Here is a 57,671-nt window from a genome sequence, read left to right on the forward strand (position 1 = left end):
AGTCCAGCATCGGTTGCAGGTCATAATGCCCGCGACAGTGGCCGAGCGTGAGGTAGAGCACGGCGCCCGCGCCGTGGTGCTTGATATAGAACACCGGATGGCGGCCCGGCGCAGCGTCTGCCTCGACAAAGCCGGTGCCCGGCTCGGTGCAGCAGGTGTCGAGCAGGACGTGCAAGTCTCCATGGGTTTCCAGATGGTAGAGTTCGTCCGTCGTTTCGAACGGCTCCACTCCGGCCACCAGCGGGTGATCGGGATCGGCCACGTCCACGCGATAGGGCGCGATGGGCGGGTGGCTGATGAACTGGCTGCCCAAGAGGTCCATGAACAGCGGGGCCCAGCGCGGCGCGTCCCACAGGCCGGCATTGGGCCCATCGGCCAGCAGGCGCAGCACCGAATTGGTGCCGTGCAGGGCATACCAGCGCCCACCGCGCGCCAGCCAGGCGCGCAGGGCTTCCTGCGCGGCGAGCGAGGGCGTGATGTCGCAGGTGTAGGTGATCAGGATATCGGCCGCCTCGATCGCGGCCAGGTTCTCGTAATCCTCGAACACGCGGGTGCGCACGGCGGGATCGTCTGCCAGCAGCTTCAAGAGTTCCAGCCGGGCAAAATCGATATCGTGCCACACCCCGCCGCACACCAGCACGCAATTGATGCGGCGCGGGTGGCTTTCGCCGCTCTCGCTCATCCTTGCACCCCATCGCTGCCATCGGCAATGCCCAGATAGCGGTCGAGTGTCTGCTGGAACTGGCGGATGCGGATTTCCTGGTAATTGCCCAGCTGCACCTGGCCGGTCTTGGACGCATGCAGGCCTTCCTGCACATAGGGCAGGTTGTCCATATCCTGTTCGAACACGTCGCCCAGGATGCCGAGTTCGGGCGCTTCGGTCCATTTCTGGTCGAGCGTGAGGAACTTCATCGGCACGCCGCGCGGGTGCTTTTCGCCCTTTTTCACGCGCATCAGGATGCGCACTTCCATGATGCAGGTATCGGGCGTCTTTCCGGGGCGCCAGCGATAGACGATGTTGGGCATGAACCCGCCCCACGGCGCAAAGTTGGGGAAGACGTTGTAGACCAGCGCGTCGAGCAGTTCGGCGTCGGTGGCGTCTTCGTGGTCATAGCCGGTCTGCGCGGTATAGGCGGCGCGCATGCGCGCGCCCAGTGCCTCGCGCGCGGTCATCCCTTCGGGCACCGAAACCGCATAGGGATCGGCGGCGGGATCATAGTTGTCGCCGCTGCGGCCGTTGTATTTCACGAACTGGTCGACGATCCACTGTTCGCTCTTGCCATTGGGATCGAGGTGCGGAGACATCGTGCCGAACGGCACCAGGTTGACGTTCACATGATCGCCCCAGGTCCAGTAGGCGCTGTTGCAATCGCCGGTGAAGGGCAGCAACTGTGGGTGGGTGACCACGGTGTGCCAGGCTTCCATGAAGGCTTCGGCCGTCACTTTCCAGTTGGCCGGCACTTCCTTGCCCACCCACATGACGGTCACGCAATCCTCGTGCCGCCAGCGCTTGAAATGGTCGGGCAGGGGGGCGAGGAATTCTTCGAGGCTAGGCCCGCCCGGCTCCTCGCGCAGGAAGATATAGCCGCCCCACCGGCCCACTTCGACAGGCGGCAGCGACAGCTTGTTCTCATCCAGGTGGGTAAAGTCCCACTTGCAGGGCATGTGGTTGAAACTGCCGTCCTTGTTCCAGGCAAAGCCGTGGAACGGGCAGACGAAGCGATCGGCACTGCCATCCTCCGTGCGCAGCTTGCGCCCGCGATGCAGGCACACGTTGTGCATCGCGCGCACGCTGCCATCGTCCTGGCGCGAGATCAGGAAGCTGCGCCCGGCGTTTTCATAGACGACATAGTCGCCCGGCTCGGGCAGGTCTTCCTCGCGCGCGGCGAATTGCCATACGCGTGGCCACATCCGCTCCCGCTCCAGCTGCGCGAAATGCTCCGACGTATAGCGCGCGGCGGCAATCGGCGTGCTGCCGCGATTCTGGTAGCTGGGCGTGACCAGGACATCGGGCGCCGGGCGCGAGTCGCGGGCCATGAGTTCGAGCCAGCTGATCCCCTCGCTCACCGGCAAGCCGCAGCTTTCGGGCGTTGGCCGCGCGGGATTGGCGATGGTTTCGGGGGATGCGGTATCGGATGCTGCCATGGTCGGTGCCGTCCTGTCCTCTCGCGCCGGGCCATTTTAGCGGATCGCGCCCGCCCGGCATTCTTACCAGCATGGTCTAGGACGGGGGGCGGCGGCAAGTCACCTTGCTGAAAGCATAGGTTTCGCTCTGGCCCTGATCACGGCATGATCGCAGGCCAGAGCAGAAACGCGGGAGAGCATGGCCGTGGCCACAAGGCTGGAAGGAAAGGTGGCGCTGGTAACCGGCGGCACCAGCGGGATCGGCGCAGGCGCGGTGCGACGCCTGGCGGCGGAAGGCGCGCATGTGGTGTTCACCGGATCGCGCGCCGAACTGGGCGAGGCGCTGGCGCGCGAAGTGGGCGGCCGCTTTGCCATCCATCGCGTCGAGGACGCCGAGGCCTGGCCGGCGCTGATCGAGGGGATCCTGGCCGATCACGGCCGGCTCGACATCGCCTTTGCCAATGCTGGCACCGAGCAGGGCGATGCCAGCATCGAGGACGTGACCATCGAGGGCTGGCACAAGGTCGTGGCGGTCAACCAGACTGGTGTGATGTTGACGGTGCAGCATGCCATCCGCGCCATGGCCCGCAACGAAGGGGCGACCGGATCGATCATCGTCAATTCCTCGATGAACGCGGCGCGCCCCTTGGGCAATTACGTGACCTATTCCACCACCAAGGCCGCCGTGGTGGCCCTGGCCAAATCGGCGGCGGTCTATTGCGGGCAGAAACGCTATCGCATCCGCGTCAACGCGATCCTGCCCGGCGTGGTGGAAACCGACCTTATCCGCCACATCATGGAAAGCCAGCCAGATCCGGCTGCCGTGCGCGCGATCTATGAAGGCATGGCGCCGATGAATCGCATGGCCCAGGTGGAGGAAGTGGCCGGCCTGGTGGCCTATCTTGCCAGCGACGAGGCGGCGTTCATTTCCGGCGCGGAGATCACGATCGACGGCGCCACCACCGCCGGCATGATGGGAGTTTAGGCCATGGAACGTCTTGCCGGAAGAATTGCCCTGGTGACGGGCGGCCTGCGGGGGATCGGCCTTGCCATCGCCACGCGCTTTGCCCGTGAAGGGGCAAGCGTGACAGTGACCGATCTCGATGCCGCCGACAGTCCGGCCGTGGCAGATGCCCTGGCCGCGATCGGTGGCGGCGCGGATTATCTGCGCGCCAATGTGACGAGTGAGGACGACTGGGCCGCCATTGCCGCGCATATGGATGCCAAGGGCGCCTGCCATGTGCTGGTCAACAACGCCGGTACCGATCTGACCGGCGCGGTCGAAAGCCTGACGCTTGAGGCCTGGCGCAAGATCATGGCCGTCAATGTCGACGGCGTGTTCCTGGGTACGCGCGCGCTCGTTCCGCTCCTGGCGAAATCGGGCGCTGGCGTGGCCGGCGGGGCGAGCATCATCAACGTCAGCTCGATCATGGGCTTGGTCGGCTATTCCGAGGTTTCGGCCTACAACGCCAGCAAGGGCGCGGTGCGGCTGTTCACCAAGGGCATCGCGGTGGAATTCGCGCACAAGCGCATGCCGATCCGCGCCAATTCGCTGCATCCCGGCTTTGTGCGCACGCCGCTGCTCAACGCCGGGTTCCAGCGCTGGGTGGACAAGGGCTTTGCGCAGAAACCCGAAGACCTGGTCGCTGCGATGGAAGGGGCCACGCCCAACGGCCGCCTGGCCGAGCCGGAGGAACTGGCCGGCCCGGCGGCGTTCCTGGCGAGCGCGGACGCCAGCTATATGACCGGGGCCGAACTGGTGATCGATGGCGGCTGGACCGCACAATAGGGAAAAACGCCATGGCTTTTGAACTCGATAATGTGGTGGCCGTGGTCACCGGCGCGCGCGGCGGCATCGGCCGCGAAGTGGTGCGCGCGATGAAGGCGGCCGGCGCCACGGTGGTGGCAACCGACGTGGGCGAACCCGAGGAAGGGCTGGCCGACCATGCCTTGGCGCATGACGTGACCAGCGAGGCCGATTGGCAAGCCGTGGCCGATCTGGTCGGTCGCGAATATGGCCGGCTCGATGCGCTGGTCAATGTCGCCGGCATCAGCGTGGTGGCCAGCATCGAGGAAACGCCCCTGGCCGAGTGGCGCCGCATCAATGCGGTGAACGTGGAAAGCGTGGTGATCGGTGTGCAGACGCTGCTGCCATTGTTGAAGGAGGGCGGCAAGGCGCGCGCAAGCGGGGCCTCGATCGTCAACTTTTCCAGCGTGGGCGGGATCAAGGGGGCGCCGTTCAACGGCGCCTATTGCACCAGCAAGGCGGCCGTAAAGATGCTGTCGAAATGCATGGGTGCCGAATTTGCCGCGCTGGGCTACAACATTCGCGCCAACAGCGTGCATCCCGGCGGGATCGATACGCCAATGCTGCAATCGATCATGCAGCGCTATGTCGATCTGGGCGCGGTGCCTTCGCTCGAAGTCTCGATGCAGGGCGTGGTGGCCGCGCATCCGATCGGCCGCCTGGGCCGGCCGGCGGAAATGGCCGGCGGCGTGGTCTACCTCTGCTCTGACGCGGCCAGCTTCGTCACGTGCAGCGAATTCATGATGGATGGTGGCTATTGCATGAGCTGAAGCGGATGCGTGCTGCCGGCATCCCGGCAGCACGCATAGGCATCAGAAATGGTGGCCCGGACCGCGATAGCCGCCCGGCCGACCATAAGGACCGGGACGACCATAATAACCCGGCCGACCGTAATAGCCGCGGTCGCCCCAGCCATTGGGGTGATAGGGGCGATAGGCGCGGTAATAGTAATCGTGGTACGGATAAGGGCGATAGGTCCAGCGATCGCCGACGTAGACCCACGGGCGATACCAGCCCGGCGCGGCATAATAATAGTTGGAAAAATAGACCGTGTCATAGCTGTAGGGCGCTGCGCCCGAGCGCACGACGAAGCCCGGCGGGCAGCCGGGGCTGGTCTGGTTGGCCGTGCTGCCGCCGATCGCGGCGCCGCCGACGGCGCCCACCGCCGCGCCGGCCAGGGTGCCGAAGCCGCCATCATGCCGGCTCGACAGGCCATTGCCCACCAGCGCACCGAAAATCCCGCCGATCACCGCGCCGGCCGTGGCATTGCTGCGCGCCTTGACGCAGTTGTCGCGCGCCCAGGCTTCCGCATCGGCAGCATAGCGGGCGTCCCGTTCGGCCTGGGCCTGATCGATCGCGGCGGGGCGATAGCCGGGCGGCGGGGGCGGAGGCCGCGTGCCGTCGTAGCCCGGCGGCGGGCCCTGGTCATAGCTCTGGACCTCGACCGTCCGGGTCGTGGTGGTAGTGGTCGTGGTCTGCGCGCCCTGCTGATAGGGCTGGGCATAGCCCTGGGGCGGCGCCTGGTTATAGCCGGGCGGCGGACCTTGATCATAACCCTGCGGCGGCTGGTCGCGGTAATCGGGCGGGGGCGCCTGATCATAGCCCTGGTTCTGGTCATACCCGTCGTTCTGGTCATAGCCAGATGGCGGATAGGCCTGTTGCGCGGTGGCGCTGCTGGCCATGATCGGCAGCGCCGCCACGGCAGCGGCGCTGGCAACAAGCACGATGCGGGAAATGGGTTGGGGCATCGAAAGGATCCACTCACTGTGATGGACATGGGCTATGCCTGTCCGCGTGAACGGATGCTGACGGTTTGCGTCGCTTTGCGGCGAGTTGAGGGGAGGCTGGCGCGGTGTGCAGGGCGGCTGCTATACGCCTGTGGAAATATGGGTAGACCGCCGATGAGCCCGAACCGCCGATTCCATGTTGCAAAGCTGTGCTGGCTGGCTTTTGTTTTGCCAATCCCTCTGGTCGTTACTGGGATGGGGCAGCAATGGGCAGTGGCCTTTCTGTTTGCCGCAATCATCGCTGGCGTCGGGGGTGAAATATATTGCCGCTGGATGCTCAAGTGCCCCACTTGCGATAGCCCGACTGCGCATCGTGGGCGGCTCTATCCCGGCAATGGGCCGGAACGGTTTTGCGCGGTATGTGGGCACGATATGATGACCAAGCGCTGAGGTTGCAGTGCCCCTCCGTGAGGCCTGCGGCCTGCCACCTCCCCATTGCATGGGGAGGATCTGCGGTCCGTGCGGGGTGGAGGGGCCTTATCCTGCCGTGGTGATAGGCGGCAACAGCATGGCCATGCCCAGGCGGGCGATACGCCAGGTGCCGTCTTGCAGCACCACGTCGAACGCATAGCGCGCTTTGACTTCCAGCAGCGTGCCGTCGGTGCCCAGGCTGAAGGCGTGGCCATAGGCAGTGAGGCTGGCGGTGGCGCCATCGTAGGCCACCAGCGCCACATTGCCGAGGAAATGGGCGTTGCTGGCCATCGTGGCAAAGGCCTGCTCGAAGAAGGCCTGGATGGCGGCGCGGCCGGTGATCTGGCCCAGCCCCAAGCTGGTCAGGTCATAGCAGCCATCGGGCGTGAACAGCGCGGCGACGCCGGCGGCATGGCCGATATCGTCCACCGCCATGGCATAGGCGGTGACCAGATCGGCCAATGCCAGGCGCACGTCTGCCGGGCAGGGCGGTGCGGGATAGGTCATCCGGCCTGCACCGGTCCCTTGCCGGCCACATAATCGTTGAGCAGTTCGTGGAAGCGCTGGATGCGCTTTTCCTGGCCCGGCAGGATGCAGCCCTTGAACCCGCGCGAATTGAGGCCTTGCTGCTGCGTGGTGCCGATGGACAGGTCCTGGTCCGCCACAAAGCCCAGCGACACGCCATCGCCATAGCGGCTGTGCCGCGCCACGGCATCGTGGCGGAAAGGCACGGTGCCCACCGGCGTGACCACCTCTTTCATGCCCTTGACCGGGGGATAGAGGCACCAGTGCTGGAACACGCACTTTTCCGGATCGGTCGGGTGCGGTTCGGTGCGCAAGACCTGCATCTGTTCGGGCGACATGGTGAGCGTGAGGTTGGGGAACAGCGTGCAGTGGAAATAGTCCACCAGCTGCTGGTCGGTCATGTGCTCGTACATGGTATAGCCGCGCTCGGGCCCCAGCTTGCGCTTGGCGGCGATCACGGCGGCGCGAATGTCGCCGGTGTGGCCATGGTAATCGGCCGGATCGATGCCCCAGGCGCGGGCGATGTCATCGAGCGGGGCAGGCACTTCGGCGCTGTGGTAATCGACGCGCGTGGTGGCCTGATGGCCGATCATCCACATCGCGTTGTGGCCACTGGGATACATCTCGAACAAAGTCGTGGGCAGGCCATCGTTGATGAAGGTCGCCAGTTCGGGATGGATCGTGGGGAGGTGATAGCTTTCGTTGAAATTGTCGCGGATGATCTTCCAGTTGAAATCGGCGTCGCACGAAACCTTGAGCACGCGCACCCAGTTTTCCAGGCCATAGTTGGCCAGGCGTTCCTGCAAAGGCGCCATCCATTGCGCCAGCGGCGGCACATCATCGTCCATGCACCAGAACACGAACGGGCCCCAGGTTTCGCAGCGCAGTTCCGAGAGGTGGACTTTGCCGCAGGGGTTGCCGCCAGCAAAATCATCGGGGTCCTGCACTTTGGCCAGCACGCCATCGGGGGTGAACTGCCAGCCATGATAGCCGCAGGTGATGCGCGGCATATGGCCGGCATCGCCCAGCACCAGGCGGTTTCCGCGATGCGGGCAGCTGTTGTAGAACGCGCGCACCCCGCCATCGGCCTGGGCGATCATCAGGATCGAATCCTTGCCGAAATCGTGGCGGATGAAATCGCCTTCCTCTTCCAGTTCGGCCAGCATCCCGCCCAGGTGCCAAACCTTGGGCCACAGGTTCTGCGCTTCCTTGTCCATCCATTCGCGCGAGATATAGCGATCGGCGGTGATCGTGTCGCCGCGCACGGGCATGTCGAATTCGGGCGAATAGCGGGACTTGAGTTCCTGAACCGTCATCGCGGGCGCGCTCCTTACATCACCGGCTTGGGCAGGGTGGGATCGTCCTGCAGGTACCAGTTGAGCCATTCGTGGAAGTATTGGTTGCCGCGCTCGTTGCGGCCGAACACCAGGTTGTCGTGCGCACCGCTTTCCAGGCCCTTCTGGATTTCCAGGCCGATGACATAGTCTTCCTGGTAGGTCACATCGCGGAAGAAGTTGATCATCTGCTCCACGGCGGCGCGGTCGGCCTCGTCGCGGATCGGCTCGCGGCGCAAGTAGTGCAGCACGGTGCGGTTGCGATCGGGCGTTGGCCCGGGAAACAACTGGGCCACTTGCGTGATCTCGGGCGCAAGGAAGGCCGAGACGTTGGGAAAGAGGATGCGCACGAAATCGAAGCCGTTGTTTTCCTGGTCGCCCCAATCCTCGCGCGGGACGTCCTTGAGCGCTTCGGCAATGCGGTGTTGCGGAAAGCCGATGCGCATCGAAGGGCCGAACCCTTCATAGAACATGCGATTGGATGGCGTGCGCGGCTCGATCGTTTCGGGGTGCAGCGAGGCGAAGTGATAACCTTCGAGATAGCCGTCGAACGCGATCTTCCAGTTGGCGCCCTCGATCGTGCGGCTGCCGAGATAGGTCCAGTCGGCAAAGCCTGCGCTGTCGAAATCGTCGAGGAAGCCTTGGAAATAGTCATCCAGATCGAGCGGAGCATTGGGCGTGAGCGACACGAAGATCATCCCTGCGCGCTCTTCGCAAGGGAGGGCGCGCAGGGCGAGACCGGCCTTGTCCACGTCGCCGAAATTGGCGCTTTCGGAAATGCCCAGCAGCTTGCCGTCCTGGCCATAGGTCCAGCCATGATACTTGCAGGTGAAGCGGGCGCACTTGCCATGTCCTTCCGATGCGACCGGCGCACCGCGATGCGAACAGACATTGAGGAACGCGCGCACAACACCGCTCTTGTCGCGCACGATCAGGACCGGCAGGCCCATCGCGTCCATCGCCTTGTAGTTGCCCGGTTCGGGCAGTTCGGCGGTGAAGGCCAGCATCAGCGGCAGGCGGCGGAACACCAGTTCCATCTCGGCCTTCCACTGATCGGGATCGGTGTAGCTGGCCGTGCGCACGCGCGCCACCTGCTGGGCCTGGTACGTGCTGTTGTGCTCGACGTAATCCAGCATGATCTCGGCGATGTCGCCGATCCGCTGGCGCCGCTCGGCCCGTTCGTTGCTCATCTGCGGCCTCTCCTGCCTGCATTGTTCTTTCGCGGGCCCAAGGCTGCCGCAGGCCGAGCGCCTTGCCAAGCTGGGACAGGTGACAGGTTCCTCTTATTTTGGCCAAGTGGACAGGGGCACTTGAAGCGGCGCACAAGCGATGGATGGGCGACGCAGAGAGGATCATGGGTAACAGCCGCGAATCGACGCCACGGCAGGGCCAAGTGCAGGGCCAAGTGCAGGGATTGCCCTGGCCGCCCGTTCCCGCCGCGCACCAGATGGCATTTGCCCAGGGCGGGTTGTGGCCCAGCACCACGATTGCCGATCGCGCGGCAGACCTCGCCGCCCAGCGGGCCGATGATCCGTGCATGATCGACGAGGCCGGCGCGCTGACGTTTGCCGCGCTGTGGGCCGATGGGCAAAGCCTGGCGGCGAGCCTGCGCGCGCGGGGTTTGCGGCCGGGCGACGTGGTGGCGTTCCAGCTGCCCAATTGGCGCGAGGCGGCGGTGATCAACCTGGCCTGTGCGCTGGCGGGCCTGGTGATCAACCCGATCGTGCCGATCTATCGCGACGCGGAACTGCGCGTGATGCTGGGCGATTGCGTGGCGCGGGCACTGTTCGTGCCGACCACGTTCCGCAAGGTGGACTATGTCGCCATGGCCGCGCGGGTGAAGCCCGACCTGCCCGCGCTGGCCCACGTGTTTACCGTGCGGGGGCAGGGACCAGACGACTATGCTGCCCTGGTGGAGGCTGGGCGCACACTGCCGAGCGCCGCAATGCCGGTCGATCCGCAAGGCGTGAAGATGGTGCTCTATACCTCGGGCACGACGGGACGGCCCAAGGGCGTGCTGCACAGCCATGCCACGCTGGGCCGGGTGATCGGCCAGAGCGCGGCATTCTGGGGGCTCAAGGCCGGGGATGCCATGCTGATGCCATCGCCGGTCACGCATGTTTCGGGCTATGCCAACGGGCTGGAAATGCCGCTGGTGGTGGGCACGCGCACGGTGCTGATGGAAAGCTGGCATGCGCAGGATGCGCTGGCGTTGATCATGCGGCATGGCGTGGTGGGCACGGTGGCGGCCACGCCCTTTCTGGTGGAACTGGCCCAGGCGGCCCGCGATGCGGGCGAGACGCTGCCCGGCTTCCGCTTCTTTGCCTGTGGCGGCGCGGCCGTGGCGCCCGACGTGATTTCCCGCGCGCGCGCTGCCTTTGCCGCGTGCGCGCCATTCCGCGTGTTCGGCAGCTCTGAAGTGCCGCTGGTCAGCTTTGGCTGGCCGGACAATCCCGAACGCGCCAGCCAGACCGACGGACGCATCGTCGATTACACCGTGCGCATCGTGGACGATGCCGGCAAAGATCTGGGCGATGGCCAGGAGGGGGAAATCCTGGCGCGCGGGCCGGCGATGATGATCGGCTATGCCGATCCGGCGCAAACCGCCGCCGCCATCGATGCGCAAGGTTTTTTCCGCACCGGTGACCTGGGGGTGCGCGATGCCGATGGCGCCATCACGGTGACCGGCCGCAAGAAGGACCTGATCATTCGCGGCGGGGAGAACATTTCGGCCACCGAGATCGAGCAGGTGCTGGCAACCCATGCTGCCGTGGCCGACTGCGCGGTGGTGGCGATGCCGCACGACCGGCTGGGGGAAGGGGTCTGCGCGTTCGTGGTCACGCGGGCAGACGTCACGGCGGCAGACCTGGCCGCGCACGTGGCGCAAAGCGGGCTGGCGCGGCAGAAGATTCCCGAGCGCTTCGAATGGGTGGCGCAGTTGCCGCGCACTGCGGCGGGCAAGATCCGCAAGGACCAGCTGCGCGCGCAGATCGCGGCGGTTATTCGGGAAGAGGTTGCTCTGCCGCCGGGTTGAGCGGCCCTTGGTGGGCGCCGACCCATTCGCGCCACAACAGCATCAGCACGGCGATCAGCGCCGGGCCGATCACCAGGCCGATCAGGCCCCAGCTCTCGATCCCGCCCAGGATGGCAAGCAGCACCCACAGGAACGGCAGCCGCGTGGCGCCGCCGATGAACACCGGCCGCACGAAATGGTCGGCCACGAACACCACGATGCCGCCAAACGCCAGCACCGCCACGGCCGCTGCCGCCTGGCCCGCCGCGCTGAGCAGCGCGGCGGCCAGCACCACCGCCGCCACCGCGCCCAGGGGAATGGCCGAGAGCAGCGCGGTCAGCAAACCGAGCAGCGCGGCATGGACCACGCCTGCCAGGCCATAGGCCACGCCCATCAGCACGCCTTCGCCAAAGCCGACGATGATCAACCCGTTGACCGTGCCGCGCACGGCCATCGCCGCCTGATCGACCACGCGCACGCCCGCCTCGCCAAACGCCCGGCGCGTGCCGATGCGCAAGCCATGCGCCACGCGCGCACCATCGCGCAGCAGGAAAAACAACGTCAGCAGCATGAAGCTGATCAACAGCACGCGATGTGCCACCAGGCCGAGAATCTTTTCGCCGGTGGTGAAATGAAGGCCGCGCGCCTGGTGCGAAAGGCGGTCGATGGCCTCGGGCGTGGCCAGGGTCTGTTGCCACAAGACGACGAGATGATCGCCATAGGGCAGGCGTGCCAGGAAAGCGGGCACGGGCACGCCCTGGGCATGGGCCTGCGCCAGCCATTGGGTGACGGCCATGCTGTCATGGATCACCGCGCTGGCCACCATGGCCAGGGGGATGACGAAGATCAGCAGCACGAGCAGCGTGAAGATGGCCGGCAGCACCAGCGATTGCCCGCGCGGCCAGCGCTGCGCGGCGGCCGCATGCAGCGGCCAGAGCGAGAGCGCCAGGATCACGCCCCAGCCCAGCGCGGGCAGAAACGCGCGCAAGGTCCACAACCCGGCCAGTGCCAGCAGCGTGATGGCCACCAGCCCGGTCAGTCGCTGTGCGCGGGTGGCCTGCTGGCCGTCTTGGGAAGTCCAGGTTCCGGGGGCATCGTCTTGGGGGGGCGCTTGCATCCCCCATGCCTAGCGCAGCCAAACGCGCGGCGCCAGTTCGGGTGGGTGGGTTTGGGCATCCACCACCCCCCGACCCTCTCCTCTAAAGAGGAGGGGGAGTATCAAGGAAAAGACCCTTCCTCTTCAGAAGAGGGTGTTGGGGGTGCTGCGAAACCTTAAACTGCCCCGGCCATCGCGGCGGCCATTTCCTCGCGCGTGGGGTTGCGGCGCAGCGTGAGGCCGCCGTTCACCTGCAGGTTTTCCCCGGTCATGAAGCATTCGTCGCTGGCCAGGAACACGGCGGCGGCGGCGATGTCGTCGCTGGTGCCGATGCGGCCCAGGGGATAACCGGTGAGGAAACTTTCGAACAGGCCGGGCACGCCCTTGGCGTCAGCCGTCATCGGCGTTTCGGTCAGGCCCGGCGAGATCGAATTGGCGCGAATGCCTTCCTCGCCGAATTCATGCGCCACGCAGCGCACCACGTGATCGGTTCCGGCCTTGGTGCCCATGTAGGCGGCGTGGTCGTTGAGCATGATCGTCGCCGTGGCGCTGCTGATCTGGATCAGGCTGCCGCCCGCGCCGCCGCGGCTGCGCGCCATCTTGCGGATCATCGCCTGGCAGAACTGGAACGGGCCCACGTATTGCAGGGCGGTAATCGCGTCCAGTTCCGCGCGCGTCGTATCCAGGAACGGCTTGAGCAGGCCCCAGCCCGTGGCATTCACGGCAATGTCGATCCCGCCCATCGCGGCCACGGCGGCATCGGCCATGGCTGCAAGGCTTTCCTCGCTGGTGATGTCGCACGCGGCCCAGTGGCAGGCGTGGTCCGTGGCGAATTGCGCCAGGACGCTTTCCTTGCGTCCGGCCACGAGCACGCTGGCCCCTTCGTCGAGAAACCGGCGGGCGATATGCTGGCCCATGTTGCCTGCGCTGCTCGCGCCCAGAACCACGGCGCGCTTGCCGTTCAACCTGCCCATCGTGCTCTCCCGCCTGGCGTTTGTTGCCGCTTGCTATCACAGGCCGTCGCGCGCCATTCCTCTCCAAAAGGGCAGTGGAGCGCGCGCCGCGCGATGGGCCAGTCTGCAGCCAAGCATCATGGCGCGGTTCGCGCGTGGAAGGAACGAGAACATGGATCTGGGACTCAAGGGGAAAAAGGTGATCCTCACCGGCGGCAGCCGTGGGATCGGCCGCGCCACGGTGGAACTGTTCGCCGCCGAAGGCGCCGATGTCGCCTTCTGCTCGCGCAATGCCGACCAGGTGGCCGAAACCGCCGCCGCACTTGCCCGACATGGCGGCAAAGTGGTGGGCACCCCGTTCGACATGGAAAGCGGGCACGATGCCTATCGCGCCTGGCTGGCCGACGCGCGCGACGCGCTGGGGGGCTGCGATATCTTCGTGCCGATGATTTCCACCAGTGGTGCCGGCGCCACCGGCGATTGGCAGAAAAGCCTGGATTACGATATCATGGGCCTGGTGATCGGGGTGGAAGTGCTGGAAGAGGCGCTGGCCGCATCGGGCGAGGGCAGCGTGGTCGTGACAGCCAGCACGGCGGGCGTGGAAACCTTCATCGTGCCCCAGGGATACAATGCGCTCAAAGGCGCGCTGCTGGTGCACGCCGGGCAATTGAGCCAGTCGCTGGGCCCCAAGGGCATCCGCGTCAACTGCGTGTCGCCCGGCCCGATCCGCTTTCCCGGCGGCAATTGGGAAGCGATCGAGGGGCTCATGCCCGAGCTTTATGCCAGCACGCAGGCGCAGTTCGCGCTGGGCCGCTGGGGTGGGCCCGAGGAAGTGGCGCGCAGCGTGGTGTTCCTGGCCAGCCCAGCGTCTTCGTTCACCACCGGGACCAACGTGGTGATCGACGGCGGATACACCAAGCGCGTGCAATTCTGAGGGCGCTGGCAGCGGGGTGTTGCTTGGGCCCTTCGAAGGGCCCAAGCAGCTGACTTTAATCCACCGCCAGCACCAGCTTGCCGGTGTTGGCGCCGGAAAACAGGCGCATGAACGCGTCATAGGCGTTGTCCAGGCCGTGCTGGATATCCTCGTCCACGCGCAGGCGGCCTTCGCCGATCCATTGCGCCACCACGGCGCCACCTTCGGCAAAGCGCGGCACGTAGCCGGCGATGAGGAAGCCCTTGATCGTCGCCTGCTTGACGATCACCTGCCACAAGTTGCGGATGCCGATCTTTTCAGGCGCGTTGTATTCGCTGATCAGCCCGCACAGCACCACCCGTGCGTGTAGCGCCAGGTTCAGCAGAACCGCGTCCATGACGTCGCCGCCGACATTCTCGAACAGGATATCCACGCCCTGGGGGGCCGCCGCGGCGATTTCGGCCGACAATGCGTCCACGCTCTTGGCGCCGGACGCGCTTTTGTAGTCGATCGCCACATCGAACCCATAGTCTTCCACCAGGCGGCGGCATTTTTCGGCGCCGCCGGCAATGCCGATCACGCGCAGGCCCAGGATCTTGCCGATCTGCCCGACCATCGAACCGACCGCACCGGCCGCGCCGGTGACCAGCAGGGTTTCTCCGCTGCGCGGCGCGGCGGCGTCGGTCAGGCCGAAATAGGCCGTCAGCCCCACGGCACCCACGGCGGAAAGATAGCGCGACGGACTATCGACGATCGACACGTCGATCTTGCTGGTAAAGCCGCCCGGGGTGACGACCGAGTAGTCTTCGATGGCATTGAGACCCAGAACCCAGTCGCCCGCAGCGAAATCGGGATTGCGCGACTCGTGCACCACGCCAACGGTCGTGGCGCGCACGGCATCGCCCAGGGGGATGGGCGGCATGTAGCTGGGCGCATCGTCCATCCATCCGCGCTGCGCGGGATCGAGCGAGACGAAGCGATTGCGCACCACCATACCCCCTTCCGGAGCGCTGGGGACGGGCGTTTTTTCCAGGCGGAAATCGTCGCGCGCGGGGGTGCCATGGGGGCGGCGTGCCAAGATAAAGCGGCGGTTTTCCAAAGCGTTCATCCGTCTCTCCCAAGTCCTTGCGGGGCCCTGGCCAGCATTGCGCGCCGGCCGGGCGAACAGGCCGGAATGCTTGGCCCAATCGTGCCACCACGCACCTATGATTTGTTGCAGTAGGTTGGCGTGGCCACACCCGACTAGGTTCACACCATCAAAGGGCAAGAACCCTTCGCCAAAAAAGATCCTAGGGGGAGTGAGAGGATGAAAGGCTGCTTTGGCAACCGTGTTGCGTGCGTGCTTCTGGCCGGAATCAGCTTGCCGCTGATGCCGGGGCTGGCCTTGGCCGAAGAGGCACCAAATCCACAAACCGCCCCGCAGCCTGAGCCGCCGCAGGCCTGCACGGAGGTGTCGCAGGATACCAACGCGATCATCGTCACCGCCCGCCGCCGCGCGGAATCGCTGCAGACCACGCCGGTGGCGATCACCGCGGTGAATGCCGCGATGCTGGAAAACAAGGCTGCGGTGAACATCGGCGATTTGCAGGGCGCGGCGCCAGGCCTGCTCATCACCCAGCAGAATTCGGGCGCCCAGGCGGCCAACCTTTCGATCCGCGGCCTGACTTATGCCGATATCGAAAAGAGCCAGACGCCCACCGTGGGGGTGGTGGTGGATGGCGTGACCATCGGCACCAACACCGGCCAGTTGCAGGACGCGTTCGACATCGCCCAGATCGAAGTGCTGCGCGGCCCGCAAGGCACGCTGTTCGGCGCCAACACGATCGGCGGGGTGGTCAACATCACGCGCAGCAAGCCGACGATGACCGCCGGCGTGAAGGCCGAATTTACCTATGGCCGGTGGAATACCTGGTCGGGCAAGGCGATTGCCAACTTCGGCAATGGCGAGACCATGGGCCTGAAGCTGTGGTATTTCCACAATCAGACCGATGGCTTTTACCACAATGCCACGTTCAACCGCCCCGATGGCGGATCGAAGGGTGACAGCTTTGGCGGCACCGTGCTGTTCAAGCCGGCTGGGTCTGATTTCACGGCGCAATTCACCCTGGAAAACGTGATCCAGTCTTTCGCCCCGGCGGTGAGCAACCTGGCCAAGACCGGCGAAGTGTTCTGCGCGTTCGAACCGGCGCAGGAATGCAACCGCAACACCACCACCGACCTCTACACCACCTTCGGCCAGAGCGCGACGAGCACCTATCACGCGCCCGATGCCACGCTGGAAATGAACTACAACGCCGGCGGCGTGAAGCTCACCTCGATCACCGGCTGGCGCCACAGCGCCGAGCGGCAGACCCAGGATTTCGACGGATCGTCCACCGATCTCTATTATGTGGAACGCATCCAGAATTACACGCAATGGAGCCAGGAACTGCGCGCCGCCGGCAATCTGTTCCAGGGCTTCGACTACGTGGTCGGCGGGTTCTATTTCAACAGCAAGTACGATTTCAAGCAGTGCTCGCGCGTGTTCGGCTTCTCGCCCAACACCCCGCCCTGCACGTTCGATGCCGCGCCGCAGATCGAAAACGCCAAGTCGGAAAGCTATGCCGCCTTTGCCGATTTCAACTGGGCCGTGGTCGACAAGGTGCGCATCTCGTTCGGCGGGCGCTGGTCGCACGATTACAAGTATCTCGCCAATGGCTTCCTGGGCGCGCCGTTCCCGCCCGGCGCGGCCAACTTCTCGAAATTCACGCCCAAGGCCGGGATCGACTTCCGCCCGAATGCCGAGACGATGCTCTATGCCAGCTGGTCGCGCGGCTATCGCTCGGGCGGGTTCAGCCCGCGCGCGGGCGATGCCAACTATGCCACCAAGCCGTTCCAGCCCGAAACGCTCGATTCCTATGAAGTGGGCGCCAAGCTCGACCTGTTCGATCACCGGCTGAACATCAATCTGGCCGGCTACATTTCCGATTACAAGAACATGCAGCAGAACACGACGATCCCGTGCACCTGCTCCACCGGCAACCAGACGATCACCAGCAACGTGCCTGGCGGCGCGCTGATCAAGGGTATCGAGTTCGACGGGTCGCTGCGCGTCAGCTCCAACTTCAAGATCACGGCTTCGGCGGCGCTGATGCAGTCGCATTTCCGCCGTTTCGTGGTGGGTGGCCTGGTCGGCACCACGATCACGCCGTTCGACTATACCGCCAACCGCCTGATCTATGCGCCCACGTTCTCCGGCTCGCTGAGCGGGGATTACACCTTGCCCACCGATTTCGGCAGCGTGGTGACCTCGCTCTCGTGGCGGCACATCAGTCCCTATGACGAGCAGATCTCGATCGCATCGAGCGCGGCTGGCACCACGGCGCTGGGCACCACCGGCCAGATCGTGAGCGGCAACGATCCGCGCGTGCGCACGGTGACGCAGGACCTGGTCGACGCCAGCCTGACGGTGAATTTCAAGCTCAACAAGGCCGATGCCTATTTCCGCGTGTTCGGGCGCAATCTGGCCGACATCCGCACCACCACGCACGCGTTCACCGTGGCCGGGCTGTGGTCGTTCGGCATGGCGCTGGAGCCGCGGACTTATGGCGGCACCATCGGCATCAAGTTCTAAGGACCGGGGGCGGTTTGCATGAGAAAGGAAGCAGTATGAAGCGCTTGGAAGGCAAAGTCGCCCTCATTACCGGTGGGGCATCGGTGCCTGGCCTGGGCAGTGCCACCGCGATCCGCTTTGCCCAGGAAGGGGCGCGGATCTATCTCACCGATCGCGATCTGCCCGGCGCGGAAAAGGTGGCGCAGTCGATCCGCGATGCGGGCGGCGTGGCCACCGCGCTGGCCCACGATGTAACGTCGGAAGCCGATTGGGACCGGGTGATCGCCGCGATCGATGACGCTGAAGGCGTGCTTGACGTGCTGGTCAACAACGCCGGCATCGCCGTGCTGGGCGAATTTGACAAAGTGACCACGGCCGACTGGCTCAAGCAGAACGACGTCAATCTCAACAGCGTGTTCCAGGGCACGCAGCGCGCTTTCGTGATGATGCGCCGCCCGGGCGCCGATGGCCGCGCGCGGGGTGGATCGATCATCAACATCTCGTCCGTCGCCGGGCTGATCGGCGTGCCGGGCTGCGCGGCTTATGCCGCCAGCAAGGGCGGGGTACGGCTGTTTTCCAAGGTGGTGGCGCTGGAAGGTGCGGCCGATGGCATTCGCTGCAATACCGTGCACCCCGGCATGATCGCCACGAACATCCAGGGCGTGGCGCTGGAAGACAATGCCGCCAATTACGATGCGGTGATGGCCATGGTGCCGATGGGATATATGGGCGCGCCCGAAGACATCGCCAACATGAACCTGTTCCTGGCGTCTGACGAAGCGCGCTACATCACGGGCGCCGAATTCGTGGTCGATGGCGGGATGACCGCGCGCTGAGTGTTTGGGCCTGGGTGGCGGGGTTTCAATGCCCTGCCACCCAGCGCATCGCATTGTGTACCAGCGTGCGATAGGCGTCATTCTCCCAGGCGCCGGGGCCGTCACCCGGCTGGAGATAGACGAGCCGGCTGGCCAGCGCCTGTTTCGCCCAGCCGATCAGCGGCGGAACGGGCGGATGGTCCCAGCCATGGTTGGCAAACATGTGGCCATGCACGGCAAGGTCGGCCGACCAGAAATGGTCGCGCGTGAACGGCGCATCGCAAGTGAGCAGCGGCACCACATCGTCGGCAAAGACTTGCGCCAGATAGAGTTCGTCCTGCAACGCGAATTGCGGCGGCACGCCCTGCGTAACCGGGTGGGGTTGCGTGGTGGCGGTATAGGCCACGTCGTGGCGATAGCCGCTGTCGGGCGTGGGCGCGCCGCGCACCAGGGCCGGGCGATAGAGGAACTGGCCGCCCAGCCATTCGTGATAGTCGGCCCAGGTGGGCCAGGCCGCCAGCGCATGATGCAGCGCCACCACGCCCTTGCCCTGTTGCAGCAGCGCGCGAAAGCCGGCCTGCAGTTCCTGCGTGGGGTCGATGAAGGCGGGCGGTTCTGCTGCCTCGAAATCCAGGCCGGGCATGTCATAGAGCACCAGCACGTCGAAATCGCGCATCCCTTGCGGGTTCATCAGCAGCGCAGCCGCGGGCTGGTCCACCATGGTGGCCGAAACGCCGTCCATCGCCTGGAACATGGCATCGAACCCGGTGCGATCGAACGGATGGCCGCGCACCGCAACCAGTGCGCGCAGTGCCGCATGGTGCCGGATGATCGGCATCAGAGGCCCTTGGGCGCGATCTGCCGGTGGATGTTGCGGAACGTGCGCGCGCGGAAATACCAGCGGCCGTCGATCCTGACGCATTCGTCGTCATATTGCCCGCGATCGCGGTGCACGCCATCGGGCCAGTCATAGACTTCGGCGGTGTAGGATCGCATCGTGGCCCGGTCCCCCTCCACCACGATGCTGCCGGGCCAGGCTTCGAACATGATGCCGGGATAGTGCTGCATCGCCTGGGTCCACATTGCCACGATGGCATCGCGGCCAGAGGTGGTGCCGATCTCGGGATAATCGGGCAGCGACCACCGCGCGTCTGCCGCCCAGGTTTCCCCCCAGGCCTGCGCATCGCAGCGCGTGACAGCATCGGCATAAGTTTCGAGCAACTCACGCAGCGCCAGGCGATCTTCGGCGGGGCCGGTAAAGGGCATGCAGGTCTCTCCCGTTATGGCTTTGCCGGCCAGCATAGCCCGCCGCGGGCAAGCGGGCGCCTAGCGCATTGCACAGGCGGTGCCTGGCGGGGGGCTTCGGCAAGCTCAGCCCGAACGGATTTCAAGGAAACCACTCCCGTTCCGCGTGCGTGAGGGGTTGGGGGAGGGCATGTTCCCTAAGACCGACCCAGCCCAGAGCATACCTTTGCGTAAAACTCGGGCATTGTCATGCACGGCAATGATAGCGTAACCATTGCCGATGACACGGGGATTTGGAACGGCGCCGACGCCGCGCCCCGGCTTACCTTGAGGAAGAGGATAGCATGAGCAGAATCAGCCGTCGCGATCTGGGCCGTGGGCTGGGCGTTGCCGCCCTTGGCGCAACTGTTGGCGGCGTGCCGCCGGTGCTGGCGCAAGCGGCGCCTGCAGGCGGGACCGGCGTTGGTGGGGGCGCCGGTGCATTTCCGGCCGATTTCGTGTGGGGCTGCGCCACGGCGGCCTATCAGATCGAAGGCGGCGTCAAGGAAGACGGACGCGGGGCCACCAACTGGGACGTGTTTGCCCATACGCCGGGCAAAGTGGCGCAAGGCGCCACCGGCGACGTGGCGTGCGACAGCTATCACCGTTATCCCGAGGATATTGCCCTGCTCAAGGCGCTGGGCGTGAAGGCCTATCGCTTCTCCGTGGCCTGGTCGCGCATTTTCCCCGACGGGAAGGGCAAGCCCAATGCCAAGGGGCTGGATTACTACAACCGCCTGGTCGACGGGCTGCTGGCCGCCGGGATCACCCCGCATGTCACCCTGTTCCACTGGGACTTGCCCGCCGCGCTGCCCGGCGGCTGGCAGAACCGCGATACGGCGCTGGCCTTTGCCGACTATGCCGGGTTCATGGCCGGCAAGCTGAGCGACCGGGTGAAGCATTTCATGACGGTCAATGAACTGCGCTGCTTTACCGATCTGAGCTATATGACCGGCGGCAAGGCGCCCGGCCTCAAGCTGCCGATGGGCGAAGTCAACCAGGTGCGCCACCACGGCGTATTGGCCCATGGCCTGGGCGTGCAAGCGATCCGCGCCCATGCCAAGCCGGGGACGCAAGTGGGCCTGGCCGACAACGCCACGATCTTTGTGCCCGCGATCGAAACGGCCGAGCATATCGACGCGGTCAAGCGGGCGGTGCGCGAGGAAAACGCCATGTTCCTCACCGCGATCATGGAAGGCCGCTATATCGACAGCTACCTGGCGGCCCAGGGCAAGGATGCGCCCAAGGTGCAGGCCGGTGACATGGCCGCGATCGGCAGCCCGCTCGATTTCGTGTCGGTCAATATCTATACCGGCAACACCGTGCGCGCCGATCAGTCCAAGCCCGGCGGTTATGAAATCCTGCCCCACCTGCCGCAATCGCCGCGCATGGCTTCGCCCTGGCTCTATGTCACGCCCGAAGTCATGTATTGGGGCCTGCGCACGATCCACGAGTTGTGGCAGCCCAAGGCGCTCTATGTTTCGGAAAACGGCTGCTCGGCCGACGATCCGGTGGCGGCGGACGGCAAGGTCTATGATGCCGACCGCGTGATGTACTTGCGCAATTACCTGACGCACCTGCAACGCGCGGCGCGCGAGGGGCTGCCGGTCAAGGGCTATTTCCTGTGGAGCCTGATGGACAATTTCGAGTGGGAGGATGGCTATACCAAGCTGTTCGGCATCCACCATGTCGATTTCGCCACGCAGAAGCGCACGCCCAAGCTGAGCGCGGACTGGTATCGCCAGCTCATCGCCACCAATCGCCTGGTGTGATGCGATGAGCGATCTGCAGCCTTCGCGCCGCGCCTTGCTGGGCGGCATGGCCGCGCTAGGCGTGGCGGCCGCCGCCGCTGCGCAGAAGGCCAGCGCCGGCCCCACCGCGATCCATTACAGCGGGCCATCGCTGCCGCTTTGGCCCGGCGCCATTCCCGGCGCGCGGCGCGCGCTGCCCCAGCGGCGGATCGAGCAGCGCAGCCAGAGCGCCGATTTCGATGATCGCTGGCTCTATGGCGTGGCCGCGCCCACGCTGGAAGTGCGGCGCCCCGCGTTCCAGGATGGCTCTGCGGTGATCCTGGTGCCGGGTGGCGGCTATGGCTTTCTTTCCATCGACAACGAGGGCGAGGAGCAGGCCCGCTGGCTGACCCAGCGCGGCGTGACCTGCTTCATCCTTTACTATCGCCTGCCTGGCGAAGGCTGGGCCAATCGCGGGTTGGTGCCCTTGCAGGACATGCAGCGCGCGGTGCGCCTGGTGCGCCATCGCGCCGGCGAATTCGGCGTCGATCCGGCGCGCCTGGCCGTGCTGGGCTTTTCCGCCGGGGGGCATCTGGCGGGCAGCGCAATCACGCGCTTTGCCGAAAAGACCTATGCCCCGGTGGATGCTGCCGATACGCAATCGGCACGGCCCGATCTGGCCGGGCTGATCTATCCGGTGATCACGCTGAGCGAGGCCTTCGTCCACGCCGGATCGCGCGACAATCTGCTCGGCGAGGGCGCCAGCGCGGCGGCCACGCAGGCGGCTTCGGTGGAACGGCTGGTGAGCGATGGCACGCCGCCCACGTTCCTGACCGCTGCATCCGACGATGGCCTGGTGCCGATCCAGAACAGCCTGGCAATGTATCAGGCCCTGCTGGCCAAGGCGCGCCCTTGTGAATTCCACGGCTTCGACCAGGGCGGCCACGGCTTTGGCGCACGCTTGCCCCAGACGGTGCCGGCTCACGCCTGGCCTGACCTGTTCCATGCCTTTGGTGTGCGGCACGGGGTGTTCAAGGGCTGAGGTGTCTGGCTTCCTGGCCCCGTTTGCAGCGCCGTTGCGCAAGCAGGCTTCGACAAGCTCAGCCGAACGGAATTCAGGAGGATTTTACTCAAGCTCCGTTCGCCCTGAGCCTGCCGAAGGGCATTCCCGCAACGCTTGCGCAAAAGGCCTCCACAAGCCGGCCCGGCCTGAACCCAAACTTGCCTCAGCCCGGCAATTCCACCGGCGTTTCGTCCATGCCCGGCGGCGTGGCAGGCACCGCAACTTCCACCACGCCATTGGCCACGCGCACGGGGAAGCGGCGCAGGGTGGGGTAGGCGCCGCCGATGCAGCGGCCATCGGCCAGGTCGAAGCGGGCGCCGTGCAGCGGGCACATCAATGCGCCGCGCCGGATGCGCCCCGTGGAAAGGCGCGCGGCGGCGTGGGTGCAGCGGTCGTTGACGGCGACGATGTCATCCTCGAAGCGGGTGAGCAGCACTTGCCAGCCGTTGACGGCGTGCACGGTGGCCTGGCCTTCGGCAATGGCGTCTTCCGTGGCGACTTGATGCCACACCTGGTCTTCCACGCGATCCTGCTCCGTCATACCTGTTCCGCTTATACTTCCACGAGCGTTTTGCCGATGGTCTGCCCCTGCATCAGCGCGATGAAGGCGCCCGGCAGGCTCTCGAAACCATGGTGCACGTTTTCCAGCGGCACAAGCTGTCCGCTGCGATGCAGTTCATCGAGCGTGGCCTGCGCCTGCGCCAGCCGGTCGGCATGGTCGTAAGTGAGAAAGCCGCGCATCGTCAGCCGCTTGACCACCAGTTGCCACAACTGGGTGACACCGTGGGGATGATCGGCATCGTTGTATTGCGCGATCATGCCGCACAGCGCGATGCGCCCGCCTTCGCGCATGCGCGGCAGCACGGCATCGAGCAGCGGGCCGCCTACGTTGTCGAAATAGACGTCGAACCCCTGCGGCGCCGCGGCGTCGAGCGCCTGCCCGAGTGCCTCTGGCGTGCAGCGATGGTCGATCGCCGCCGCTGCGCCGATATGACGCACCAGCGCGGCCTTTTCCGGGCCACCGGCCAGGCCGACCACCCGGCAGCCCAGCGCGCGGGCCAGTTGCACCACGGTGCTGCCCGTGGCCCCGGCGGCCGCGCTGACGAGCACGGTCTGCCCGGCCTGGGCCAGCCCCACGGCCACCAGGCCGACCCAGGCTGTCAGCCCCACCGGCCCGAGCGCGCCCATATAGGCGCGCAGCGGCACGCCCGGCTGTGGAGAGACGCGCTCCAGCCCTAGCGCATCGGGCCCGATGACAAAGTGATCGGACCATGTGCCCAGCACGCGCAGCAGCGTGCCCACCGGCCAATCGTCATGGCGCGAGGCGACCACTTCGCCCAGCGCCATGCCGGTGATCGGCGCGCCCAGCGCCACGGGCGGCAGGTAGGACCGGCGATCATCAAGAAAGCCGCGGATTGCCGGATCGACCGAGCCGACCCGCATGCGCACCAGCATCTGCCCATCGCCCGGCACCGGCATTGCCGTTTCGACAAGGTCGAAGCAATCGGACGTGGGCACGCCGGCGGGGCGGCGGCGCAGCACGATGTGGCGCACCGTGGCCGGCAGTTCTGGCAGGGTTTCGGGCATCCGTCTTCCGTCGTTGTTCGTTCTGGCTATGGTTCTTGATAGGGCCTTGCCGCCCCAAGGCGCTCTAGCTTTTTCGCTAGGTGGCGCATGGCCGGGGTGGGGCGATGATGGCGCAACACCAAACCGGGAGAGGAACGCGCGCCATGACGCCTGCCCAGATGATCGCCTTCGTCGATGAACTCTATGGCCTGACGGGCACCGGCCAGTGGGACGCGGCCGCCGCGCGGCTGACCGATGATTTCGTTGTGGTGGAAGCGCCTGGCCTGCCCATGGCGGGTGCCTATCACGGGCGCCACGCGCTGCGCGAACTGTTCGAGAAAGTCATGGGCCTGATGGATGTGGTGGCGATGGACCGGGTGGAAACCACCGCTGGTGCCGACCATGCCGTGACGATCCTGTCGTTGCGCTTTGCCGATCCGGCGCTGGCCCCGGCGCAACTGTGCGAAGTGTTCCGGTTTCGCGAGGGCAAATGCTGCGCGATCACGCCCTATTATTTCGATCCGGCGCCCGTGCTGGCCGCCACCGCCGCCAAGCGCGCTGCGCTGGCCTGACATCCAAGGACGTTGAAGACCATGACCGAGCAGCCTGACGACATCATGATCCTGGGCGCGGTGCGCACCGCCATCGGCGATTTCGGCGGTGCCCTCAAAGGCATTGCTGCGGCAGACCTGGGGGCGCGGGTCCTGGCCGAAGCGGTGCGCCGTGCCGGCCTGGCCCCGGAAGATGTGGGCCATGTGGTGATGGGCCAGGTCATTCCGTCGAGCGGGAAGGACGCCTATCTCGCCCGCGCGGCCGCGCTCAAGGCCGGTATTCCGGTGGGCGTGCCGGCGCTCACCGTCAATCGGCTGTGCGGCTCGGGCCTGCAGGCGATCATCTCTTCGGCGCAGATGATGAAGTTGGGTGAAGCCGATATCACCCTGGCGGGCGGCGCGGAAAGCATGTCGAGCACGCCCTATCACGATCATGGCCAGCGCTGGGGCCGCAAGATGGGTGATGGGACACTGGTCGACGCATTGGTGGAGACGCTGTCCGACCCGCTCGACGGTTGCCATATGGGGATCACCGCCGAAAACGTGGCCGCGCGTTATGGCATCTCGCGCGAAGACCAGGATGCCCTGACCGTGCAAGGCCACGCCCGCGCGCTGCGCGCCATGGCCGAGGGACGCTTTGCCGAGCAGATCGTGCCGATCGAGTTGGTTACGCGCAAGGGCACCACGCTGTTCGACATCGACGAGCACCCGCGTGCCGGAACCACGGCCGAAGGGCTGGCTGCGATGAAGCCGGTTTTCCGCAAGGACGGCACGGTTACGGCCGCGAACGCCAGCGGCATCAACGATGGCGCTGCGGCGATGGTCCTGGCCCGGCGCGAGGTGGTGGAGGCGCGGGGCCTGGCGCCGCTGGCGCGCATCGTCAGTTGGGGCCATGCCGGGGTGGACCCGGCCTTCATGGGCATTGGCCCGGTCAAGGCCGTGCCGATCGCCTTGGCGCGGGCCGGGCTGACTCTGGCCGATATCGACGTGATCGAGGCGAACGAGGCCTTTGCGGCGCAGGCGCTGGCCGTGGCGCGCACGCTGGGTTTCGATCCGGAGCGCGTCAATCCCAACGGCAGCGGCATTGCCCTGGGACACCCGGTTGGCGCGACCGGCGCGATCCTGGTGGTCAAGGCGGCGCACGAATTGCGCCGCACCGGCGGCCGTCTGGCGCTGGTCACGATGTGCATCGGCGGCGGGCAAGGTATCGCAATGGTGATCGAAGCGACCTGATTACATGCAATAGGCGTGATTATCGCGTTTCGTGTATGCCAGATCGGTCAATTATGATGTATCGTATATCCATCGGCCTGATTCTGGCCCTTGGGAGATGCGTGCGCCATGCCGTTCGAGCGATCGGGCCTTGCCCGCGACATTCTGGAAAGCCTGTTCCAGCGCTGGCGGCGTTCGGGCCGCCAAGCCGTTGCGCCGGCGCCTGCGCTGGCCGATGCGCCCCTGATCGATCGCGCGGCCGCCTTGCTGGAAGAGCGCAGTCAGTCTTCGGGCGTGCATCTGGCGGCCGAAATCCTCGACGCCTATGCCGAACTCGACGAGGCGGGGCGGCATGATTTCCTGCGCGCGCTCGGCACGCGGTTTGCCCCCGATCCCGGCGCGATCCGCGCGGCGCTGGCGGCTTATGATGCCGATCCCACCCCGGCCCGCCTGTCGGCCGTAACCCACGCCGCGGAGGCGCCGCGCCAGGAAGTCTTGCGGCGGTTGAACCAGGCGAGTGCGGGCACGGCAAGCCTGGTGGCGATGCGGGCCGATCTCTTGCGGCTGCTACCCCACGATCCGGCATTGGCGGCGCTGGAGGATGACATGGTGCATCTCTTGCGGTCGTGGTTCAACCGGGGCTTCCTGGTGTTGCGCCGGATCGACTGGAGCAGCCCCGCCGATCTGCTGGAGCGGATCATCCGCTATGAAGCGGTGCATTCCATCGCCACGTGGGACGATCTGCGCGCCCGCCTGCTGCCGCCCGATCGCCGGTGCTATGGCTTTTTCCATCCCGCGCTGGGCGATGAGCCTTTGATCTTCGTGGAAGTGGCGCTGTGCGCGGATGTGCCGGATTCGATCCCCGCGCTCCTGGCCCAGGACCGCGCGGTGCTCGATCCCCAGGCGGCGCGCGTTGCGGTGTTCTATTCGATCTCCAACTGCCAGGCGGGGCTGGCCGGCATCAGCTTTGGCCAGTTCCTGATCAAGCAGGTGGTCGAAGACCTGGGTGCCGAATTCCCGAACCTTGCCACCTATGTCACGCTCTCGCCCATCCCGGGTTTTGCGCGCTGGCTCAACAGCGCAGGCGAGCGGGGCGACGCTGCGGCCGTTGACGCGCTGGCGCAGGGCTTGCCCGATCCATCGTGGCGCGAGGACGATCCGCGCCGGCAAGCGCTGTTGCGCCTGGCCGCACGCTATCTGCTGGCCGAACGCGATGCCAAGGGACGCCTGCGCGATCCCGTCGCGCGTTTCCATGTGGGCAATGGTGCGCGGGTGGAGCGGCTGTGCTGGCTGGCCGATCCCGGCCCGCGCGGCATGGTGCAGTCCCATGGGCTGATGGTCAATTACCTCTATGACCTCGCCAGCGTCGAAGCCAATCACAATGCCTATGCACGGCACCGCGTGGTCAACGCCAGCGGCCCGCTGCATGCCCTTTTGGCGGATCGGCAAAGCCGCAGCACGGGCAAGCGCGACTCCCGGGCTAGATTGGTCGATCAATCTGCCTGACCGGATCGCAACGGCCTTTGCCCGGCGGGCATGCACGGTCCGGCACGGGCCGCTGCTCTGGTTAAGGGGCGCATTCGGTTTCGCGGGCGTAAAATACTGTTTCCAAGCAGGTACGCGCCGTTCTGGCTGCCGCGCAGGGGTCTCAACTGCGCCGCAGATTCATGGGTTTTGCCCAGAAACCATCCTTTCCATGGATGGGTTTGAATAAATCCTATCTATTTTACTTCTAATTGGAAAGGAGGCATTGCCGTTTTGGTCAGGCCAAATAGCCGGCCACGATAAGAGGGAGGATCCTGTGCGCAAACTCTATACCGCGGCTCTGTCGTCTGCGTCGGTGCTCTGTGCACCCGTGGCCATGGCGCAGTCCACCACTGCCCAAGACGCCGTCGCGGGGGAAGCCGCTGCGCAAAGTGGCGAAATCATCGTGACCGCCCAGCGCCGCAGCGAAAGCCTGCAGCGCGTCCCGGTGAGCGTTACGGCGCTGTCCAAGGATGCGCTTAGCGCGCAGAACCTCAACGATCTCACGCAAATCTCTCGCGCGGCGCCGTCGCTGCAAGTGGGCGTGGACAATTCCTTTGCGGTGCGCGGCATCGGCACGCTGGCCTTTGCCGGCACGATCGACAGCAGCGTGGCCATCGCCATCGATGACGTGAACCTGGGGCGTCCGGTCCTCAACAGCCCGCTGCTCAACGACCTGGCGCGCGTCGAAGTGCTGAACGGGCCGCAGGGCCTGTTGTTTGGCAAGAATGCGTCGGCCGGCCTGCTCAACATCGTCACCGCGCGGCCCAAGCTGGGCGACTATTCCAGCGCCACCAATCTTGAACTGGTCAGCCGCGACAAGCCGTCGGAATCGGGCAGCGCCTTTGGCGTCATCGCACGCGAGACGCTGAACATCCCGGTGACGGCGAATTCGGCGCTGCGGCTGAGCGGCCTCTATTCCTACCAGGAACCCGCAACCACCCACGTTGGCGCCTATGCGCCGGGCACGCGCCACGATTTGAACGCCACCAGCTTTTCCTTCAAGGGCAAGTACCTGGCAGAGCTGACCGACCAGCTCACGTTCTATGCGATCGGTGACTACAACGAAAACCACGGTATCGCGGGGATTTTCGACAACACCTATCGCCAGGTCGACGCGACCAGCACCAACCTGCCGTCGCTGAACGCCGCGGGGATCACGCCGGGATCGCGCAATTTCCTGTTCGGGGGCGAAGCGAACCAGTTTCGCGATATCAAGACCGGCGGCGCGCAGGGCCAGCTGTCCTATCGCCTGGCTTCGGGCATCGAGATCAGCAACCTGTTTGCCTGGCGGTTCTATACCCAGAACCAGGCAGTGGATGGCGATTACCTGCCCGGCAATGGGCTCAACACCAATGCGTCCCAATCGCGCTATGACCAATATTCCAACGAGTTGCGCGTGGCGCTTCCGGCCGAGAACCGGCTGAGCGGGCAAGTCGGGCTCTATTGGTTCAAGTCCAAGCTCGATCTGGCGCGCCAGCTTGCCGGCAACAGCTATCTGTCGGATACGGCGGCGCGGGGCTATCCCTTCTGCGTCGGCGCCGTGGCCGTTCCGGGCGCCAACCCGCCGACTTGCGCGCGCAGCAACGTGGCGCAAGTGGGCAGCGATCGCAACTATGTCCAGAACACGCAAAGCTATGCCGGTTTCGGCCAGCTCACCTACAAGGTGGTCGATGGCTTGCAACTGATTGCCGGCGGCCGTGTCACCCATGACAAGATCGACCTGGTGCTGGCCCAGAACCAGTTGAACTATTACCAGGCATTGGGCGGGCCGCGCGGGACGTTCTCGTCCAGCTATGCCAACACCGATTTCAGCTGGAAGGCCGGCGCACAGTTCCAGGCAACGCCCACGATCATGTTCTACGGCTTCTATGGCCGGGGCTACAAGGGGCCCGGGTTCAACGACAGCTTCCCCACGGCGACGGCCGATGTGGTGGTGCGGCCCGAAACCTCGCGCACGGCCGAAATCGGCGTGAAATCGAGTTTCCTCAACCGCAAGCTGACGATCAACCTCTCGGCCTTCCACACCAAGTTCGACAACTTCCAGGTGCAGTCGTTCAACGCTGCCCTGGCGACGTTCCAGGTGCAGAACGCGGCCAGCGTCACGTCGAAGGGGATCGAGGCGATGGTGATCGTGGCGCCGTTTACCGGCTTCACGCTGACCAGCTCGGCCTCACTGCTGTCGTCCAAGTTCGACAGCTTTGCCGGTGCGCAGTGCTACCCCACGCAAACCACGTATGGTTGTTCGGCCACCCAGGCGACGTTCGATGCGGCGGGGCTGACGCTGCCGGCAGCGCCGCGCTTCACCTCCACCATGCTGGCGCGCTACGAAGTGCCGCTGGAAGGAACGGTGAAGCCGTTCATCCAGGGCAACTGGTACCATCGCTCGTCGATCAACTACACCGTGAACCAGGCGCCCGGCGCCACGGTGGGCGCGATCGACGTGTTCGGCGCGAGCATCGGTGCCAAGCTGTCCAACCGGCTGGAAATCTCGGTGTTCTGCAAGAACTGCACGAACGAGATCAACCCGACGTCGATCGGCGTGGATTCGGGGGATTCGAACGCGCGCAATTCCCGGGGCCAGTCCACGCCGAAGCTGTCCTATACCCAGCAGTTCGGGCTGGATTCGGTGCGCTCGTTCGGCCTCAACCTCGGCATGAATTTCTAGAGCGCGATCGACTTTGACTGCGTCAAAGCCGGCGCTCTACCATTTTGATTTGCCGCATTTTTCCGAGTCGGCAGGTGATTCCACCTGCCTTGAAAATGCTCTAAGCTCCCGACCAGGCGAAACCCGGCAACGCCCGCGCAGGCGTTGCCGGGTTTCGTCCTATTCGCCCCAGATCTGCCGTTCCACACCATCGGGATCGCTGGCGATCGCCGGCGCATGGTCCAGCACCATGGTGGCGCGCGCCTTGGCATCATAAGTTTGCCAGGCGGGAAGGCCCGGGCCGGCCGGCGCCTGTCCCTGCGCAAAGCGCAGCATGGCACCGTGCATGGCGTTGGCCAGTGGCTGATCGGCCGCGGAAAGCCCGAGGAACTGGGCCATGCCCTTGCCGTTCACATGGTCGAAGGTGAACGGCACGTCGAGCACGTGGGGGCTGTGGCCCTTGAACGGGCCGCCGGGTGCGGGATACGTCAGGCGATAGCGCCACACCGGTGTGCCATGACTGGCCTGGGCGGCCGCCAGGCGCAGGCAGGGCATGCCGTATTCCTCTGCCGTGAGCAGGCGCCAGTGGCGTTCGGGCACCGAAAGCTCGGGAAAGGCCTGGGCATAGGCCGCATCGAGCGTGGTCATCTGCTCTATCGTGGCATTGGACAAGGCTTGCGGCTTGATCGGGCCGGCGGCGTCCTGAGGCGCGATGAACAGGCGGCTTTCATCGGCATTGCTGCCGATCAGCAGCGGCACGCGCGGCGCCTGGCCGGCGCGCAGCCGGGCGAGCGGAACCATGGGCAGCACCTGGCCATCGACCATCGGCCGGAACGGGAAATTGCGCGGCCAGCCGGCCTTGGCGGCTTCCTGCGCAGCAAGCAATTGCGCGGTCGGCGCGGTGAGCAGCTTGTCTGCCCCGCCCAGCTTTTCGGCCAGGACACGGGCAAAGGCCTCGGCCTCGGCGCGGGTGTGCACCGTCTGGCCGCCGCCGCTGAAAATCGCGGCGCGGGAATAGAGCGTGTCGGCCATGGGCATGCCCAGCAGCGTGCCCACGTTCTTGCCCCCGGCGGATTCGCCGGCAATGGTGATGCGCGCCGGATCGCCACCGAAGGCGGCAATATTGGCGCGAACCCAACGCAGCGCCAGCACCAGATCGCGCATGCCGTTGTTGGCACTGCCCGCGTATGCCGCGCCGAGCAACCCGCCGGTTTCCAGGAAACCCAGCGCGCCCACGCGATAGTTGACCGTCACCGCCACCACGCCATCGGCGGCAAAACGGTCGCCGGCGGTGAGCGCTTCGCCGCTCCACCCCGTTTCGTTGCCGCCGCCGTGGATATAGACCAGCACCGGATGGCGGCCGGGCGCGGTGGGCGCCCAGATGTTGAGCGCCAGGCAATCTTCGCTCATCGTCCCGGCGAACGGCATCATGCCCGCGCGCTGGGGACAGACCGGGGCGGGCGCTGTGGCATCCCATAGGCCGGGCCAGCGCGGCGCCGGGCGCGCCGGGGCAAAGCGGGCCGCGCGGCCATAGGGAATGCCGGTGAACACGCGCACGCCATCGGCCAGCTTGCCGCGCACCGCGCCGCCGGTGGTGGCGATGGTGAGGCCATCGCCCATGGCCTTGGCAAAAACGCCCGGTGCGTGGACCAGCAAGGGCGCGGCGGCGATCAAGCCCAGCGCTTCGCGGCGGGCGAGGGTGGCGCCGACCATATCAGTTCACCTTTGCCGCAAAGAGATCGGCGTGGGCTTCACGCAAGGCTTTCTTCTGGATCTTGCCCATGGTGTTGCGCGGCAGTTCGGGCACGAAGATCACCCGGCGCGGCTGCTTGAAGCGGGCCAGTTCCCCTTGCAGCGCGGCCAGCACGACGGCTTCGTCAAGCGCGGCATCGCGCGCCTGGACCACGGCCACCACGCCTTCGCCCATGTCAGGGTGGGGCACGCCGATTACCGCGCTTTCCGCAATGCCGGGAATGGCATCGATCAGCGCTTCCACTTCGGCCGGATAGACATTGAACCCGCCGCAGATGATCAGGTCCTTGGCCCGGCCGACGATGGAGACATAGCCCGCGGCGTCGATCACGCCCATGTCGCCGGTGATGAAAAAGCCATCGGCGCGCAATTCCTCGGCAGTCTTTTCCGGCATCTGCCAATAGCCCTTGAACACGTTGGGGCCGCGCACCTCGATTCCGCCGACGGCGCCCTGCGGCAGGACGGCGCCAGTATCTGGATCGGTGATGCGCAGTTCCACGCCGGGCAACGGTAGGCCCACGCTGCCGGGAATGCGTGGCCCCTCATAAGGGTTGGACGTGTTCATGTTTGTTTCGGTCATGCCATAGCGTTCGAGGATGGCATGGCCGGTGCGGGCGGAAAATTCCTTGTGCGTTTCGGCCGAAAGCGGGGCCGAGCCGGAGACGAACAGCCGCATGTGCGCCACCAGATCGCGGGTAAAGGCAGGGTCGGCCAACAGGCGGGTGTAGAAGGTGGGCACCCCCATCAGCACGCTGGCGCGCGGCATCAGGCGGATCAGTTCGGCCACGTCGAATTTGGGGCACAGGATGATCGCGCTGCCCGCCGCGATGGTGATGTTGGTCGCCACGAACAGCCCGTGGGTGTGGAAGATCGGCAGTGCGTGGAGCAGCACGTCATCTGCGGAAAAGCGCCAGTAATCCTTGAGGGTGAAGGCGTTGGAGGCAAGGTTGGCGCGGGTGAGCATGGCGCCCTTGGACCGGCCGGTGGTGCCCGAGGTATAGAGAATGGCGGCGAGGTCTTGCGGGCCGACGGCATGCGGCGTGGGGTTCGCGCCGTGGGCAGAGAGGCCCGGAACCAGCGTGCCTTCGCCCGCAGCGCCCAGCGTGAGCCGCGCCGGAACGCCGAGTTCGTCGCACAGCGCGGCCATTGCCGCTTCGTCCTGCGGGCGGTGGATGAACAGCGCGGGGGCTGCGTCGCTCAGGAAAAACCGCACTTCGGCCGGGGTATAGGCGGTGTTGAGCGGCAGGTAGACCGCGCCGATGCATTGCGCGGCGAGATAGGTGAGCAGCGCGTCGGCGCTCTTTTCCACCTGCACGGCCAGCCGGTCGCCCACTTGAACGCCGGCGGCGCGAAACAGGCCGGCCATCTGTCCACAACGCGCCAGTGCGGCACCATAGGTGATCACGGAAAGATCGGGCAGGATCAGGAATGGCGCATCGGGCGCCGCCAGAGCGCGGGTTTGGAAAGTGGCGAACAGATCCTGCTCCATGGTGATCCCTTTGTTGGTCGGCTTCTTTGTCGGACAGCTGGCCGTTGGTACATACATGATGGTTGAATAGCCTTCTAGTGTATGCAAGATGTGTTGTGGAGAAAATTTGCGCATGCAGGATAATCCGATGAACGCGGCCGAGGAAGCCCCCAGCCTGCTCCTTTCCGAGCGTATCCGCATCGCGCTCGCTGACGAGATCACCGCCGGCAGCCTGGGGCCGGGCGCCACGCTGGACGAGCAGCAGATCGGTGATCGGTTCGGTGCTTCGCGCACGCCGGTGCGCGAGGCGATCCGCCAGCTGGCGGCCGTAGGGCTGGTGGAAATGCGCCCCCGGCGCGGCGCGGTGGTTTCCGGTTTCACCACGCAGCGCATCATCGACATGTTCGAGATGAGCGCCGAGATCGAGGCGATGTGCGTGCGCCTGGCGGCCTATCGCATGAACCCGATGGAGCGCAGCCGCCTGGCGCAGTTGCACGAGGATTCCCTCGCGATGGTCGAGGCAGGGGACATCGACGCATATGACCGCATGAACTGGTCGTTCCACCAGGTGATCTATAAGGGCACCCACAACGCCTTCATCGCCGAACAGGCCATGACCTTGCGCGATCGCATGGCGGCCTTCCGCCGCACCCAGTTGCGCGAAACCGGGCGCCCCGTGCGCTCGCGCGCGGAACACGGCGATGTGGTGGCCGCGATCATGCGCAGCGATGGCGAGGAAGCGGCGCGGTGCATGCGCGCGCACATGTTCAATGCCTCGATCGCGCTGGAACGCTTCACCGCCAAGCGCGAGGAATTGGGCACCGGCTGAGGCGCCAGGCGCCGCAACAACGAAAACGGGAGTGGGGTTAGGCAATGGCGATCTATGGAACGGCGCTTTTGGCGCTGTGCACCTTGTTGGGCGCGGCGTTGGGCGAATTGCTGGGCGTGGCGCTGCATGTGAAGGCCAATGTCGGCGGCGTGGGCCTGGCCATGCTGCTGCTGATCGCCGCCAAGGGCTGGCTCGCGCGGCGCGGCAAGCTTACCCCCGGCTTGCGCCTTGGCGTGGAATTCTGGGCGCTCATGTATATCCCGATCGTGGTGGCCATGGCGGCGCAGCAGAATGTGCTGGCCGCGGTGGAAGGCGGACCGATGGTGGTGATCGCCGGCGTAACGGCAGTGGCCCTGTGCTTTGGCCTGGTGGCCGTGCTGGGTCGGGTGTTGGATGGCCGTCATGGGGGCCGCCACGATGGGTGAGATCGCGCAAAAGATCGTGGCCGACCAGGGGCTGGTGCTGGCCTTTGCGCTGGTGGGCGCGTTGATGTGGGGCAGTGCCGCCATCTCGCGCTATCTTACCGCCGGGCGCATCCACGCCAGCGCCATCGCCATCCTGGCCGCGCTGGCCCTGGCCTGGTGGGGCGGCGTGTTGACCGGCGGCAAGAAAGGCCTGGCCGACGTGCCGGGCCTGGCCGGGCTGGCCCTGATGGGCGGTGCGATGCTGCGCGATTTCGCGATCGTCGCCACCGCGTTCGAGGTTGACGTGATCGAAGCGCGCAAGGCCGGCCTGATGGGGGTGATTGCACTGGCGCTGGGCACAGTGGTGCCCTTTGCCGTGGGCGTGGGCGTCGCGTGGAGCTTTGGCTATCGCGATGCCGTCTCGCTGACCACGCTCGGCGCTGGCACGGTCACTTACATCGTCGGGCCGGTCACGGGCGCTGCGCTGGGGGCATCGTCCCCGGTGATTGCCCTGTCCATCGCCACCGGCGTGCTCAAGGCCGTGCTGGTGATGACGTTCACGCCGATGGTGGCGCGGTTCATCGGCCTGGACAATCCGCGCAGCGCCATGGCCTTTGGCGGCTTGATGGGCACGGTCAGCGGCGTGGCCGGCGGCCTTGCCGCCACCGACCAGCGCCTGGTGCCCTATGGCGCGCTGACCGCAACATTCCACACCGGCATTGGCTGCCTGGTGTGCCCTTCGATCTTTTTCCTGATCGTGCGCGCCCTGGCCTGAACTGTATACGCAGGTTGCGCCCTTTCATCCCCGGCAGGCCTATTGCGGCCTTGCCGGGGATAATTTTGCGCCTCGCGTGCACATAGCTCTCACATTTGCCCGGTCTGGCATACAAAACACGATTCCGCATTTGACAACGCCGTCATCCTGAAATACAAAATTACGAAATCGCCACAAACGGTATGCCAATCGGTCAATTTCGCCGAATCGAGCATACATAAGAAACAATGGTGATGCGGGAGGAAGGGTGTGATGGGGGCGGATTGCCGGCGCCGCAAAGGTGCGCGGCCGGCGCAGTGGCGCCTCTCTCATGCCGAAAACACAAGATGCCGGATGGGAGCAGACGCATGAAAGCCACCTTTGCACATTTGATTTCGCGCGACGCCTTGGCGATTTCCCTGGGCGCCCTGGCGCTGGCCAATCCCGGTGCAGCATGCGCGGCGGCGCCCGCGCCCGCGCCCGCGGCTCCCGCTGCCGCAGCGGCCGATGTGCCGCCCGCAGCGGTGACCGATATCGTGGTCACCGCGCAAAAGCGCAGCGAGCGTTTGCAGGATGTGCCCGTGGCGGTCAGTTCGGTCAGCGGTGACATGCTCAAGGCTGCCAATCTCACCAACATCACCGACATCCGCTTTCTGGCGCCCAGCGTGCAGTTTGCCGAATCCAACAGCGTGCGCGGCGAAGGCTTTGCCGTGCGCGGCGTGGGCACCTTTGCCTTTGCCGACGGTACCGAGCAAAGCGTGAGCGTGGTGGTCGATGGTGTGGTGCTGGGCCGCCCAGGCATGGGCACGGGTGACCTGGCCGACGTGGCGCAAGTGGACGTGCTGCGCGGTCCGCAGGGCATGCTCTTCGGCAAGGGCGGATCGGCGGGCGTGGTCTCGATCACCACGCGCAACCCCACCGACAAGTTCGAAGGCAGCGCGCGCGCCAGCTATGGCACCGACAATGAAACCAAGCTGGAAGGCGTGGTCAACGTGCCGCTGACCGACACCCTGGCCTGGCGCACCGCCGGCTATTTCAACCACCGCGATGGCTTCATCAAGAATGTATACACGGGCCAGATGCTGGGCGGGCAGAGCGAAGGCGGTTTCCGCACCAAGCTGCTGTTCAAGCCCGATGCCGATCTTTCGGTGCTCGCCTCGTTCGACTGGGGCCACCATTCGTCGGCCTGCTGCCAATCGGTGATCGTGGGCACGGTGGGCGCCGCTGCCAACAACTATGTGGTGCAGCGCCTTGCCGCCTATAACATCGTGCCCAGCCTGGATAACCGGGAAACCAACGTGGGCGGGCCGGTCTATCTCAACATGACGCAGTGGGGCGGCTCTTTGCAGATCGACAAGTCGATCGGCGATTATACGCTGACGTCGATCACCGCCTTCCGCCGCTGGGTGCTGCAAGACAACACCGACACCGGTTTCACCGACACGCCGTTCTTCCCGGTGAACGGCGCCGACGAAGCGCAGCAGCAGTTGACCCAGGAAGTGCGCCTGGCATCGCCCAAGCGCGGGCTGTTCGACTATGTCGCCGGGCTCTACTACTTCAACCAGAACCTCAAGGCGGCCTATCCGCAGCAGGGCCAATTGGGCCTGCCGGCGTCGAGCGCTGTATATAGCCGCAAGGCGCAGCCCGATATCCAGACGTTGAACTATGCCGTGTTCGGCCAAGGCAACATCAACCTGTCGCGGCAGTGGAAGCTGATCGTGGGCGGGCGCTATACGCACGATGACCTGACCATGATCCGCTACAACCGCACGCTGGTCAGCCCCACGGACAACGCTTTTCCCGGTGCGCCGCCGCTTTCGTTCGACCAGACCACCTATCCCAGCAACCGCAAGGCGGATAATTTCAGCTACAAGCTGGGCACCGAATACAAGATCACGCCCGATGTCATGACCTATTTCACCTATTCGCGCGGTTACAAGGGGCCGGGGATCGGCCTGGTCAGCGGCTATTCGCTGGGCCAGCCGCTGTTTTCCAATCCGGAAATTCCGACCAACTATGAAGTGGGCTTGAAAACCGCGTGGTTCAACCGCCGCCTGGTCTTCAACATCGATGCCTTCACCACCGACATCAAGGATTTCCAGACCCAGGTGGCCACGCCGTTCATCTTCAACGGCACCAACCTGGCGATCCTGCAGATCGCCAACGCCGGCAAAGTGCGTACCCGCGGCATCGAGATGGACTTTTCCGCGCGGCCCAGCGACCGCCTGACGATCAGCGGCAACGCGGCCTATATCGATGCCAAGTTCGCCTATTTCCCCAACGGCACCTGCAACTATCCCACGCAACCCGGTTGCTTCCTGAGCACCACGATCCCCGGCACCACCACCACGGTGCCGGCCACGCGGTTCTTCAACAACACCGGCAACGTGCTGCCCAACAGCCCCAAGTTCACCTATTCGCTCAATGCCAATTATGACGTGCCGCTGAGCGGGGCGATCACGGGTTTCGTCAAGGCGAACTACAACTATCGCAGCTCGGTGAATTTCAGTGCCAACGGCGATCCGCTGACGTTCCAGCGCGGCTATGGCATTGCCGGGGGCCAGGTTGGCGTGCGCGATGCCGACGGGCGCTGGAACGTGGCGGTCTTTGCCCGCAACCTTTTCAACACCCGCTTCGTCACCGCGATCAGTAACAATGGCAGCTACCAGACCGCATGGCTCACCAGCCAGGCCATGCGCACCGTGGGCGTGCTGGCCGACATGAAGTTCTGACCCTTGACCCTGTCCCTCAGGTGATGTGCTGGCCGGGCAGCACATCACCGCTGGGCAGGATCACATCGGCTTCGCCCTGCTCCTCGTATTCATGGGGAAAGCGCTTGCGGTGCTGGATCGAGGCATAGAGCGACAGGCCGATGATCACCGCGCCGACCAGCCCGGTGACGACTTCGGGCACATGCACGCGGATGCTGATCAGCATGATCACCGAAAGCGCGACGATGGCATAGAACGCGCCCGGCTCCAGAAAGCGGAACTCGCTCAGGTGCCCGCCGCGCACCAGGGCCACGGTCATCGAGCGCACGAACATCGCGCCGATGCCCAGGCCCAGCGCGATCAGCAGGATATCGTTGGTGATGGCAAAGGCGCCGATCACCCCGTCGAACGAGAACGAGGCGTCGAGGAATTCGAGATAGACGAAGGCCGCCGCGCCCGAGCGCACCACTTTGCCGGTGGCAGAGTCTTCCTCGCCGCCCATCAGGTCACCGAACTTCTGCACCGCGAAATAAGTGGCGACGCCCGCCAGGCCGGCCATCAGGAACGTCTTCTGCTCGCCCTGCTGCAGCCAGAACGAGAGCGCGGCAACCACGATCGCGGTGACGATGTAGGGCGCGAGGGGCAGGCGCGCGACGGCTGCGAGCGGGCGTTCGATCAGCCCCAGCCAATGGTGTTCGCGATCGGCATCGAAGAAGAACGAAAGACCCACCAGCATCAGGAAAGCGCCACCAAAGCCGGAAATGCCGATATGTGCACCGGTGACGATCGCTTCATAGCGGGCATGGTCGGCAATCGCGATGCGCGCGGCTTCCCACGGGGAAACCAGCGCCGCGAACGAGACGATCAGGACGGGGAAGACGATGCGCATGCCGAACACCGCGATGATGATCCCCCAGGTGAGGAAGCGGCGCTGCCACACCGGGTCCATGTCTTTCAGGATCGAGGCGTTGACCACGGCATTGTCGAGGCTGAGCGAGGTTTCCATCACGCCCAGGACGGCGGCGATGAACACCATCGAGAGCGCCGGGCCAAGCTGGCCGGTTTCGACATAGCCGAGCACCCCGGCGAGGATCAGGCAGACGACCGTGAAGATCATCGAGCCGCGAAAGGCTTGCATGGAGCGTGGCTCCCTCGTTCTGCGTTTTTGGGTCCCGCGCCGGACAGGCCGGCACGCTAGCCCGTTAACGGATTGGTGCCGCCGCGCCAACCGCATCGTCCATGCAAAAAGGCGCGGGTGCCGCAATGCCGGCACCCGCGCCCTGGGTTGTCGAATGACGCGCTTGCCGCGTGCCGTCAGAAATTCTTGGTCAGGGCAATCTGCACCGTGCGGGGCAGGGCGCCGAAGCCCATGAGATCGGCATGGGTGGCGTTGGCCGTACCCGTGCCGCTGCCGGTCAGCGGGGCATCGACACCGCCGCTGATATATTGCTTGTTGGTCAGGTTCTTGCCGATGATCGCCACCTGCCAGTTATCGTCGCGGGCGCCAAGGCGCAGCCCCACGTCGAGCAGGGCGTAGGCCGGGTTGCGCGAAAAGGACTCGCCAAAGCCCGATACGAGGTACGAGGAACTGTAGCGCGTATCCACGTTGAACCCGGCCTTGAGGCCATTGCCCACGGGGGTTTCGTAATTGAGGCCCAGCGTGCCGGTCCAGTGCGGCGCCATGCCCAGCGCCTTGCCCGTGAGGTTCTGGCGTGAACCGGTGCCACCGGCCGCGATCGGCGTGCCCGCCGTGGTGAGATTGCAGCCTTCGGCAATGCTCTGGCCGCCAAAGCACGGCGCCACGGGGAAATTGCTGTATTTGGCGTCGTTGTAATTCACGCTGCCGTGCAGGTTGAGGCCCGAAACCGCGCGCGGCGCGAATTCGAATTCCAGCTCGGCGCCCTTGGTCGTGGCGTCGGCGGTCAGGGTCTGGAACGCGACTTTGACGGAATCGAAGTAGTCGGTTTGCAAGTTCTTGTACTTGTAGGAATAGACGTTGAGGTTCAGGCGCAACTGGTGATCGGCCAGGGTGCTCTTGATCCCGCCTTCGAAGCCCTGCACGGTTTCGGGGTTGAACACGAAATCGGCGGCTGGATTGGCCGAGGCGAGCGAATAGATCCCGCCGTTGGAGAACCCGCCGGACTTGTAGCCCGTCTTGTACGCGGCGTAGAGCATCACGTCTTGCAGCGGCTTGTAGGTCAGCGAGAAATCGGGCGACCAGTTGTTGAACACCTGATGCGCCGTCACCTTGGATGCCGCGCCCATCGGCCACACGCCGATGAACGTGGGGCTGGTGTAAGGCTGGATGAAGAAGCTGTCCTTGGTCTCATGGGTATAGCGCACGCCGGCGTCGAATTCCACCTGCGGGCCGATCTTCCAGATCGCCTGGGCGAAGCCGGAAATGGTTTCCCCGCGGGTATAGCTCGACTTGGTGCCGTCTTGGTACTGGTTGGCGCCTTGGCTGGGGATGTTGTTGTAGCTGTAGCTGACGAACTGCGCGAAATCGCGGCGGGTCTTTTGATAGAGCACGCCGGCCATCAGGTTGACCGGGCTATCATAGTGCGTGAGCGCCCGCAGCTCGTTGGAAAAGGCCTGCCAGCTGGAATTTTCCGTGGCCCAGACGGAACTGGCGCTGGAATTGAACTCGCACGCGCAGAGCCAGCGGTTGTTGTACCAGTTATAGTTGGTGACGTTGGTGATCGTCACCTTGTCGAGATCGTAGTTGAAATTGTTAGTGACCGCGGCAGACTTGTAGCGGTTGTAGAGGCTGCCATCGCCGGCATAGGGGAAATTCTTGGCCACTTCCGCCGGCAGATTGTTCTGGTGGGTGACGAAGTTGAACCCGCAGGTATAGCCGTTGATCTGCGTCTTCCCGGTGGGGCAGCTATAGGCCACGTAGTTGTAGCTGGAATTGTTGGCCTTGTTGTAATCGAAAGAGGCCTTGAGCGTGTCGGTCAGCGCGCTGCTGGGTTCGTATTTCAGGGTCACGCGGCCCAGGAATTCGCGATTGCCCGGCTGGTCGCTGCTGGTGGGATTGGAGGTGTAGGTCGGGCTGGGGGTGGGCGAAAGCGGATACGTGATGGCAAAGGGCTGGGACACGTTGTCGTAATAGCCGCCCCAGGCCTTGGTGCCGCGCACCGCCACGCGCAGGCCCAGGTCATCGGTCAGGGGGCCGGAGGCCACGCCTTCCAACTGCGCCTGCTTGGCCTTGAATTCATAGCTGGCCTTGGTGCGGAACTGCCAGGTGGGCGTGGGATCGGCGGTCTTGATCGAAATGACCCCGGCCGTGGCGTTCTTGCCGAAGAACAGCACTTGCGGGCCCTTGAGCACTTCCACCCCGGCCAGGTCGAAGAACCCTTCTTCCAGCACGCGGCCCTGGCCGTAATAGACCCCATCCACCACCGTGGCGACTGACTGTTCTATGCCGATCGAGGTGGAGGAGGAGCCTATCCCGCGCAGTGCCACTTGCGCGGCCGAGCCGTTGGAGGCGTGGCCGACGGTGAGGCTGGGCGTGGCGGCGGCGATCTTTTCGATGCTGGTGATATCGCGCTGCACCAGGGTCTGCGCGGAAATGGCAGTGACCGCCACGGGCACCGATTGCGCGCTTTCCACCCGCTTGCGTGCGGTGACGATGATTTCGGCCAGGCCTGCGTTTTCAGTGCCGGAATTTTCGGCACCGGCGGTTTCGCTGGCGCCCGGCGCGGGTGGTGGTGCTTCGGCGGCATGGGCCATGGCGATGGATGTCAGAGTCAGCGGGCCAAAGGCGGCCGCAGCCATCAGGCGATGGGCTTTGCGAGGCATCGTTCTCTCCCTGCGACGGCTTGGCGCGCGTCTTTTGTGGGTGTTCAGGCGGGTCGTTGTCGTTCTTGGTCCCGATGGCGCAGGGTTAAGCCACGTCCGGCGGCAGGCTCCCGCCTCCGACAATGAATAGGCCTAATCCTTTGGCTAGGTGGCGGCGTGTGGGCCAGCGGGCAGCAAACCACCCAACGATAGGAGAGGAGGCCCAAGGCCATGGCGCACAACCGATTCTGGAGATTGGACGCGCGGCCGCAAGGCCACGATTTCGCCAGCGCGCTGACACTATGCGAAGAGGCATTGCCGCCGCTGGCGCCCGGCGAAGTGCGCATCGCGGCGCAATACCTGTCGATGGATGCCGGCACGCGCATGTGGATGAGCGCGCGCACCGATGGCTATCAACCGCCGCTGCCGCTGGGCGCCAAGATGATGGGGCTGGTGCTGGGGCGGGTAAGCGAAAGCCGCGATGCGCGCTTTGCCGAGGGCACGCTGGTGCGCGGCTTTGGGCAGTGGGCACGGTTCAGCACGGTCTTGCCCGATGCCGTCGGCCTGGTGGCGGTGGACGAAAGCGTGGCCGACATCCGACAGCATTTCGGCGCGCTGGGGATGAATGCCTGGACCGCCTATGTCGGCGTGCGCGAAGTGCTCGGCCTGGCGACGGGACAATGGCTGGTGGTTTCCGCCGCTGCCGGGGCCACCGGCAGCCTGGCCTGCCAGATCGGGCGCAACTTGGGCCTGCGCGTGATCGGCATTGCCGGTGGACCGGACAAGTGCCGATACTTGCTGGAAAACCTGGGGATCGACCAGGCGATCGACTACAAGCACGAGGATGTCGCGGCGCGGCTGGCGCAAGTGGATGGCGGCGTGCACGGCTATTTCGATAATGTTGGCGGCCCGCTGCTCGATGCCGTGCTGCCCAACATGGCGCATTACGGGCGTGTGGCGGTGTGCGGGCTGGTCGCGGCCTATGATGCCGACGCGCCCCTGCCGGGGCCGGCGCGGTTTGACCAGATCCTGATGCGACGGCTGCGGGTGGAGGGGTTCTTCATTCCCGATTTCCTGCACCGCGGCGCGGAATTCCTCCCGCAGCTCATGGCCTGGTTCGAGGCCGGGCAGCTGGTGTCCGACATGGATGAAACCCTGGGCCTGGAAAACGTGCTGGTCGCCTATGACCGCATGCTGACCGGCAAGAGCCTGGGCAAAGTGGTGGTAAAGCTATGATCGGCGCACTTGAAGATCCCCTGGCCGACTATTGCGCGCGGCGCGACATCGGCGATGCGCTCGCCCGCTACATGCGCGGACTGGACCGGCTGGACGAGGCGCTGTTCCGCAGCGCGTTTCATCGCGATGCGCAGATCGATTGTGGCGTCTATGCCGGCGATCTCGATGGCTTCGCCACCTTTGCCTTCGGCTTCCTGGGGCAGATGCAGGCCAGCCACCACATGCTGGGGCAATGCCGTATCGCCATCCACGATGCGGGCCACGCCCGCGGCGAATGCTATTTCCAGGCGTGGCACGGCGTGACCGGTGCGCAAGGCGAAGCGCGCGACCTGTTTATCGCTGGCCGCTATGTGGATGAATACGCTTGCCGCGCCGGGCAATGGCGCATCGCCCGACGCACGCTGGTCAGCGATTGGGCGACCGATACGCCGGCAAGTGGGGTGGCATACATGAACGGCCCGCAGACCATCCGCAGCGGGCGCGGTGGCACAGACCCGTCGGATCGCCCGGCCCAAACCTGAGGCGGGCCCGCAGCGCTCAACCGCGCTGCCTGTTCTGGATCACGCTCACCACGAGGAAGGCGACGATGCCGATGGGAAACCACAGCCCGAACTTATGGGTCAACAGGCCGATCACGGCGCAGACCAGCAGGGCGCCAAAGGGGGTGAGTTTTGCCATTCCCCCATCGTAACATATTGAAATGAAATTGCCAGCTTCGTGCTTGGCTGCCACCCGGCCTTAGACCTTGGCCACGATCTGCGCCTTGTGCTCGGCCTCGGCGGTGTCTTCCTGCCCGCGAGGCTGGGCGAAATGGCGGATGATCCATTCGCGAAACAGGTAGATCGCCGGGTCCGACAGGTCTTCGGCATGCAGTTTGAGATAATAGCCATAGCCATCGGCAGCGACGGCATCGAATGGCATGACCAGGTTGCCGGCGGCGATTTCGGGGGCGAACATGTCGATATCGGCCAGGACCACGCCGGAAGCGCCGATGGCATAGCGCACGGCGGAAAAGGCGGTGTCGAACGCCAGGCCGTCGGTGCAATCGAGCGCGATGCGCTGCTGGTCGGCATAGCTGCTCCACAACAGGCCGCGCGCCTCGCCTTCCAGCTTCACGTGCAGCAAGTCGGCGGAATTGAGGAATTCCTCCAGCGACTTGCCCTTGTGCTGTTCCCACGTGGCGGGCGAGCACAGCGGGGCCACGCGCACCATCCACAGGAGATCGGTGACCATGTCACCCACGTTGGGCCGGTCGAACACGATCATCATGTCGAGATTGCCCGGCGGCGCTCCGGTAACGTTGGAGGTCGACACGTCGATGCGGATTTCGGGGTGCTCACGGCGGAACCCGTGGATCAGCGGCAGCGCGGTCTGGTAGAGCAGCGAGGGCGGGATATGCACACGCAAGGGGCGGCTTTCCATGTCCTGGTTGCGCACCACGTTGAGCGTCTGTTCCATCCGGTCCAGGCACTTGCTGACCACCGGCAACAAGACTTCGCCTGCAGGCGTCAGGCGCAAGCCCGAGGCGCTGCGTTCGAACAGGGGCTTGCCGATGAGGTCTTCCAGGCTGCTCACGTGCCGGCTCATCGCGCTTTGCGTCACGGTCAGCGCCTGGGCGCCCGCCGTGAAGCTCAGATAGCGGCCCACCGCCTCGAACGCGCGCAGGGCATTCAAGGGCAACCAGCGACGATTGATGAGCCCGTTCGGTCCGATGGTCGTGGCTCCCTTAAGGCATGCCTGGATCTGCCAGAAATGCGCGCTTCCTTGATCTGCGTCAATTCCATCGGATTTTTGCGCAAGCCCCGCCACGGCGAAAATCGCATGCGGGCATGACTTAATCGGATTCGCGGGCGCCGGGCGCGCCGTGCCAAACCCGGCGGACCATATTGAGAAGGACGCAAACGGGTGAACCTGGTCGACATCAAGGCCAAGCTGGACGAACGCCGCCCCGGCCACAGCCTGCCACAGGCGCTGTACAATGATGCGGCCATGTTCGATTTCGACATGGCCGCGATCTATGGCCGCTCGTGGCTGATGGCCGGTTTTACCTGCGAACTGCCGGAAACGGGATCGTATTCCGCGCTCAAGGTGGGGCGCTGGCCGATCCTGCTGGTGCGCGACAAGACCGGCACGATCCGCGCGTTTCACAATTCCTGCCGGCATCGCGGCGCGATGCTGTGCAAGGAAGGCACGGGCCGCTCGCCGCGCCTGGTCTGCCCCTATCACCGCTGGACGTATAACCTCGATGGTTCGCTGTTGAGCGCGGCGCGCATGCCCGAAGATTTCGACAATGCCGAGCATGGCCTGCGCGAAGTGCGGATCGAGGTGGTGTCTGGCGTGATCTACATCTGCCTGGCCGACAATCCTCCACCGTTCGAAGCCTTCCGGCGAGAGATGGAAGCGCTGCTGGCGCCGCACGACCTGGCCCATGCCAAAGTCGCCCATGTCGAGACGCTGACCGAATATGCCAATTGGAAGCTGGTGCTGGAAAACGGGCGCGAATGCTATCATTGCCAGGCCTCCCACCCGGAGCTGGCGCGCACCTTTCCGGTCAGCGCATCGGCGTATTTCGAATTCGGCGAGGCGGACCATGCCGCGCAATACGAAGCGCGGATGCAGGAACTGGGCCTGCCGCTCGGCCCGGTGGGCGAAGACTGGTGGCAGGCGATCCGCTTCCCGCTCAATCCCGGCATGCAGTCGATGTCGATGGACGGGCAGCCCTTGGTGGCCAAGCCGATGGTCGCGGCGGGTAATGGCGATGTCGGCTCGCTGCGCTGGGCACTGGAACCGCACAGCTTTGCCCATGCCGTGGGCGACCATCTGTTCTTCTTCAGCGCGATGCCGATCGGCCCGCGCGAAACGCTGGTGACGGCCAAGTGGCTGGTGCACCAAGACGCGGTGGAAGGCGTCGATTACGACCGCGCCGCCCTGGTCCACTTGTGGAACACGACCAACCTGCAGGACAAGGAACTGGCCGAAAACAACCAGCAGGGCGTGGACAGTCCCGGCTACACCCCGGCCCCTATTCGCCCGAGGCCGAAGTTCTGGTGGTGCGCTTTGTCGACTGGTACTGCGCCAAGGCACGGGAATACCTGGATGAAAAGCTGGGCCAAGAAGCCCCGGCGGCGAAGGACCTGAGCCATGCGGCCTGACGCGCCGGGCGTGCGGCCCGAAACCCTGGCGGTGGCGCATGGCTACGATCCCGCCAGCGCCGGCGGCGCGGCCAAGCCGCCGGTCTACCTGACCAGCACGTTCGTTTATGAATCCGCCGCCCAGGCCAAGGCCATTCACGAGGCCTATTTCGACGGCACCGGGCCGGAAGTGGGCCAGACGCATCACATCTATGCGCGCCTGGGCCATCCCAATCTCGATATGCTGGAAAGCCGGCTGGCGGCGGTGGACGGGGCGGAAAGCGCCGCCGTCTTTGCCTCGGGCATGGCCACGCACAGCGCGATTGCGCTGGCGCACTTGCGCCCGGGCGACAGCGTGCTGCATTCGCGCCCGATCTATGGCGGCACCGATGGGCTGCTGAACCAGTTCATGCCGCAGTTCGGCGTGACGCCGTTTGACATCACCGATGGCTGCGACGCCGATCACGTGCGTGCCCAGGCGGACAAGGCGCTGGCCGCCGGGCCACTGGCGATGATCGTGATCGAAACGCCTGCCAACCCCACCGCGGCGATCACCGACCTGCCGATGATCGTGGCCCTGGCCGACGAGATCGGCGCGCGCACCGGCCGCCGCCCGGTGGTGGTGTGCGACAACACCCTGCTCGGGCCGTTCGCCCAGCGCCCCATCGCGCTGGGGGTGGACTTGTGCATGACCTCGCTAACCAAATATTGCGGCGGGCATAGCGATCTCTTGGCAGGCGGGGTTTCCGGGCGGCTTGGCCTGATCGCGCCCTTGCGCCTGCTGCGCACCACGCTGGGCAGCCACCTCGATCCCTTCACCAGCTGGCTGGTGCTGCGTTCGATGGAAAGCGTGCACGTGCGGTCCGAACGGGCGATGCGCAATGCCCGCGCGATTGCCGAATTCCTGCGCGACCATCCCAAGGTGGCGGGCATCACCTACCTCGGCTTCCTGCCCGAGGGCAGCCCGCAGCGCGCGGTGTTCGACCGGCAGTGCAGCGGCGCGGGATCGACCTTCTCGTTCCACCTCAAGGGCGGTGAGGCCGAAGCGTTCCGCATGCTCGATGCGCTGCGCCTGATGAAAGTGGCGGTCAGCCTGGGCGGATCGGAAACCCTGGTGTGCCATTCGGCCAGCACCACGCACTATGCGGTGGCGCCCGAAAAGCGCCTGGCGGGCGGCATTACCGACGGCACCATCCGCATGTCGGTGGGGATCGAGCACGAAGACGACCTGATCGCCGACTTGGCGCAGGCGCTGGAGGTGGTGTGAGCGACAGCAACGAAGACTTCACCGGCACCGATGCCCATGCCGTCAACGGCAAGCTGCCGGGCGCCGATGCGCATTACGATCTGGTGGTGGTGGGCGCCGGTCCGGCGGGCCTGGCCGCCGCGCTGGAAGGCGCCGCGCAAGGCGCCAGCGTGCTGCTGGTGGACGAGCATCCGGTTTCGTCTGCGCAGATGGGCAGCGATGTGCCATTCTGGTTCGGCGGGCGCATGACCGGCGCGGTGCAGGCCAAGGCGCGCATGATCGAGCAGGTGTTCATGGCGCAGCCGCTGTTCGAACAGGCTTTCGACGCCGGCATCGACGTGCAACTGGGCGTCTATGCCTGGGGCCTGTGGCGCAACCGCGCCAATCTGGGCGCGCTGCCCGAGCCGATGCTGGGCCTGGCCGACGAGGAGCGTTCGTGGACCGTGGGCTTCAAGGCCATCGTGCTGGCCACTGGCGCGCGCGATCTGGCGCTGGCCTTCGATGGCTGGGCGCAACCCGGCGTGATGGGCGCGCAAGGGCTGCATGCGCTGCTCACCCGCTATGATGCCTTTGCCGGGCGCCGCGTGGTGGTGCTGGGGTCGAGCGATCTGGCGCTCGATACCGCGCAACTGGCGCTGGACAAGGGGCTGGAGGTGGCCGCGCTGATCGAAGTGCTGCCCGCGCCGCAGGGCGATGCGGGCAAAGTGGCCGCCTTGCAGGCCATGGGCGTGCCGATCCATTGCGGCACGGTGATCCGGGGTGCGCCCAGCGGCATCGACGGGGTGCGCGCTGCAGTGATCGGCCCGGTGGGCGGCGATGGGCCGCAGCACACCCTGGACTGCGACACGATCTGCATGGCGGTGGACGTGGTGCCGGCGATCGAACTGCTCGACGTGGCGGGCGGGCGCATCGTGACGGACAGCGCGCGCGGTGGCCATGTGCCCCAGGCGCTGGCTGGGCAGGCCGTGCCGGGCGTGTTCATCGCCGGGGATTGCGCCGGGCTGGGCCAGAGCGAACAGGCCGCCGCCGCGCAAGGCCGCGCCGTGGCACGCCAGGCGCTTGGGCTGGACGAAGCTTCGGCCGAATCCGCGCCGGAAGCGTTCGACCGGCTGGCCTATCGCCAGGCATGGCTGCGCGTGCTGGTGGCGGCCACGCCCGAAACTGTGCATGTCTGCCAGTGCGAGGAAGTGAGCCGGGCCGACCTGCTGGGCGTGCAACCGCCGAACTATCTGCCGCGCCCGGAAAAGCTGGGCTGCCGCAGCCTGGAAACGCTGCTGGCCGATGGCCCGCCCGATCAGGAACAGATCAAGCGCCTGACCCGCGCCTGCATGGGCGCCTGCCAGGCGCGGCGTTGCCGCGAGCAGGTGGGCATGCTGCTGGCGATGGGATCGAACCTGCCCGTGGAGCAGGCCCCGCGCGCGGGGTGGCGCGCCCCGGTCCGGCCGCTCGCGCTCAAGGTCCTGGCCGACTGGAACGAGGCCGAAGCCATGCGCGACGGCTGGGACGTGTGGTTCGGCATTCCCACGCAATGGACGCCCTATCGTGACATCGGCACCGAGCGCGAAGCGATGCACCGCGAAGTGCTGGGCGGCAACATGCACCTTTGATGACGGGACGCGGCATGACGAAATCGGCAAATGGCGCTTCGGTCATCGTGATCGGGGCAGGGGTTACGGGCCTTTCGGCGGCATGGTGGCTGGCGCGCTCGGGCGTGGATGTCATGGTGCTCGACAAGGGCGTGGTCGGCTGGGAAGCCTCCAGCCGCAACGGCGGTGGCGCCTCCCACTATCAAAGCCCGCTGTTCGACGAGGAGCAGCGGATGTGGCCGCTGATGGACGAGCTGCTGGGCTATCCCACCGAATACCAGCGCGAGCGGGTGATCATCGCCGTCAGCGAGCGGCAGTTGCACCACTATCACTATATCGCCGGCATGTGCGGCGACATGGGCTATCGGGTGGACAAGATCGACGCGCAGCAGGCGCGCGAGATGGTGCCCTTGGCCGGGGACAACTGCCTGGGCGGCATCCACTTGCGCTTTGGTGGCCATGCCAATCCGCAGCGCACGGTGCAGGCCTATGCCTGGGCCACGCAGGATCTGGGCGGGCGCATTCTCCAGCATTGCCCGGCGCTCTCTATCGAGGTGGCCGGCGGGCGCGCCACCGGGGTGGTGACGCCGCAGGGCACGTTTGCCTGCGATGCGCTGGTGGTGGCCGCCGGGCCGCAGATTGCCGGGCTGATGGCGCCGCTGGGCGTGGACGTGCCGTTGGCCGCCGCGCGCGCGGAAATGATCGTGACCGAGCCGGCGCCGCTGATGCGCTGGGGCGGGGTGGATGGCAACGGCCTCTATGGCCGGCAGACGCTGCGCGGCAACCTCGCCTATGGCGGCGGGCCGCACGAATGGATCGACACCGATCCCGCCGGCCCGGCCGCGCGGCCCGCCACGCCGCTGGCGCGCAACCTGGCGCGGCGCGTGGCCGAACTGCTGCCCGGCGCGGCGCACTTGAACGTGATCCGCTCGTGGTCCGGCATCATCGAGAACACGCCAGATGGGCGCCCGATCATCGACCGGCTGCGCCACCCGGACAATGTCACCATCGCCACGATGTCGGGCGTCGGGTTCGGGCTTTCGCCTGCGTCTGGCCACGCGATCCGCGACCTGGTGATCGACGGGCAAGTGAGCTTTGCCGAAATCGACAAGCTGGCGCTGTCGCGCTTTGCCGACCTGCCTGTCGACTGGCGCAGCCAGCGCGGGTGGGATCCCTTGGCGCAGGCGGCATAATCGGCGCTTTTCTTTGCGGGATGCGGCGTTAGAAGGTTTCGCGCGCAACTGCCTTGCGCGTGTTTCCTGCTGAAAGTGCCCCCCATGCGCTCCATCCTGTCCCTGGCATCGGCTTCGTTTCTCACGCTGGCGCTGGCCGCCCCGGCCTTGGCGCAAGGCGCGGCGCCGGCTGCCGTAACGCCAATGACGCCCGATGTGGTGGACGCGTTCGATCAGGTGCTGCCGTCTGCCGATTTCATCCGGCGCGAAGCGATGGTGCCGATGCGCGACGGGACCAAGCTCTATACCGTGATCGTGATGAAGAAGGGCACCAAGGGCGGGCCGATCCTGCTCTCGCGCTCCCCTACGATGCCCATGGATCGACCCATCGCGTGGCGAGCCAGCGCATCGTCGACATTCTCGAGGCGATGGACGCCGAATTTGCCGAGGACGGCTATATCCGTGTCTACCAGGACATTCGCGGCATGCACCGCTCGGAAGGCACCTATATCATGAACCGGCCGATCGCCGGGCCGCTCAACACCACGGGCATCGATGAATCGACCGATGCCTATGACACGATCGACTGGCTGGTAAAGAACGTGCCGGAAAGCAACGGCAAAGTCGGGATCATCGGCTCGTCCTACCTGGGCTTCACCACGCTGATGGCCGAAATCAACCCGCACCCCGCGCTCAAGGCCGCCGTGCCGGAAAGCCCCATGGTCGATGGCTGGATGGGCGACGACTGGTTCCACAACGGCGCGTTCCGGGTTTCCTCGCTCAGCTATGCCACGACGCAGGGGTTCAACAAGGGCGATGGTGGCGGCGAATTCGCGCTGGGCAAGGGAGATGACTACACCCGCTGGCTGGAAGCGGGATCGGTGGGCGATTTTGCGGCCAAGCTGGGTATTGCCCAGGTCCCCGGCGTGCGCAAATGGCTGGAAAACCCGGCCTATACCGATTTCTGGTCTCTCCAGGCGGTTGACAAGTGGCTGGCGGCCCGGCCCTTGACCGTGCCCACGATGATCGAAGTGGGGCAGTGGGACCAGGAAGACAGCTATGGCGCGCCGGCCGTCTATCGCGCGCTGGAGCCCAAGGACAAGAACAACGACATGGTCACGCTGGTGATCGGCCCGTGGCGCCATTCGGGCGCCAACCACGGCGGATCGAGCCTGGGCGCGCTGGATTTCACCGGGGACACCGCGCGCGAATGGCGCGTAAAATATCTCAAGCCGTTCCTGGACCACTGGCTGAAGGATGCGCCCGATCCGCATACGCCGCCCGTGCTGACGTATGCCACCGGCATCAACCAGTGGCAGGAAAGCGCGGCTTGGCCGATGGGCAAGGGCACGCCGCTCTATCTCGACGCCAAAGGCAGCGCCAGCTTTGCCAAGCCGGCCGCCGCCGGGCACGATGACTATGTCAGCGATCCGGCCCACCCGGTGCCGTTCATTCCGCGCCCGATCGACATGGAAGACGGCGCGCAGTGGAAGCCCTGGCTGGTGCACGACCAGCGCTTCGTCTCGGGCCGGCCCGACGTGGCCGAATGGCAGACCGCCACGCTCGACAAGCCGGTGCACATCATGGGCGCGCCCGAGGTGGACCTCTATGCCGCCACCACCGGCACCGACAGTGACTGGGTGGTCAAGCTGATCGACGTCTATCCCAACGACGTGCCCGAGGCGGCCGATCAGGGCGGCCGCCCGTCGATGGCCGGATACGAACTGCCGATCGGCATCGAGATTTTCCGCGGCCGCTATGCCAAAAGCTTTGTCCAGCCCGCTGCCTTGAAGCCGGGGCAAGTGGTGCACTATCACTGGGCGCTGCCCAACGTGAACCATGTGTTCCTGCCGGGGCACAAGCTGAAAGTGCAGGTGCAGTCCACCTTGTTCCCGCTCTATGACCGCAATCCGCAGACCTTCGTGCCCAACATCATGTTCGCCAAGCCCGGCGATTATCGCAAGGCCACGCAAAGCGTGTGGTTCGGCGGCAGCACGGCCAGCGCCGTGGTGCTCCCGGTGGCGGCGCAGTAGGCGCGGCGGTTTAGAAAACGAACCGGTCGGCCCATCATAAGGTTGGACAATGGCTGGCAACGGTGTTGATCCCGCCTTTGCGGGGTGCTCCTCCGGCTGTCGAACGCCATGCGCACTTACATGGAAGAGATGCCGAGCATAGTCTCGCAGAACGAAGACAGTCTGGGTAAATGGTACCTGCCCTGCAATCGGACTGGCTGCGCCACCGATCGCAAGCAAGTTCTGAGGCATTTACACAGGCTGTTGGGCTCCTAGGCGGCGTGGACAAATTCCACAACGCCACGGTTGCCCTGTAAAAGGCCCTGGCGAGGCGCGAAGCCGCAGGAAGAGTGGGCCTCTTTCAAGGCAGAGCAACGCTGCCAGGGCCTTTTACAGGGCAACCGCTGCGGGGCTGGACCAAAAACCGCCATTTCCACGTCGGCTCGGCTAGCAATAGGCCCACTATTGCTTCACCTCGCCTCCTTGAACTGGCGGTTTTTGCCTCCAGCCGTGGCGCTGTGGAATTTGTCCACGCCGCCTAGCGGCGTCTGCGCGGGGCGGGATTCCGTCCGCTCGTTGGCGCGTGAGCCGAAATGCCCAAGTTCGGTAGTTGGGGCAGCAGCGCTCTGTCGGACCTACTGCCTTGCCTGTGTGTCCTTGCAGCTTTATTGTTATGTAATGCAGCGTGGAACACGTAAAACGGCACGAGCAATCGACCCAAGCTCATCGATTTTCGACTACCTTGAGGATGAAGCAGGGTTATGGGTGGAATGTCCCAATTGCAAGGGCCCTGCCAATGTCGCCCCTAGATCGATGGACGGCCGATATCTTGCAAACATGGCGAATCTGACCTGTTTCAGCTGCTTGATGAGAAGAGAAAACAAGGACACGACAGACGAGGATACTCAACGATGCGGGAGTTGCGGCACCAGAGTTTCGATTGAAAATCCTGTTGCCAAACCTCGTTTGTCAGGAAAAGAGCCCCCAAACCGTCGATCGGGTTGTGGCTTTTGTCGTAGGCTCCAACAGGGCTGCGATCCCTTTTTTGGTCTCCCCTTGTTTTTGAAAACGAAAGTTGGCGATAAGGAACTATGGGCAGTCAACCGAAGGCATGCCGTTGATCTTCAATACTACCTTGGCGCTATGCTGCGCGAACGCGGGAAGGGTTTCGCACTGACGGCATTCGCACGGTTGCCTGCGTGGGTGAAAACAGCCTCAAGTCGCCCGAAGGTCCTCCATGCTCTAGGAAAGATGCTTTCCTTGGCAGATCGTCATCGGTTGCCGTAGTTTTAGACCATTCCTGACCTACTGGTGCAGGGAGGTGGCGCCCAGGCAGATGTCCCACTCGATCGACACAAGCCCAATATACGGTTTCAGGTGAAGTGGGCGTACACCGCAACATTTTTGTACTCTGGACGGGGGCCAGTCCTTTGGTGATTGGCCCTTGGTCACGTCGCGCTCGCTTGAATGCCTGGACCAGCCTCGCTTGTGTTCTGGCCGCCCAGCACGCACTATGCGTTTCTAATTCTGCATAAGGGGTCATGATGAGGCGGGCACTTTTACCTTTGTTGCTGGCATTGCCCGTCGCTGCCTTGGCGGCACAGATACCTGATGCAGTGGTCGCCGATCCGCCGGTCGACACGCGTCACCCGGCCGGTCTGGCGGCTTTCGTCATTCCTTCTGCCGATGGTGCGCTGAACGCGGTGATGTATACGGCGGCAGGGGCTGGCCCCCATCCGACGCTGCTGCTGCTTCATGGTTTTCCCGGCAACGAGCAGAACCTTGACCTGGCCCAAGCCGCGCGCCGGGCGGGCTGGAACGTGCTGACGTTTCACTACCGCGGATCATGGGGCAGCCCGGGCAGCTATTCGTTTGCCCATTGCCAGGCCGATGCCGCCAATGTGCTGGCCTATCTGCGAACGGACAAGGTCGTCCGGCAATTTGCCATCGACCCATCTCGCATCGCGGTTGCCGGGCATAGCCTTGGGGGCATCGTTGCGGCGCGGGTTGGTGCAGATGATCCGAAAGTTGTTGGGGTGTTCCTGATCGATCCGGCCGATATTGCCGCGATCGGGCGCAGTTTTTCCGATCCCAAGCAACGCGAAGCTTTCCTGGTGGGGGAAGTGCGCGGTGACATGCCCCCGTTGGCCGGCACCAGCGAGGCCATGATCATGGACGAGGTGGCCCACGCGGGCCCGGCGTTGGATCTCGTGGCGACGATGCCCGCACTGGCAGGGCGCCCGCTGGCGCTCATAGGCGCCAAGCGAGGGATTGGCGCCATGGCGGCAACGGCAGCCGTCGCCGCGCGCAAGGCAGGTGCGGTGCACCTGGAGGCCGAGACGCTTGATACCGACCACAGCTTTTCCGACATGCGCATAGCCTTGGCGAGCAAATTGGTGAATTGGTTGGGTCAATTCCGGCCATGATCGCTGCCGTGCGGTTATATCTGGGAAGGCCGAAGCCTAGGTCGGGCCAAGCCCGGCCAGTGCCAGGCAGGCATCGAGCGTGGTGGCCTGATCGACGATGATCGCGCCGATATAGCCGTCCGGGCGGACGAGAACGCAGTCGCCGGGATGGACGCCATAGGCGGCCTGAAATTGTCCGGCGTCGTCGGCAAAGGCACCGTGTTTTCCGATTGCGTGGACTTGCAGGCCAGGCCTGGCCGCGAGTGGGGCGGTGCCAAAGCAAAGCAGCGTCCAGTGCGGCCCTTTGAACAGATCGAACAATCGGTGCTGCTGGCCCGCCGCATCGCGAACCAGGGCATCGGGTGCGCGGTCTCCGGCCTGCAGGTCTCCCGATCGACCGGGCGTGGGCATCGCGAGCGGCGATTCCCGATAGCCAAGATCGAGTTGGTGCACGTTGCGCCCGCGGCGCATGTCGCCGCTTTTCAGCGCATCGAGCAACCCGGTTGCTAGTCCAAGCATTGCTTGTGCGACGGGGCGGCGTTCGGCTTCATAGGTGTCGAGCAGCGCAAGCGGAGCACCGTGAATGACCGCGTCAGCTTCCAGCCGAGATTGTAGGCATCCTGAACGCTGGTGTTCAGCCCCTGTCCGCCGGTCGGGGGATGCGTGTGCGCGGCATCGCCGACGAGGAAGGTGCGTTGCGCACGATAGCGATCGGCGAGCCGCGCGTTCATTTTGTAAGCCGATGCCCAGGATACCGAATGCACCAGCAGATCGTGCCGGGCTGACCGCTCGCGCAACAGCGTCGTCAAGCCCTGCGCAGACAGATCCACCTCGCCATCCATCGCGACCGGTCCTTGCAGTTGGAAGAGATCGGTTCCGGCCAGCGGGCAGGCAGAAATCTGGCGTTGCCGATCATCCAGGCCAAAGCGGTGCCATACGTCGCGCGACAGGCCGGTAAGGACAACGTCGGCGACGATCGCACGCACGCCAAGCGTCTTGCCCGGGAAGCCGATGTCGAGTGTGCGACGAATGAAAGAGCGGCCGCCGTCCGCGCCGACGAGCCAGCGGGTGCGCAACGTTTCCTCGCCTGCCTTTGTCGCAAGGCGAGCGGTCACGCCATGATCGTCCTGGGTAAAGCCGGTCAGTTCGCAGCCGAAGACCGGCTGGTGGCCCAATTCAGCCAACCGCTCGCGCATGACGCGCTCGGTCAGGAACTGCGGTATCATCAGCGGCAATGGGTACGGTTCCGAGAACGTGGGCAAACCAGCCTCCATCATGTCGGAGTCGATGAAGCTGCCGTCTTGCTGGTACGCGCGCTGCCTGGGGTAGGGGCCGCCCAGGGCAAGGATCCGATCGATAATGCCAAGGTCTTGGAAAACTTCCTGGGTACGGGGCTGGATCGCCTTGCCGCGCGAACCGCGGAACGGTTCCTCCAGCTTGTCGATCAGGCGAAACGAGATGCCTCGCCGCGCCAGGTCGACGGCCAGCGTCAGCCCAGCGGCACCTGCGCCGCAGATCAGCACATCCGCCGCGAAACCGTTTGTCATAGCAAACTCCATGTGTGTATTATGCACGCATATCGGGGCGGCTGATCGGAGTCAAACTTAAAAGTGCATAATACACTTAATTCTGCTCTCCTGCGGGAGCTGCACGGGGCGCTGATCGATATCGTCAGTGTGATGAATCGTCCCCAGCGCGACGAGGCCATGGTGCGCGAGGCGGGCATCGCGCTCGATCGCGCGCTGTTTCCGCTGCTGGTGATGGTCGAGCGGCTTGGGCCGATCGGCATTGTCGACCTGGCCGACCGCGTGGGGCGCGATTACACGACGGTAAGCCGCCAGGTTACCAAGCTCGAAAGCCTCGGTTTGATAGAACGCCGCGCTAGCCAGGCGGACGGCCGTGTGCGCGAGGCAACGATTACTCCCCAGGGCAAAACCCTGACCGACAAGATCGACATGGCGCGCGAGGCCATGGCGCGCGCGATATTTGCCGATTGGCCAGAGCAGGATGTTGCCGACCTGGTCCGGCTGATGCGCCGCTTTGCAGATGCGGTGCAGGTCGACCCAGCCGAGTAGGACCGGGAAGCCTAGGCGGGGGTTTGCCGCGACAGGCAAGCGGGGCAGGGCAAAGAACCCGTTCGCCATTCGCGCCCGGCACGTGCGGCGGAATGGGGCCAACTACCTAGGGCGGCTATAGACCAAGGCTAACGGACCGCGCGCTAAGGTGCCTGCATTCGTGTGAGTCTGTTGTGCTGCGTGTTGGGCGCGGCTGGATATCGGAGTGGCCCATGCTGTCCTGGTTCAGGGAAATTGCCCCGATCCGCACCAAATTTCGCTTTCTCGTGGCGATGCAGGCGATTCTGGCGGTGGCGACCGTCGCCGTCGTCATCGTCGTGGTCGAAGATATCGTGACCAGCCACGCCGTTACGCTGATCATCCTGACGCTATCTCTCGCATCGGTGGCCATGCTTGCCTGGGCTGGCAAGACCATCTGCGATCCCTACGTCGCCACGGTCTTGCGCATGGAAGCGCTGGCCGCCGGTGACCTGGATTCACCGGTCAGCTTTACCGCCTATCAGGATTGCGTCGGGCGTCTGACGCGGGCCATGGCCATGTTTCGACAGCAGGCGGTGGTCCTGCGCGAGGACGCGGCGATCCAGCAGCGCGTCGTTACGGCGATGGCCGGCGCCCTTCGGCGATTGGCCGCCAACGACCTGACGGCGCGCGTCGATGAGACCTTGCCCGGAGAATACGGCAAGCTGCGCGACAACTTCAACAGCGCGGCTGAAGCGCTCGATGCCGCGTTCCATGGCGTGGCCCATTCCGCTGCCGACATCCTCAACGGCTCTGCAGAAATCCGTTCTGCATCCGATGATCTTTCGGCGCGTACCGAGCAGCAGGCCGCGGCGCTCGAGCAAAGCACATCGGGCATTGCCGAAGTGACGCAGACGGTGCAGCGCAACGCCGCGGCCGCGCAAGCCGTTGCGCAGAACGTGCGCGATGTTCAGGTGGAGGCGCGGCAAGGGGGCACCGTCGTGGCCAAGGCAGTAGCGGCCATGACCGGCATCCAGAATTCTTCGGACGAGATTGCCCAGATCATCTCGGTCATCGACGGGATTGCCTTCCAGACCAATCTGCTGGCGCTGAACGCCGGCGTGGAAGCGGCGCGCGCAGGCGAAAGTGGCAAGGGGTTTGCCGTGGTCGCCACCGAAGTGCGGGCACTGGCCCAGCGGTCTGCG

At 65.3% G+C, this 57,671-nt stretch carries 45 protein-coding genes and 2 pseudogenes (2 of these 47 cut by a window edge); 27 read left to right on the top strand and 20 right to left on the bottom strand.

Annotation, left to right across the window (positions count from 1 at the left end; genetic code table 11):
• Together R9J51_RS21050 and R9J51_RS21055 are read right to left on the bottom strand one after the other, a co-directional pair.
• Positions 1–682 carry the 5' portion of a ThuA domain-containing protein gene (locus R9J51_RS21050; RefSeq protein WP_179562593.1) on the bottom strand. Its footprint begins 92 nt before the window's first position, so only the first 682 of its 774 coding nucleotides appear in the window; it begins with the start codon at positions 680–682; the stop codon falls past the left edge of the window.
• Positions 679–2,145 carry an aromatic ring-hydroxylating oxygenase subunit alpha gene (locus R9J51_RS21055; protein ID WP_169475272.1) on the bottom strand — a complete coding sequence of 489 codons (1,467 nt, stop codon included), beginning with the start codon at positions 2,143–2,145 and terminating at the stop codon, positions 679–681. The genes R9J51_RS21050 and R9J51_RS21055 overlap by 4 nt, the downstream gene beginning before the upstream one ends.
• Before the next feature lie 178 nt (positions 2,146–2,323).
• Between R9J51_RS21055 and R9J51_RS21060 the strand changes: the two genes are divergently transcribed.
• Genes R9J51_RS21060 through R9J51_RS21070 form a run of 3 tightly spaced genes read left to right on the top strand, consistent with a single transcriptional unit; the run spans position 2,324 to position 4,701 of the window.
• Entirely contained in the window at positions 2,324–3,109 is a 786-nt protein-coding gene (locus R9J51_RS21060) for an SDR family NAD(P)-dependent oxidoreductase (protein WP_169475273.1), read from the top strand.
• Positions 3,110–3,112: 3 nt separating this feature from the next.
• Positions 3,113–3,913 carry an SDR family oxidoreductase gene (locus R9J51_RS21065; protein WP_179562591.1) on the top strand — a complete coding sequence of 267 codons (801 nt, stop codon included), beginning with the start codon at positions 3,113–3,115 and terminating at the stop codon, positions 3,911–3,913.
• An 11-nt stretch (positions 3,914–3,924) separates the two neighbouring features.
• A complete protein-coding gene (locus R9J51_RS21070; protein ID WP_179562589.1) occupies positions 3,925–4,701 on the top strand; it encodes an SDR family oxidoreductase in 777 nt (258 codons plus the stop codon).
• Positions 4,702–4,743: 42 nt separating this feature from the next.
• Here the strand turns inward: R9J51_RS21070 and R9J51_RS21075 are convergent, their stop codons facing one another.
• The 4 genes from R9J51_RS21075 to R9J51_RS21090 all read right to left on the bottom strand — a co-directional run bounded on the left by R9J51_RS21075 (position 4,744) and on the right by R9J51_RS21090 (position 9,178).
• Complete coding sequence (locus R9J51_RS21075) at positions 4,744–5,679, bottom strand: hypothetical protein (RefSeq protein ID WP_218847448.1); 936 nt, start codon at positions 5,677–5,679, stop codon at positions 4,744–4,746.
• A gap of 516 nt (positions 5,680–6,195) precedes the next feature.
• A complete protein-coding gene (locus R9J51_RS21080; protein ID WP_179562587.1) occupies positions 6,196–6,636 on the bottom strand; it encodes a nuclear transport factor 2 family protein in 441 nt (146 codons plus the stop codon).
• The gene (locus tag R9J51_RS21085) at positions 6,633–7,970 is read right to left on the bottom strand and encodes an aromatic ring-hydroxylating oxygenase subunit alpha (RefSeq protein WP_168557404.1); all 1,338 of its coding nucleotides are present in this window, start codon (positions 7,968–7,970) and stop codon (positions 6,633–6,635) included. The genes R9J51_RS21080 and R9J51_RS21085 overlap by 4 nt, the downstream gene beginning before the upstream one ends.
• 14 nt (positions 7,971–7,984) lie before the next feature.
• A complete protein-coding gene (locus tag R9J51_RS21090) occupies positions 7,985–9,178 on the bottom strand; it encodes an SRPBCC family protein (protein ID WP_179562585.1) in 1,194 nt (397 codons plus the stop codon).
• Positions 9,179–9,435: 257 nt separating this feature from the next.
• On the opposite strand from R9J51_RS21090, the gene R9J51_RS21095 reads away from it, so the two are divergent.
• Positions 9,436–11,022: an AMP-binding protein gene (locus tag R9J51_RS21095; protein ID WP_179562583.1), complete on the top strand. Its 1,587-nt coding sequence runs from the start codon at positions 9,436–9,438 to the stop codon at positions 11,020–11,022.
• On the opposite strand, the gene R9J51_RS21100 is transcribed toward R9J51_RS21095, so the two are convergent.
• Together R9J51_RS21100 and R9J51_RS21105 are read right to left on the bottom strand one after the other, a co-directional pair.
• The gene (locus tag R9J51_RS21100; protein WP_179562581.1) at positions 10,988–12,118 is read right to left on the bottom strand and encodes an AI-2E family transporter; all 1,131 of its coding nucleotides are present in this window, start codon (positions 12,116–12,118) and stop codon (positions 10,988–10,990) included. The genes R9J51_RS21095 and R9J51_RS21100 overlap by 35 nt on opposite strands.
• A 155-nt stretch (positions 12,119–12,273) precedes the next feature.
• The gene (locus tag R9J51_RS21105; RefSeq protein ID WP_179562579.1) at positions 12,274–13,071 is read right to left on the bottom strand and encodes an SDR family oxidoreductase; all 798 of its coding nucleotides are present in this window, start codon (positions 13,069–13,071) and stop codon (positions 12,274–12,276) included.
• Between the two features lie 151 nt (positions 13,072–13,222).
• Here R9J51_RS21105 and R9J51_RS21110 point away from each other — a divergent pair, with 151 nt between their 5' ends.
• The gene (locus R9J51_RS21110; RefSeq protein WP_179562577.1) at positions 13,223–13,984 is read left to right on the top strand and encodes an SDR family oxidoreductase; all 762 of its coding nucleotides are present in this window, start codon (positions 13,223–13,225) and stop codon (positions 13,982–13,984) included.
• A gap of 55 nt (positions 13,985–14,039) precedes the next feature.
• Here R9J51_RS21110 and R9J51_RS21115 read toward each other — a convergent pair whose 3' ends face one another.
• Positions 14,040–15,071 (bottom strand): MDR family NADP-dependent oxidoreductase, encoded by a 1,032-nt coding sequence (locus R9J51_RS21115; protein WP_179562575.1) that lies wholly within the window; start codon positions 15,069–15,071, stop codon positions 14,040–14,042.
• A gap of 342 nt (positions 15,072–15,413) precedes the next feature.
• Between R9J51_RS21115 and R9J51_RS21120 the strand changes: the two genes are divergently transcribed.
• Both R9J51_RS21120 and R9J51_RS21125 read left to right on the top strand, forming a co-directional pair.
• Positions 15,414–17,576 (top strand): TonB-dependent receptor, encoded by a 2,163-nt coding sequence (locus R9J51_RS21120; RefSeq protein WP_432788069.1) that lies wholly within the window; start codon positions 15,414–15,416, stop codon positions 17,574–17,576.
• A gap of 35 nt (positions 17,577–17,611) precedes the next feature.
• Positions 17,612–18,391, top strand: a complete 780-nt coding sequence (locus R9J51_RS21125; protein ID WP_179562573.1) for a glucose 1-dehydrogenase — start codon at positions 17,612–17,614, stop codon at positions 18,389–18,391.
• A 25-nt stretch (positions 18,392–18,416) separates the two neighbouring features.
• On the opposite strand, the gene R9J51_RS21130 is transcribed toward R9J51_RS21125, so the two are convergent.
• Together R9J51_RS21130 and R9J51_RS21135 are read right to left on the bottom strand one after the other, a co-directional pair.
• On the bottom strand, positions 18,417–19,208 hold the full coding sequence (locus R9J51_RS21130; RefSeq protein WP_179562571.1) for a ThuA domain-containing protein: 792 nt from the start codon (positions 19,206–19,208) through the stop codon (positions 18,417–18,419).
• Entirely contained in the window at positions 19,208–19,636 is a 429-nt protein-coding gene (locus tag R9J51_RS21135) for a nuclear transport factor 2 family protein (protein WP_179562569.1), read from the bottom strand. The genes R9J51_RS21130 and R9J51_RS21135 overlap by 1 nt, the downstream gene beginning before the upstream one ends.
• Before the next feature lie 323 nt (positions 19,637–19,959).
• On the opposite strand from R9J51_RS21135, the gene R9J51_RS21140 reads away from it, so the two are divergent.
• Positions 19,960–21,426 carry a GH1 family beta-glucosidase gene (locus R9J51_RS21140; RefSeq protein WP_179562567.1) on the top strand — a complete coding sequence of 489 codons (1,467 nt, stop codon included), beginning with the start codon at positions 19,960–19,962 and terminating at the stop codon, positions 21,424–21,426.
• Positions 21,427–21,430: 4 nt separating this feature from the next.
• Positions 21,431–22,426 (top strand): alpha/beta hydrolase, encoded by a 996-nt coding sequence (locus tag R9J51_RS21145; RefSeq protein ID WP_179562565.1) that lies wholly within the window; start codon positions 21,431–21,433, stop codon positions 22,424–22,426.
• A 184-nt stretch (positions 22,427–22,610) separates the two neighbouring features.
• Here R9J51_RS21145 and R9J51_RS21150 read toward each other — a convergent pair whose 3' ends face one another.
• A complete protein-coding gene (locus R9J51_RS21150) occupies positions 22,611–22,988 on the bottom strand; it encodes a Rieske (2Fe-2S) protein (protein WP_168557393.1) in 378 nt (125 codons plus the stop codon).
• An 11-nt stretch (positions 22,989–22,999) separates the two neighbouring features.
• Positions 23,000–24,034: an MDR family NADP-dependent oxidoreductase gene (locus tag R9J51_RS21155; protein ID WP_179562563.1), complete on the bottom strand. Its 1,035-nt coding sequence runs from the start codon at positions 24,032–24,034 to the stop codon at positions 23,000–23,002.
• Between the two features lie 143 nt (positions 24,035–24,177).
• Between R9J51_RS21155 and R9J51_RS21160 the strand changes: the two genes are divergently transcribed.
• The 4 genes from R9J51_RS21160 (at position 24,178) to R9J51_RS21175 (ending at position 29,968) form a co-directional block, all read left to right on the top strand.
• Positions 24,178–24,585, top strand: a complete 408-nt coding sequence (locus tag R9J51_RS21160) for a nuclear transport factor 2 family protein (RefSeq protein WP_168557391.1) — start codon at positions 24,178–24,180, stop codon at positions 24,583–24,585.
• Positions 24,586–24,606: 21 nt separating this feature from the next.
• Positions 24,607–25,797, top strand: coding sequence for a beta-ketothiolase BktB (gene bktB, locus R9J51_RS21165; protein ID WP_179562561.1), 1,191 nt, complete (start codon positions 24,607–24,609; stop codon positions 25,795–25,797).
• 108 nt (positions 25,798–25,905) lie between these two features.
• Entirely contained in the window at positions 25,906–27,282 is a 1,377-nt protein-coding gene (locus R9J51_RS21170; RefSeq protein ID WP_179562559.1) for a malonyl-CoA decarboxylase, read from the top strand.
• Between the two features lie 295 nt (positions 27,283–27,577).
• A complete protein-coding gene (locus R9J51_RS21175) occupies positions 27,578–29,968 on the top strand; it encodes a TonB-dependent receptor (protein WP_179562557.1) in 2,391 nt (796 codons plus the stop codon).
• 159 nt (positions 29,969–30,127) lie between these two features.
• Here R9J51_RS21175 and R9J51_RS21180 read toward each other — a convergent pair whose 3' ends face one another.
• Both R9J51_RS21180 and R9J51_RS21185 read right to left on the bottom strand, forming a co-directional pair.
• Positions 30,128–31,660: a carboxylesterase family protein gene (locus R9J51_RS21180; RefSeq protein ID WP_179562555.1), complete on the bottom strand. Its 1,533-nt coding sequence runs from the start codon at positions 31,658–31,660 to the stop codon at positions 30,128–30,130.
• 1 nt (position 31,661) lies between these two features.
• The gene (locus R9J51_RS21185; protein ID WP_179562553.1) at positions 31,662–33,188 is read right to left on the bottom strand and encodes a malonate--CoA ligase; all 1,527 of its coding nucleotides are present in this window, start codon (positions 33,186–33,188) and stop codon (positions 31,662–31,664) included.
• 112 nt (positions 33,189–33,300) lie between these two features.
• On the opposite strand from R9J51_RS21185, the gene R9J51_RS21190 reads away from it, so the two are divergent.
• From R9J51_RS21190 to R9J51_RS21205, 4 genes are all read left to right on the top strand, one after another.
• Entirely contained in the window at positions 33,301–33,996 is a 696-nt protein-coding gene (locus tag R9J51_RS21190) for a GntR family transcriptional regulator (RefSeq protein ID WP_432788070.1), read from the top strand.
• Positions 33,997–34,040: 44 nt separating this feature from the next.
• On the top strand, positions 34,041–34,421 hold the full coding sequence (madL, locus tag R9J51_RS21195; protein ID WP_179562549.1) for a malonate transporter subunit MadL: 381 nt from the start codon (positions 34,041–34,043) through the stop codon (positions 34,419–34,421).
• Positions 34,399–35,175, top strand: a complete 777-nt coding sequence (madM, locus tag R9J51_RS21200) for a malonate transporter subunit MadM (protein WP_246866267.1) — start codon at positions 34,399–34,401, stop codon at positions 35,173–35,175. The genes madL and madM overlap by 23 nt, the downstream gene beginning before the upstream one ends.
• A gap of 347 nt (positions 35,176–35,522) precedes the next feature.
• Positions 35,523–37,886 carry a TonB-dependent receptor domain-containing protein gene (locus R9J51_RS21205; RefSeq protein WP_179562547.1) on the top strand — a complete coding sequence of 788 codons (2,364 nt, stop codon included), beginning with the start codon at positions 35,523–35,525 and terminating at the stop codon, positions 37,884–37,886.
• A 16-nt stretch (positions 37,887–37,902) separates the two neighbouring features.
• On the opposite strand, the gene R9J51_RS21210 is transcribed toward R9J51_RS21205, so the two are convergent.
• The gene (locus R9J51_RS21210) at positions 37,903–39,003 is read right to left on the bottom strand and encodes a DUF475 domain-containing protein (RefSeq protein WP_168557382.1); all 1,101 of its coding nucleotides are present in this window, start codon (positions 39,001–39,003) and stop codon (positions 37,903–37,905) included.
• A gap of 176 nt (positions 39,004–39,179) precedes the next feature.
• A complete protein-coding gene (locus tag R9J51_RS21215; RefSeq protein WP_246866266.1) occupies positions 39,180–41,666 on the bottom strand; it encodes a TonB-dependent receptor in 2,487 nt (828 codons plus the stop codon).
• A gap of 210 nt (positions 41,667–41,876) precedes the next feature.
• On the opposite strand from R9J51_RS21215, the gene R9J51_RS21220 reads away from it, so the two are divergent.
• The gene (locus R9J51_RS21220; protein WP_179562545.1) at positions 41,877–42,881 is read left to right on the top strand and encodes an MDR family NADP-dependent oxidoreductase; all 1,005 of its coding nucleotides are present in this window, start codon (positions 41,877–41,879) and stop codon (positions 42,879–42,881) included.
• Positions 42,878–43,402 carry a nuclear transport factor 2 family protein gene (locus R9J51_RS21225; protein WP_179562543.1) on the top strand — a complete coding sequence of 175 codons (525 nt, stop codon included), beginning with the start codon at positions 42,878–42,880 and terminating at the stop codon, positions 43,400–43,402. The genes R9J51_RS21220 and R9J51_RS21225 overlap by 4 nt, the downstream gene beginning before the upstream one ends.
• Before the next feature lie 16 nt (positions 43,403–43,418).
• Here the strand turns inward: R9J51_RS21225 and R9J51_RS21230 are convergent, their stop codons facing one another.
• Positions 43,419–43,559: a hypothetical protein gene (locus R9J51_RS21230; RefSeq protein WP_168557379.1), complete on the bottom strand. Its 141-nt coding sequence runs from the start codon at positions 43,557–43,559 to the stop codon at positions 43,419–43,421.
• 60 nt (positions 43,560–43,619) lie between these two features.
• Positions 43,620–44,555: a LysR family transcriptional regulator gene (locus tag R9J51_RS21235; protein ID WP_432788071.1), complete on the bottom strand. Its 936-nt coding sequence runs from the start codon at positions 44,553–44,555 to the stop codon at positions 43,620–43,622.
• A gap of 231 nt (positions 44,556–44,786) precedes the next feature.
• On the opposite strand from R9J51_RS21235, the gene R9J51_RS21240 reads away from it, so the two are divergent.
• The 6 genes and pseudogenes from R9J51_RS21240 to R9J51_RS21265 all read left to right on the top strand — a co-directional run bounded on the left by R9J51_RS21240 (position 44,787) and on the right by R9J51_RS21265 (position 54,454).
• The gene (locus R9J51_RS21240; protein WP_432788072.1) at positions 44,787–46,019 is read left to right on the top strand and encodes an aromatic ring-hydroxylating oxygenase subunit alpha; all 1,233 of its coding nucleotides are present in this window, start codon (positions 44,787–44,789) and stop codon (positions 46,017–46,019) included.
• Between the two features lie 3 nt (positions 46,020–46,022).
• Positions 46,023–47,279, top strand: a complete 1,257-nt coding sequence (locus R9J51_RS21245) for a cystathionine gamma-synthase family protein (protein ID WP_179562539.1) — start codon at positions 46,023–46,025, stop codon at positions 47,277–47,279.
• A complete protein-coding gene (locus tag R9J51_RS21250) occupies positions 47,276–48,865 on the top strand; it encodes an FAD-dependent oxidoreductase (RefSeq protein WP_432788073.1) in 1,590 nt (529 codons plus the stop codon). The genes R9J51_RS21245 and R9J51_RS21250 overlap by 4 nt, the downstream gene beginning before the upstream one ends.
• 14 nt (positions 48,866–48,879) lie before the next feature.
• Positions 48,880–50,037 (top strand): NAD(P)/FAD-dependent oxidoreductase, encoded by a 1,158-nt coding sequence (locus tag R9J51_RS21255; protein ID WP_432788074.1) that lies wholly within the window; start codon positions 48,880–48,882, stop codon positions 50,035–50,037.
• A gap of 84 nt (positions 50,038–50,121) precedes the next feature.
• Positions 50,122–52,049 (top strand): annotated as a pseudogene (locus R9J51_RS21260) (CocE/NonD family hydrolase).
• Between the two features lie 1,523 nt (positions 52,050–53,572).
• Positions 53,573–54,454 (top strand): alpha/beta fold hydrolase, encoded by an 882-nt coding sequence (locus R9J51_RS21265; RefSeq protein WP_179562533.1) that lies wholly within the window; start codon positions 53,573–53,575, stop codon positions 54,452–54,454.
• 36 nt (positions 54,455–54,490) lie between these two features.
• On the opposite strand, the pseudogene R9J51_RS21270 reads toward R9J51_RS21265, so the two are convergent.
• Positions 54,491–55,980: pseudogene (locus R9J51_RS21270) on the bottom strand (FAD-dependent oxidoreductase).
• Between the two features lie 63 nt (positions 55,981–56,043).
• Here R9J51_RS21270 and R9J51_RS21275 point away from each other — a divergent pair.
• Both R9J51_RS21275 and R9J51_RS21280 read left to right on the top strand, forming a co-directional pair.
• Positions 56,044–56,508 carry a MarR family winged helix-turn-helix transcriptional regulator gene (locus R9J51_RS21275; protein ID WP_432788075.1) on the top strand — a complete coding sequence of 155 codons (465 nt, stop codon included), beginning with the start codon at positions 56,044–56,046 and terminating at the stop codon, positions 56,506–56,508.
• Between the two features lie 212 nt (positions 56,509–56,720).
• On the top strand, positions 56,721–57,671 hold the 5' portion of the coding sequence (locus tag R9J51_RS21280; RefSeq protein WP_218847446.1) for a methyl-accepting chemotaxis protein. Its footprint extends 486 nt past the window's final position; the window shows 951 of its 1,437 coding nt (coding positions 1–951); its start codon is at positions 56,721–56,723; its stop codon lies beyond the right edge, outside the window.

Source organism: Novosphingobium rhizosphaerae (assembly GCF_050920675.1).
Classification (GTDB): domain Bacteria; phylum Pseudomonadota; class Alphaproteobacteria; order Sphingomonadales; family Sphingomonadaceae; genus Novosphingobium; species Novosphingobium rhizosphaerae.

Bases quoted from the DNA above. Each gene is read 5' to 3' on its own strand.
- bktB (WP_179562561.1), top strand. From the start codon at position 24,607: ATGACCGAGCAGCCTGACGACATCATGATCCTGGGCGCGGTGCGCACC.
- R9J51_RS21105 (WP_179562579.1), bottom strand. From the start codon at position 13,071: ATGGGCAGGTTGAACGGCAAGCGCGCCGTGGTTCTGGGCGCGAGCAGC.
- R9J51_RS21255 (WP_432788074.1), top strand. From the start codon at position 48,880: ATGACGAAATCGGCAAATGGCGCTTCGGTCATCGTGATCGGGGCAGGG.
- R9J51_RS21150 (WP_168557393.1), bottom strand. From the start codon at position 22,988: ATGACGGAGCAGGATCGCGTGGAAGACCAGGTGTGGCATCAAGTCGCC.
- R9J51_RS21055 (WP_169475272.1), bottom strand. From the start codon at position 2,145: ATGGCAGCATCCGATACCGCATCCCCCGAAACCATCGCCAATCCCGCG.
- R9J51_RS21070 (WP_179562589.1), top strand. From the start codon at position 3,925: ATGGCTTTTGAACTCGATAATGTGGTGGCCGTGGTCACCGGCGCGCGC.
- madM (WP_246866267.1), top strand. From the start codon at position 34,399: ATGGGGGCCGCCACGATGGGTGAGATCGCGCAAAAGATCGTGGCCGAC.
- R9J51_RS21160 (WP_168557391.1), top strand. From the start codon at position 24,178: ATGACGCCTGCCCAGATGATCGCCTTCGTCGATGAACTCTATGGCCTG.
- R9J51_RS21185 (WP_179562553.1), bottom strand. From the start codon at position 33,188: ATGGAGCAGGATCTGTTCGCCACTTTCCAAACCCGCGCTCTGGCGGCG.
- R9J51_RS21135 (WP_179562569.1), bottom strand. From the start codon at position 19,636: ATGCCCTTTACCGGCCCCGCCGAAGATCGCCTGGCGCTGCGTGAGTTG.
- R9J51_RS21090 (WP_179562585.1), bottom strand. From the start codon at position 9,178: ATGAGCAACGAACGGGCCGAGCGGCGCCAGCGGATCGGCGACATCGCC.
- R9J51_RS21140 (WP_179562567.1), top strand. From the start codon at position 19,960: ATGAGCAGAATCAGCCGTCGCGATCTGGGCCGTGGGCTGGGCGTTGCC.
- R9J51_RS21060 (WP_169475273.1), top strand. From the start codon at position 2,324: ATGGCCGTGGCCACAAGGCTGGAAGGAAAGGTGGCGCTGGTAACCGGC.
- R9J51_RS21110 (WP_179562577.1), top strand. From the start codon at position 13,223: ATGGATCTGGGACTCAAGGGGAAAAAGGTGATCCTCACCGGCGGCAGC.
- R9J51_RS21215 (WP_246866266.1), bottom strand. From the start codon at position 41,666: ATGCCTCGCAAAGCCCATCGCCTGATGGCTGCGGCCGCCTTTGGCCCG.
- R9J51_RS21225 (WP_179562543.1), top strand. From the start codon at position 42,878: ATGATCGGCGCACTTGAAGATCCCCTGGCCGACTATTGCGCGCGGCGC.
- R9J51_RS21210 (WP_168557382.1), bottom strand. From the start codon at position 39,003: ATGCAAGCCTTTCGCGGCTCGATGATCTTCACGGTCGTCTGCCTGATC.
- R9J51_RS21190 (WP_432788070.1), top strand. From the start codon at position 33,301: ATGCAGGATAATCCGATGAACGCGGCCGAGGAAGCCCCCAGCCTGCTC.
- R9J51_RS21080 (WP_179562587.1), bottom strand. From the start codon at position 6,636: ATGACCTATCCCGCACCGCCCTGCCCGGCAGACGTGCGCCTGGCATTG.
- R9J51_RS21145 (WP_179562565.1), top strand. From the start codon at position 21,431: ATGAGCGATCTGCAGCCTTCGCGCCGCGCCTTGCTGGGCGGCATGGCC.
- R9J51_RS21065 (WP_179562591.1), top strand. From the start codon at position 3,113: ATGGAACGTCTTGCCGGAAGAATTGCCCTGGTGACGGGCGGCCTGCGG.
- R9J51_RS21180 (WP_179562555.1), bottom strand. From the start codon at position 31,660: ATGGTCGGCGCCACCCTCGCCCGCCGCGAAGCGCTGGGCTTGATCGCC.
- R9J51_RS21130 (WP_179562571.1), bottom strand. From the start codon at position 19,208: ATGCCGATCATCCGGCACCATGCGGCACTGCGCGCACTGGTTGCGGTG.
- R9J51_RS21220 (WP_179562545.1), top strand. From the start codon at position 41,877: ATGGCGCACAACCGATTCTGGAGATTGGACGCGCGGCCGCAAGGCCAC.
- R9J51_RS21245 (WP_179562539.1), top strand. From the start codon at position 46,023: ATGCGGCCTGACGCGCCGGGCGTGCGGCCCGAAACCCTGGCGGTGGCG.
- R9J51_RS21085 (WP_168557404.1), bottom strand. From the start codon at position 7,970: ATGACGGTTCAGGAACTCAAGTCCCGCTATTCGCCCGAATTCGACATG.
- R9J51_RS21100 (WP_179562581.1), bottom strand. From the start codon at position 12,118: ATGCAAGCGCCCCCCCAAGACGATGCCCCCGGAACCTGGACTTCCCAA.
- R9J51_RS21095 (WP_179562583.1), top strand. From the start codon at position 9,436: ATGGCATTTGCCCAGGGCGGGTTGTGGCCCAGCACCACGATTGCCGAT.
- R9J51_RS21265 (WP_179562533.1), top strand. From the start codon at position 53,573: ATGAGGCGGGCACTTTTACCTTTGTTGCTGGCATTGCCCGTCGCTGCC.
- R9J51_RS21125 (WP_179562573.1), top strand. From the start codon at position 17,612: ATGAAGCGCTTGGAAGGCAAAGTCGCCCTCATTACCGGTGGGGCATCG.
- R9J51_RS21155 (WP_179562563.1), bottom strand. From the start codon at position 24,034: ATGCCCGAAACCCTGCCAGAACTGCCGGCCACGGTGCGCCACATCGTG.
- R9J51_RS21205 (WP_179562547.1), top strand. From the start codon at position 35,523: ATGAAAGCCACCTTTGCACATTTGATTTCGCGCGACGCCTTGGCGATT.
- R9J51_RS21230 (WP_168557379.1), bottom strand. From the start codon at position 43,559: ATGGCAAAACTCACCCCCTTTGGCGCCCTGCTGGTCTGCGCCGTGATC.
- R9J51_RS21170 (WP_179562559.1), top strand. From the start codon at position 25,906: ATGCCGTTCGAGCGATCGGGCCTTGCCCGCGACATTCTGGAAAGCCTG.
- madL (WP_179562549.1), top strand. From the start codon at position 34,041: ATGGCGATCTATGGAACGGCGCTTTTGGCGCTGTGCACCTTGTTGGGC.
- R9J51_RS21115 (WP_179562575.1), bottom strand. From the start codon at position 15,071: ATGAACGCTTTGGAAAACCGCCGCTTTATCTTGGCACGCCGCCCCCAT.
- R9J51_RS21075 (WP_218847448.1), bottom strand. From the start codon at position 5,679: ATGCCCCAACCCATTTCCCGCATCGTGCTTGTTGCCAGCGCCGCTGCC.